Consider the following 56,924-nt stretch of genomic DNA (forward strand, 5'->3'; position numbering starts at 1 on the left):
AAATCAGGCTTCAGGTGGGGAATGAACCTGTAGAGGAATTCAATGTACAGGATGAACCTAACTGGTTCTACTATGAGTGGGAGGCTTTTAGAGACATGTATACAAACGGCGACTATGAACGGTGTTATGAACTGCTGGATCATAGCCGTTCTGTCATGAATACTATGACCGAGGCGCGCAAGGATGCCGGAATTGTGTTTGCGGCAGATCAGGGTTAATAGCTGTCATGGATGGTACTCATATACAGAATATCGAAGATATACAGTACGGAGACCATGGAGGACATTTTGGACAGTCGTAACTGCTCATTGTATCCATAAGTAAGTAACGTCGCATCGCACTGTTTGGAGAGAGTGGAAAGATTGTTAACCGTGACTGCGATGACGTTCATCCGTTTGTTGCTCAGTATGCGGGCAGCATCAATCATGGATTGATTTTCACCTGTATGCGATATGACAAAAGAAAGCGTGGAAGCACTAGGGTTCATTGTGTTTAAATAGTGCATGTTTGGGCTGTTGTGTGCGATCGCCGATATGCCAAGTTCGTTCCACTTGGTACAGGCTTGTTGTGCCAAATAATAGTTCATGTCACTGCCATATATATCAATGCGCCCGGCTTGTTTGACCCAGTTCACAATGCGCAGCAAAACAGAAGCATTCAGCATGCGACGAGTCTCGTCCAATGCCTGCTGATACAGATAAGGGACAGAATCGATGGAGGCTAATACGTTACCTTGTTCTATGTATGGAGGATCATGTGGTTGGAACGCAGAGGGGGCCTGCTGATATTCCAGCGCAAGCTTTAATTGAAAGTCTGGGTACCCTTTGGTACCCAGTTTTTTGCATAAACGAACAATAGTCGATGAGCTTGTAAAGGTTTTTTGAGCCAGTTCATGGGCAGTACAATCAAAAACGACTTCGGGATTGTTTCGGATATACTCAACAATATGCTTTTCCTGTGCTGTCAGTTTTTCTGTATATTTTAATTTTTGAAGCAGGATATATTCCATTCTCTTTCTCATTCCCCTCTGTCCGTCATCCTCATACTAGGTCTTCATATCATAACCTGCGTCCTTTTTTTTCTCAATCTGCCCACCGATGATGATGATGATGATGCAATGACCAAGGTCCGCCTAAATCTGACTTTCAGCCAGCTGTTGACGACTGTTCCACGAAGTGACCAGATGAAGCAAAATGAAACTGATGAGCAGAAGCACCGCTCCGACCAGGAGTAACATAAGAGGACTGATGAGCAGCATGCCACTTGCCTGACCGGCAATCAGCGCAAGCAATGGAATCACGACCAATCCCCCCAGTTGATAGGCCTCCTGAAATCCACGTACCTTCGCCGAGATCAGTACATTCAACAGAATGACCACAAGACTGCACGCCGGAACAACCCACAGAACGAGAATGATCCAGTTCAGATTCGGAAACATCCATTTCCCGAACATGGGATACATCAGGATATTGGCAATGATTCCGTAGATAATGAAGGTAATCCAGGATAATAACAGAGAAGGAATAAGGGCAGCTAACACCTTGCCTTTAAACAACGTATCCATACTCATCGGAGTGAACAGAAGACCTTCCAGGGTCTTGCGTTCCTTCTCGCCTGCAAAACTGTTGGCCGTCAGAATGCTGGATGCCATCACTGGAATGATGAGAAACAGGGGCGCAAACATGTATAAGGCCAGGTAATAGACAATACGGTGGTTATCCGTAGGCATCGAAGCAAGCTGCGGAATCCGCCCGGCATGGGTTAGGTTATCCAGCGTATCAAGCAGGAAGCTCATATTGCCGAGGGAAGCAAGTTCCAACCTTGAGGCTGCCCAAATGAGTATCCCAGGCATGATGATCCCGATAACGAGCGGAACGATCAACATGGGTAGCCAGAGCTGCACGCTGGCTGTGATGGCTCGAATATCTTTACGAGCAAGTGCACGTATGGCTTGTCTGTTATTCATGATGGTGTGCCTCCCTAATGGCAAAATAAATACTCTCCAGATCGCTGCCCGTAATCCGGGCTTGATAGACTTGTCCACGCTCGGTCAATTGTCGAAGTAGCAACGGAATATCTTCACGAGTTTGAAGCTGGAAAACGGCTTTGTTCACGGAAACCATCTCCGGTGTATACCCTGTTACCGTTTGCCAGCCATTCGGCATGGTGGCTTCAACTTCGATCCGGGGTGAGGTCAGGTATCGGTTGACGATCTCCTGCTCCGTACCTTCCTCAACCTTGCGCCCTTTTTCCATAAAAATATACCGGTCACACACAGCCGATAGCTGGGATAACACATGAGACGATACGACAATTGTCATATGTTCCTCCTGATTAAGCCGACGGATGATTCGGAGGACCATCTGAATCCCATCTGGGTCAAGCCCGTTGGTTGGCTCATCCAGAAAGAGAATGGAGGGGCGGTGCAGCAGCACCCGTGCTAGACCTACGCGTTTTTTCATTCCTGTGCTGTAGGTGCCTACTTTTCGATGTTGATATTCCTGCAATTCGAACAGATCCACGAGCTCGTCAATCCGTGCTTTGGCATGTTGTACACCGAAAGCTTCAGCGAAAAAGATCAGGTTGTCACGCCCACTCATATTTTCATACAATCCGCTCTGCTCGGTTAGTGTGCCGCATATGGCTAGTACGTTCTCCGTCTCACGGAAAGGATCAAGTCCGTTAATGCTCACTTGCCCACCCGAAGCGCCAAGAACGCCGTTCATGATGCGGATCAGGGTGGTTTTGCCCGAACCGTTGGGCCCGATTAGCCCGGTAACGCTGCCTTGTTCAACCGTGAAGCTGACATCGTTCAGTGCCTGATGGTGCACTTTAAATTGTTTGGAAATGTTGCGAACTTCAATCATGTACATTCACCGTCCGATCTGAGTTTGGAGATTATACGTCTATATCAGCAATATCGTTCAAATGGAGGGCCGAAAAATAAAAACTCTACGTCTTTAGTCCCAAACGCGGGCAGTAACTTCACCCTAAAGTCCGGCGAAATCGGGTCTCAGGTTTGTTTTCACAGTGGTCTATACCATGTATTCTGGTTAAAAGGATGCAATATCCCGTTTCATTGCCATTCATAACGTGGTAATTAGACTTAAGGCCTCTTACATATCATGAATGCCTGAATATTCATCTAACGCCGGTCTTGGTTAGCCAAGGCCGGTTTGACGTCGTTACTTGGCGCATCCATCCAATGGAACGCCTCATTTCTTGTAATTACATAACTAATTCGTCTAACACATCATATGAACACTTCCATTAGAAAGCATCCGATGTGTTTGACCCAGAGGAAGGTGAGCGAAATGACAGCATCCAATGAGTATCGCTTTCAGGTGAACTTGAGCGGTATGATCCAGATTTTATCGAACCATCTATACAGCAGCCCCAAAGTGTTTTTACGTGAATTAATGCAAAATGCGACGGATGCCATTACAGCTCGAACAGAGACGGAACCGGGATTTCAGGGTGAAGTACGCGTAGAACTGACTGGAACTGGCGAGCAGTTGACCATGATGGTGGAGGACAACGGCATTGGCTTGACGGAAGCCGATATCCATGAGTTTCTGGCGATGATAGGTCAATCGTCGAAGCGTGGTCAGCAGGCGTTGCTGGATGGAGAGACTTCGTTTATCGGGCGATTCGGGATCGGATTATTGTCCTGTTTCATGGTGAGTCATGAAATCGTCATGCTGACGCAATCCGCGAAGGGTGGACCTTCGATGGAATGGCGGGGTAAGCCTGATGGCACCTATACGATTCGGCAATTGGAGACACAGTTGTCTCCGGGAACAAAAGTATATCTTCGCTGTACGCCGGATGCAGCCCATTATTTTGAAACGGAATATGTGAAAGAAGCCTTGTTCTATTATGGAGCGCTGCTGCCTTATCCAGTCATCCTGCATAGTGACGGTGTTCAACATATCGTCAATAGCCAGTCACCAATCTGGTTAATGGAGCCCGAACTCGCACGTGGACGCAGAGCGGAAGTGTTGGCTTTTGGTGAACGATTACTTGGAGAGAAGTTTCAGGATTACATTCCACTGACAACGGCTTCTGGCCGTACAGGAGGCATTGCTTTTGTGCTGCCACATGCCGTTAATCTGAATGCCAAGCGTCCCCATAGGGTGTATCTGAAGCGAATGCTGATCTCGGAGAAAGCGGAGAATATTTTGCCGGATTGGGCGTTCTTCGTGAAATGCCTGATCTGGACAGACGAGCTTCAACCGACGGCTTCCCGGGAACATTTTTATGAAAATGAAAAGCTGGAAGAAGTTCGCTCCGAACTTGGCGATGCCCTTCGTCAAGGACTTGCTGACATGGCTGAGAACCAAACGGAGCGACTGCAAAAGCTGATTCGCCTGCATGCGCTGTCGATGAAGGCACTGGCTGTGCAGGATCAGGAGTTCTACGCGATGATTCACCGCTGGCTTCCGTTTGAAAGCACCCGTGGTCATCGGGAACTGGGCGAGTTGATAAGTGAAGGAGAGACGTTGTACTTCACTACCACGGTGGATGAGTATCGTCAGATTCATCATGTCGCGTCAGCCCAATCGATGCTGGTCATTAACGGTGGATACATCTACGACAGCGATTTGATGGCCATGCTGCCATTGGCGGTGCAACATGTTCAGACGCAGCGGTTGCAGCCGGACGAGGTATCCATGAGTTTCACCGACGTGCCACCAGCTGAACGGAACCAGTATTACGATGCCTTGCGCCTTGCGGACTCTGCTTTGCAACGTTTCCGCTGCCGTGCAGAGGTCAAGGGCTTCAAGCCAGTCGATTTGCCGGTGCTGTTCACGCTCTCGCAGGAGTCTTCCACGCTGCGTGCATTGGAAAAAGCAAGTGAGGAGAGTACAGAATTATTCTCCTCCGTCCTCGGATCATTGTCATCCGGCATTAGTTCCGCAGGTTATTCGACTCTGTATCTGAACATCAGCAATCCAATTATTCAGCGGGTCCTGACTTCACCGGATGCCCAAATGACTCCGATTGCCATTGAGATGTTATATGTCAACGCGTTGATGATGGGGCATTATGCGATGAATCGGCAGGAGCTTGAGGTGCTGAATCAGGGCATCGTTCGTTTTATTGATTGGGGTTTGCGTGCGAATACAGATCGTAAGGGGGATGCCTGATGAAGACCGAAATGGATTTTGAGGATTTGATGGATGAGGCCTATGGCCTGCCTAATGGAACAGCGAAGCTGGGCATGCTGGAGGAAGCAGCAAGAGTCGCCGATGTGAACGGCATGGAGGAGGAAGCGTACGAAGCTCGGTCAGAGATCGTGGAGACTGCGACATTCTGCGGTTATCCGATGAAAGCACTGATTGCGTTTTCCTGGCAGCTGGGCAAGTTTGATCAACAGCCAGAACGTTATGACGAAGAAACATTAATGTGGTCGTATAAATGGATTTTGGGCGAGTTATCCAGCTTCCCGGAAGTGTCTCGCGATAAAATGATGGAGCTGCTGGAAGACTTTGGACGTCGCTTCAAATCATTTGGGTACAGCGAGCGTTCGTATTGGTATTATCGGTTCCGCATATCCATGGATCTTGGCGAGCTGGAGGAGGCCGGTACCAGCTATACGAAGTTCAGAAGTATGGACCGTGACTTTATGAGTGATTGTGAAGCCTGTGAGCAGGACGAGATTATGCGCTACTGGATACTGGTAGGTGAGGATGAGAAGGTACTGGAAGCAGCGAAGCCCATTTTGAAAGGGCGGATGAGTTGTGCTGAGATTCCGCACCTGACCTTATCGGAGATTTTGATGCCACTATACCGGCTTGGCAAAATTGATGAAGCTGACAAACATCAGGCCAAAGGCTATCGCATGATCAAAGGACATAATGATTTTGTGCAGAGCTTTGCCGAGCAGATGGATTACCTTGCACGCACGAACCCGGCGAAGGGCATTGATGTACTGGAAGAAAGTCTGGTGCTCGCGATGGATCATGAAGATCCGTTTGCCAAAATGATGTTCTATGCCAGAGCAGCACAACTGTTACGCCACTGGGCTGATGAATCTCCAGAATACCGATTACGGCTTCCGGCTTCATTCCCCTATGAAGGAGATCCGGGAGATTTGCATAAACTGGCCGATTATTTTGCGGCGTATGCCAAATCAGCCGCAGACAAATATGACCAGCGGAATGGCAATCAACATGTCTCTTCCATGTTGAGCTAGGTACTTAATCCATAACTTGCGAAGACCTCTTGAGTATCATCCTACGCTACTCCTAAAGATCACCACGCTAACCAAAACAGGCTTGTTCAGAAGGAGAGTTATCTTCCTTCGAACAAGCCTGTTTATCGTTTTTATACCGTGAATATAAGGTTGGTATTCCGGTTATTCAGGAGTCACGGTTGCAGGCGCGGTTGTATCTTCGGCAGGTTCCTCGTCTGAGGAAGTTTCCGATTGTGGCTGCTTTGTCATCAGATCAGCTACGATCTTGTCGGTTGGCTGTGTAAACAGCTGATACATAATTGCTGCTTCTTCCTGGCGAATCAGTGGTTTACGGGAGAGGAAATCAACGGATCCATCCTCCAGCACCTTCACTTCAGGACCGTGGATGCCTAGCTTAACCATCATCTGGATTGCAGGCACAGCCCAGGCATCTGTCTGCCCGGCCAGCTTCACATCCTCGAACAGTTCGTTCGGATATTGCAGCTGGAGAGTTCTCCAGATCATCACCATGGCTTCCTGACGGGTAATGACCTGATCCGGCTTGAATTGTTTCTCATCTGCACCCGTGATCATGCCGGATTCATAACCTAGCTGAATGTAACCGGCTGCAGGGTGTGTTGCCCAGTCGGTATCCGCAGGTGGCGTCGTTTTGCTGGCTTTCAGCCCGCTCATTTTAAGCACATCCTCAATGAATTCAGCCCGTGTAACGGCATTTTTGGGTTGAAAAGCTTCACTTGCATCATTGGTATAGTATCCAAGCGATTGTAATCCATAGATCGCTTCAGCATAAGGACTATTCGCCCGGACATCACGGAAGCCTTGGGGTTTCTGTCCTTTTTTCTCATATCCGAACGGATTGAGATAAGGTTCTTTCATATAGATGGCTCCATCAGCATTTTCCTTGAACGCCGTGAACTGGCCTGTTAACTCATCCTTGAAGAGGTTCTCTTCAACCTGAATTAGGGTACGTGGGCCAAGGAAGACGTCGGAAATGCTTAATTGTCCGGGTTCTTTGCCGCCATCTTTCAGTGAGCTGACAATTGTGCTCAGTCGCAGGTCCGCGTAAAGCCCAGCGAAGCGTTGCAGCTCATCCGCAGATTGAGGCGTATATTCATTGAACTTGACCGGCTCCGCATATTGCGGGAAGAACGTCTGGATAAAGGCCGGGTAGAAGAAATTGCGAAGTGCTCCCGTCTGGTTGTAGGTAAGGAAGACACCTGTATTTTGCTCAGGAATAAGGAATAGATAAGAGCTGAATCCGATCAGGTCGCCAGCTTTGGTAATAATTTTGGAACTGCTGCCTGCACCCGGAAGCTGAAAAGCAGCTTCAAATCCATACGTGGTATTTGGTAGCAGCGGATGAATGGAAGAACGGTATTGTTCCATGCTTTTTACCGTAGATTCTTTCCAAATCCGTTCGTTATCCTTCACACCATCATTCAGGAAAGCGATCATGAAATTTCCGATATCCTCTGCCGTTGAGAGCATGCCGCCTTGAGGCATAGGTGTTGGGGAAAGGGTGTACAGGTCTAGTGGATTATGGCCCGCATCATAGGCTGTTGCAAGTTGGTTTTTGAACTTGCCGTTCAGCATGAAACTGCTGTTATCCATACCCAGAGGTTTGAAGATATGCTGCTGCATATACGTTTCAAACGGCTCTCCGCTCACATTCTCCACAATCATGCCAAGCAGCAGGAAGGAGAAGTTGTCGTACATGTAGGCGCTACCAGGTTCCCGAACGACAGGTGGCATATGTAACTTGGCATAATCCTCCATCGATACGCTTTTGTCAAAGTCATCGTGGATGTCTTCCTGCTGCGGGTCGCGAATCTCGAATCCGGTGGTGTGTGTGAGCAGATTCTCTACCGTTACAGGTTTGTCAAAAGGATTATCGAACTCCAGTCCTTTCACATAGGTCTGGAAATCAGCCTTCAAATCCACCTTGCCTTGCTCCACAAGCTGCATGACAGCGGCTGATGTGAATGTTTTGGAGACCGAGGCGATGCGAAAGGTGGTATTTTTCGGATCAACGGGCTCTTTGCTCTCCAGATCGGAATATCCATACCCTTTCTCTGCCAAGACTTTACCATCTTTGACAACGACTACGGAAGCACCTACATATTGGGCCTTCGCTTCGGCGGAATCAAAAAATGTATCCAGAAAGGCTGTTGCGGACTCCGTTGTCAGCGCTGTTACTTTCCCTTTTTCATTGACCGCAGCAGGTGCAGTCTCCGCCTGCACGGCGGGTGCCCATAGACTGAGGGATAGGACAAAAGCCATGAACGCCCCCGTTAGGGAGGTGAGCCTGAAGCGGGTGCTTCGATTGGATAAATGCATGTAAACACTCCTTCAAAAGAAAATTTTGTAAAAGGAACTCTCCTGTTTATTACTGATTACTGGCCCGATAGGTTTCAAGATAGTAGATTGTGATATACATTCCCAATAGAACTCACAACTACCAGGAGAGAAATACAGCATAGAGAATCACAAAATTTAGGAGGCGTCTGCACAGGGTTGTGGTTCACTTTGACCCGTTGATGGCTGAAGCGACTGCCGGAAAAATACGAGAGCACCGATCCCCATTAATACATACAGGCCTGCCATTGCATACGAAGGCAGAACGGCCCCAATCGTTAGGCCAAGACTACCCAGTAGAGCGGCCGCGTTATAACTCATGCCGTCTGCAGCCATATATGCAGCACGGTCGGAGTCAGGAATCATGCCAGCAAGCATAACCTGACGGACAGGCGCATACATGAGCTCACCGATGGTTAGCAGTACAGCGGATGTAATAAGCAGCCAGGCCCAATTGCTGAAAGCGAGCACGGCAAAACCAGTAGTGTACAGACACATGCCGACGGTCATGATAAATCTGGATTGGAAACGCCCCATCCATTTGGTGAATGGAATGGCCATGATTACGACGAGTACAGTGTTAATCGCCATGATCAGACTGAACATCTGCAGACCTGAGATTTCCCAACTGAACAGTTGGGCATTGAATTCACTTTTCAGACGAACGGCGATGTATTTATCCATTTGGAATTCCAGAGAGACAGCCAGCACCGTTGCGGTGAAAAACACCATAAAACGTTTGTCTCTAAATACACCGCTATAAGTTTTCAATATATTCCTATTTATAGGGGTACCAAGGTGAAAGAAGTATTTCTTATCCATTGTTTCATGAATATAGAACAAGAGAATAAATAGTGTAACCAGGCTCTCCATGCATACCAGACTGAACAAAATGAAGCGAAAGGATTCGAATAATAACCCTCCCATCAATGCACCGATCGTAACGGCAGCGTTGGTGGTCCAATATTGCAGCCCATAGACATACTGACGTTCATGTTCACTGCTCACGTCTACAATCATGGCATTGGCAATGGGTCCGGTGATACCCGAACTAATGCTGCTAAGCAGAAACATGGCACAAGTTAAAGGAACGGAGTCCATCCATGGGGAGTTGGCGGCAGCCAGCCAGAACAGGGCGAACACCTGCATGCTTTGGGCGATGACCATCAGTTTCTTACGCCCGACTCGGTCAGACCAGTACCCTGCGCCCAGGCCAACGATCATGGAGGCTACAATATTAACGGTTAACAGCATACCTGCCCAGCCTGCACCAATCTGGACACTCAGATAAATCGCCATAAAAGGAATGATGGATTTCTGAGTTAGATCCGTAAAAAAATCAGTAATGATACGAATCTTGATGTTGCGATGCAAATCAGTATATTTCATGTACAGTTTTCTTCCTTCCCGCTGGTGTTGTCGATGTACCTGAGTATAATGGAGGAAAACCTGAAGAAAAACTGTAGAAACGTACAGGTCAATTTCGTATTTTAATCAGGAGAAGGAAAGGCAGGGATGGTTGTGGAGGTCATGGATCATTATATTCAGCTGCGTATGGCCTTTCCGAACGTGGACGAAGAGGAAGAAATCCATACAACGATTGGTGAGCTGGCAAATCATTTATGTTGTACGATGCGCAATATGAATCTGATTATGAACAAATTTATAGATCATGGCTGGATCAGATGGAATCCACAACGCGGCAGAGGGAAGACATCGGTGCTCGTTTTTTGCCATCCTCTGTTACAGGCTGTTCAGGAACGATTTGACCGACTGTTGCAAGGCAACAAGCTGGAAGAGGCCTATATGCTGGCTTCAACGATGCCGTTCTCGATGCGAGAAATATTGATGCAAGGATTGCAAGGACAGTTCGGTCTGCGTTCCGATCAAGGCGCTCGAGGAAGAGTCGATACGCTGCGTATTCCGCAGGAGACTGCCTTCGAGACATTGGACCCGACCCGGGCTTACATGTGGGGAGAAGTTGGAATTGTTGCGGAGGTATTTGATCGCTTGGTGCAGTACAACGCTGAACGCCAAGTCTGTGAATCGAGTCTTGCCGTTGCATGGGAGAGCAACCCAGAGGGAACAGAGTGGACCTTTTATTTGCACAAAGGCATACTCTTTCACCATGGCAGGATACTTGATGCAGAGGACGTAAGATATACGTTTGAACGGATTATTTCCGATCAGGAGAACCCTTGCAGGTCACTGTTTGGCTCCATTCATCGCATAGATACGTTCGACGAGCTAACGGTGCGCTTTGTGTTGCGGTTTCCCAACTTTATGTTCCCGGATCTGATGAGCAGCATGAATGCATCCATTTTGCCCCGTGATGTGGAACTTGACCCGATGCATCCGATTGGTACGGGGCCTTACCGATTGACACGTAATCATCCCAAGCTGCTTGTGCTGGAGGTGTTCCCTTCCTATTTCAGGGGGCGGGCTTTTATTGATCGGGTTGAAATATGGCAGCTTCCCCAGACGGGTTTAGTAGAGTCGGTGATCAAACAGGACTTGTTTCCAGACGGACAGGCTCGCTCGATTCAGTATGAGGTTCAGGGCGGCGTGTATATGACTTTTAATATGCGAAAAGAAGGCCCACAGCAGGATTTATACTTTCGCCAGGCTGTTCAGCAACTGATGGATCCACAGGAGATGATGGAAGCATTGGCACACACAGGTGTACAGGCTGCATACAGTCTGGTTCGGGACAAGTCCAAGGAAAAGCAGATGCTTGAACGAATAGAATCGAAGCCAACAGCCCTCTCTGCTGACTCTTCTCTCATAAGAGCTTCAGAGCTGTTACAACGAAGTAGCTACGCAGGCCAGATCATCAATGTGTGGGTAGAGGAAGGCGAGAAAATGGAGACAGACATGGCCTGGTTCGCACAGCGTTGTGAGCTTATTGGACTGAAAGTGAGTGTTACGCCAGGTAATCCGGTAAATGCCATATACCATGATGAATTCGCCTCTTATGATGTGATTTACACGGGTGAAGTGTTCGATGAGCATGTGACGCTGAGTCTACTAACGATGTATACGTTCCAGAATACGTTGTTCCTTATGGCAATGGATAACCAACGAAAAAGCGAGCTGGAACGCGAATGCAGACGCGTTGTTATGATTCAGGATAGTGCTGAGCGGTTGCACACGCTAATGAGGTTGGAAGAACTGCTCATTCAAGAGGCTTTGCTTCTACCTACATACAGCTTCAGAGAAGAACATGCACACCACGCATCACTTCAGGATTATCATGTCGTAGCATTCGGTATGCCTGATCTGCGTCGATTGTGGGTGAAGAGAAGTCCGAATGTAGAAGAAGATACTGCGAGTTACCCAGCATATATCCCATTGTGGTAAAGGGTGTAGTCACTACAATGGGATAGGCCGGTGGGGGATGCTTTTATACTGAAGGTGTCTTTATAAATTCGATTGGATTCGTGCCCGGTTCGAGCAACAACGGGATCGATAGAGAGCTTATGGTATCTTGTTTATCTGTCTTAAACGTAAAAGTGATTTTCAAGCCAAACAGGATAAGTTCCACGGAAAAAGTATCTTTTCCAGTGTATTCCATAGGCATTTCAATGGCATTCAATGTGGCCTGTAACCCATCATTCGACTGTTGAATAACGATTTCGCCGTAACCTGGATGGATATAGCTTCCCGCATACGCATGTATAGGACGATCATGGGGATGAACCTGGGTTTTCACTGGTTTTTCCTCAACAGAGGTTTCTGAAGTAGTTGGTGTTTCTATAGTGTCTGTTGCTACTTCGGAATCAGTTGAGTCTCCAGTCATTAATTTGGCTAATCTCCCGCTCCAATCTACAGGTTCCAATTCAAGCAAACGATCAATAACGTTAAAAGAAATCGTGTAGGGAAGTATGCTCCCATTGGTATTGCAAAGGACTACAACACCGATCTGTTCCTCCGGTAAAAAGGCGACCTGTGAAGCGAATCCATCGATTGCCCCGCCGTGATGAATCATGGCGTGTCCGCGATAAGAATCAATCATCCAACCCAGACCATACGTGCTAACAGGCAGCTCTTTGCTGTGGAATGGTGAATCACTAGCCATTTGCGGGCTGTGTGTAACAGCCAACTGTTCTTTGGAAATCAGCTGTTTCCCACCCTGTTGCCCTTGATTCAACTGAAATTGCACCCAGGCGATCATATCGACCAGATTGCTGTTAATGGAGCCAGCAGGCCCTACGGCATCTATTTTTCGAAAAGGTATTCGGGTTCTCTCTCCGTTTTGATTCATATAAGGGAAAGCGAAGTCAGGTTGATTCTGCATCTCATCGACAGAAAAGACACTTGAATTCATCCCGAGTGGGTTAAACAGGGACTCCTGGACAACATTCTCCCATGAAGTTCCTTTGAGTTGACCCACCAGATAACCAGCGGCCATATACATCAGGTTCTGATATTGCCACTTGTTCCGAAAGTCCTCATTAGGCTCCAGATACTGAAGCGCTTTTACGAGTTCTTCTCTGCTCCGTGATGAGTTGTACCATACCATCTCGTGCCTTGGAAGTCCGGAGCGATGACAGAGCATATCGCGGATGGTCAGGCGTTCTGTGGCTACCGGATCGAACATTTTGAAGTCTTTCAAATACGTTCTAACAGGCGTGTCCCACTTCAGAATGTCCTGATCGACGAGCAGGGCAGCGGTCGATGCTGTGAAGGCTTTGGTACTTGAACCGATCGCGAATAGTGTATGGGGTGTGACTTCAAGCTTGGACTCCAGATCGCGATAACCGTATCCTTTTTGCAAAATGACTTCATTCTTGTGGATAACTGCTACCGACACACCTACTCCTTTCCATCGTTGAAGCTGCTCTTCCACAAAATCATCCAATCCATTTAGCAATGAGTGATGATAGGTTGTGTTCATTATTTTCCTCCAATTTAAAATAGAGTTGTACATCAATTAAGCTACATCATATGGGTATGTAATTACTTTGATTGAGTTGTTATCTGTATTTACTATGAAGAATCTGGTTGGATTTTACATCCTACCCGAGACTGATTTTTTTACCAAATAGGGTGTTGCGGTACTGGACGATGGAATGCTTGTCAAACTAGTCCGCATATATCGAACAAGTCCCTCATAACATGTACTAATCAAGTAGGGGTTCTGCTGTACGCACAATCCTGAAGTGAAAACATGTGCTAAAGGGGATGATGTCATGCGCCGAATATCATGGATGCTTGCCATGGTATTGGTCTTATCGACCTTACTTGCCGCCTGCGGGAAGAAGGATGCGGCAGCCGTGGTCAAAGATCTGAACGAAGTCGTAGGAGAAATGGAAAGTTATCAGGGGGCAGGCGTTATGACGCTGCATACCGGAGATACGCCGCAGCAGTACAAGGTCGAGGTATGGCATCAAAAGCCTTCGTATTATCGTATCGCGTTAACGAATGCCAAAAAGGATGTAACGCAAATTGTACTGCGCAATGATGAAGGCGTATTTGTCCTGACGCCGAGCCAGAACAAAAGCTTCCGTTTCCAGAGTAACTGGCCGGATAACCAAGGCCAGGTTTACCTCTACGAGACGCTGATCCGCAGCATAACAGGTGATTCGACCCGCCAGTTTGCCGATGAGAAGGAAAGCTATGTATTCGATGTAGCTGCCAACTACAATACACATGCGTTGGTCAGACAGAAAATATGGTTGAACAAAAGCGATTACGCACCGAAACAGGTAGAAGTATCCGATTCGAATGCCAATGTGGTGGTCGATGTGAAGTTCGATAGTTTCAAATTTGGTACCGAATTTGAGAAAGATGCGTTCGACATGCAGCGTAATATGACTGCTGCTACTGAAAATGGTGGCAAGGCCGGTACTGACTCAGGCGCGGCTCCTGCTGGGGATGGCAAAGAGACTACCAATCCTCAAGCTGCAACAGAGGAAGGTTCTGCATCGAATCCAAGCGGAACCGTTACTGATGGACAGACTGGTGTGAGCGATAACGCCGAGCAGCAAGGTTCAGAAGATCCAGCGAGCGGGCAAGGCACGGAGGAACCGACATCAGCCGAGCCGGAAGGTTCGGATAGCTTCGGGGTTATTCAGCCAACCTATGCACCGGAAGGAGTCAAACTGAAAGACGATCAGATCGTGGAAGGATCAGGAGACTATTCGGTTATGCTTCGCTACGAAGGAACATATAACTACACGATTTTCGAAGCAAGGCCGCAGGACAGAGCCGTATCGCTTGCCCCATCCCGTGTTCTGGATCTTGGATTCACCCTCGGAATGATAAGCGGAGATGCGTTGCAGACACTCACATGGATGTCAGACGGAGTGGAGTACAGGATTACAAGCGCAGATTTGCCAGATAACGAGATGGTACAGATTGCAACCTCAATGCAGGAAGAGTCAGGGAAATGATTTGGAAAGTATAGTCGTCCTAACATAAGGAATGCTAAGAAGCATCGGAGATATTCTCCGGTGCTTTGCTGCATATACAGGTCATCGTTCCTGTTTTATATCAGTGTTTCGCAGAATGTGATTTTAGTTGAAGGTATTCGGTATCAACAGCCAATGACCCTGCGTAAGATAGCAAGGATTAGGTCCAGTGTACTCAATAATGCAAAACACGCTTCTATGCGGGAGGAACCGGGTAAATAATACGATATAAGCGGATGAGTTAAGTTATGGAGAGATAAATATCTCATTCATGGTCTGGCTTATAGGTCTTATTCCGCGTTTGCTCCCGACTCCGGGATAGCGCTCCTGTATGTGTTTTGGACTGCAGATCTTCCGTTCATTTGACAGTCACATGCTTGAGCATTACGATGGAGTCTGACGTGAGCCGGATTAAGATGATTAGAGAAGGTGACTTAACGTGCAAGAACAATATCGGCCGACCCAAGCGGAAATCAATTTGGATCATTTGTGCAACAACGTAGACGCTTTCCGCGAAGCATTGCCGCAAGGCATGAAACTGCTCGCTTGTGTGAAGGCAAATGCCTATGGGCATGGAGCAGTGGAGACGGCCAGAGAACTGGAACGAGTTGGCGTGGATTACTTAAGTGTGGCTTTTCTTGACGAAGCGCTTGAATTGCGACAACACGGAATTACCCTTCCGATTCTGGTATTGGGCTACACGCCGCCAGAAGGCATCGCTGAAGCATGGAAACATGATGTAACCATTACGCTGTTCAGTAAGGAAGTACTCGAAGCCATTCAACATCTGGAGACGGGCACATCCTCTCGTAAGCTCAAGGTTCACATCAAAATCGACAGCGGCATGGGCAGACTTGGCCTGTTGCCTGGCGATGAGGCAGTTGCTTTTATTCAGGAAGCAGCCAAGCTGAAGCAGGTGATGCTTGAAGGCATGTTTACCCATTTTGCCAAGGCGGATGAAAAAGACAAGACCTATACACTGGAGCAGTATCGACGGTTCCGAGGCGTGGTTGATGCGCTGCGGGATCAGGGATGTGTCATCCCGATTATACATACGGCGAACAGTGCCGCTACCATTGATACGCCGGAGTTATCCTACGATATGGTACGTGTGGGAATCAGTCTGTACGGATTGTATCCTTCGGGAGAGGTGAATCATCAGGTAGTGAAGCTGTCCCCAGTATTGACACTGAAGACGAAGGCGGTTCTGGTCAAAACGCTGCCACCTCACTGGGGTGTCAGCTACGGAACCCGTTATGTAACACAAGGGAACGAACGAATAGCGACCCTGCCTATCGGCTATGCAGACGGATTTTCAAGAATGCTGTCAGGTAAAGCACAAGTACTTGTGCGTGGCCGCCGCGTTCCCGTCGTCGGTACGATCTGCATGGATCAGTGTATGGTGTCGCTACAATCTTTTGCAGCAGAAGCAGAAGAAATTCAAGCCGGCGAAGAGGTTGTTCTCATCGGTCACCAATCAGGTGCAGTCATAACTGCAGATGAGGTGGCATCTCAGCTCGGTACAATTCACTACGAAGTGATCTGCATGATGGCGCACCGAATCCCGCGGGTCTATACCCGTAATGGAGCAGTAGTCGCCAGAATCAACCCTCTTTTGACATCCTGATGGCTTGACTGGACGCTATTACCAATAAACTTTTTTTCAGAACAGAAGGAAAACTGTCGGAGCATCTCGAATTATGAATGATGACTGGGATGAAAAATCCTGAAAAGAGATGTTTGGTCTGTACGAATATTGTTCCCCGTGTTTATAATGGAGTACAGCATACTTGATATACTCGGGGCATATATATTCCTTTGTATAAAAGTTCTGGAAAAACGTAATACTGGTTCACAATGGCGAAAGGTTTGTGGGGGTGGAAGAAAGGTGGCCAACTTGCAGAACACCAAGCGGATCATGATCAGTTTGCCTGATTATCTTTTGCAAGAAGTGGATGGCATCGTAGCGCTGGAGAATTCCAACCGCAGCGAATTGATTAGGCAGGCCATGAAGCTGTATTTGACGGAGCGTAAGAAACGTTACATCCGTGAATCGATGCAGCGAGGGTACATGGAGATGGCGAAGATTAACCTCACCATGGCATCCGAGGCCTTTCACGCGGAGGAAGATGCGGACAGCACTCTGGACCGCTTAGTTAGCGGGGTGTAGACATTGATCGTAAAACGCGGTGACGTTTTTTTTGCGGATCTTTCTCCCGTTGTCGGTTCCGAGCAAGGTGGAGTCAGGCCGGTTCTGGTCATCCAGAATGACATCGGCAACCGGTTTAGTCCTACTTGTATTGTGGCGGCGATCACCGCCCAGATCCAAAAGGCAAAGCTGCCGACGCATGTGGAGATTGATGCGGCGGCACACGGCTTTGACCGGGACTCGGTTATTTTGCTCGAACAAATACGGACGATTGATAAGCAGAGGCTGACCGACAAGATTACCCATCTGGACGAGGAGACCATGAAACTGGTTAACGAAGCCTTACAGATCAGCCTGGGTTTAATCGATTTTTAAGGCACCAGGTAGTTGTTTCTTTGTTCTACCGTGCCATCCGTAGACAATGGATGTTCCTTGCAGGAACACACAATTTCAGACAGCAATCAAAAGAGCGTACAACAGCCTAACGGCCGGGGTACGCTCTTTTGATTAAAGCTTAATGAAAGCGTAGAACATTGTGAATCTTTTCGTTATAATGATACCTGAGAAACCGTTTGCGTTAATCGACATATATAGAGGTGGAGGAGACATATGAGCATTTATATTGATCAGGAGAAGCTTCAATTTCATCTACAGACTCAAAAGGCAAGCTATGTATTTCAGGTCTTGCCTTCGGGATATTTGGTACATTTATATTACGGAAAAAAACTGCGTGATACCGATCTGAGCTGGCTTCATGTGCGTACAGAGCGTGCTTCGTTCAGTCCGAATCCGGTGCCGGAAGACCGGACGATCTCCTTCGACACATTGGCAGTAGAACTGCCGGTGTATGGTACAAGTGATTTCCGTAATCCGGCAATCCAGTTGGAGCTTGAGAATGGTTCAACCGTTTCGGAGTTTACGTATACAGGCCATCAACTGATCAAAGGAAAGGCAGCGCTTACTGGACTGCCTGCAACTTATGTTGAGTCTGACGATGAAGCCGAGACACTCATCGTTGAACTGGAGGACCGTGTTGCAGGGATCAAGATTGAACTTAGCTACACGGCCTTTACGGCATTTAATGCGATTACGCGTTCCATGCGTATCATTAATGAGAGCGCTACCTCGGTGAATATTGCACGTGCGCTCAGCTCTTCCGTTGATTTCCCGCATGCCGATTACGAATTGCTGCAACTGTCAGGAGCATGGACGCGTGAACGGGACATCGTTCGCAGACCACTTGCTTCCGGCCTGCAAGGCATCGAGAGCCGTCGCGGCTCAAGCAGTCACCAGCAGAACCCGTTCATTGCACTGATGACACCGGGTACAGACGAAGATACGGGTGAGGTCTACGGGTTTAGCCTTGTATATAGCGGCAGCTTCACTGCACAGGCGGAAGTGGATCAGTTCCACACCACTCGTGTATCGCTGGGAATCAATCCGTTTGAGTTCAGCTGGAAGCTGGAATCACAGGAATCATTCCAGACGCCTGAGACGGTCATGGTTTATTCGGATGCAGGTCTGGATGGCATGTCTCAGTCGTATCATAAACTGTATCGCGAGCGCCTTGCACGTGGCAAGTTCCGCAATGCAGAGCGTCCGGTTCTGGTCAACAACTGGGAAGCGACCTACTTCGGCTTCAACGCAGATAAGATTGAGCAGATCGCCCAGGCAGGGAAGAAGCTCGGCATTGAACTGTTCGTACTGGATGACGGATGGTTTGGACATCGGGACAGCGATAACTCGTCACTCGGTGACTGGATTGTGGACAAGAACAAACTGCCACAAGGTCTGGATGATTTGGCCAACCGGGTAACCAGTTTGGACATGCAGTTCGGATTATGGTTCGAGCCTGAGATGATTTCGCCAGACAGCGAATTGTACCGTGCTCATCCGGACTGGTGTCTGCATGTGCCGGATCGTCGCCGGACGGAAGGGCGTCAACAATTGGTACTCGATTTCTCCCGTCAGGATGTGCGTAATGAAATTGTACGCATGCTAAGCGATGTGCTTGGATCTGCGCCGATTACTTATGTGAAATGGGACATGAACCGGAATATGACGGAGGTAGGTTCTGCATTGCTGCCAGCAGACAGACAGCGTGAGACTACGCATCGTTATATGCTTGGATTGTACGAAGTCATGGAACGTATTACTTCAGCGTTCCCGGATATCCTGTTCGAGAGCTGTTCAGGTGGTGGAGGCCGTTTTGATCCAGGTATGCTGTATTACATGCCGCAAACGTGGACCAGCGATAATACGGACGCGATATCCCGTCTGCGTATTCAGTATGGTACAAGCCTGGTATATCCGGTAAGTTCAATGGGGTCACATATCTCAGCGGTTCCCAATCACCAGGTTAATCGAATTACTTCACTGGAGATTCGTGGACATGTCGCCATGTCCGGTAACTTTGGATACGAGTTGGATTTGACTCGTTTCACAGAGGAAGAGAATGCCATCGTGAAGGCTCAGGTTGAGCTGTACAAGGAAATTCGGGGAACCATTCAATATGGAACGTTCCGACGCTTGCTAAGTCCGTTTGAGGGAAATGAAACGGCATGGATGTTTATTGCTCCAGATGGCAGCGAAGCCGTTGTATTCTACTTCCGTGTGCTGTCTGAACCGAATGCACCGCTCCAACGTCTGAAGCTGAAGGGCCTGGACCCTAATGCGGATTACCGCCTGAAAGGTGGTTCGGAGACGTTTACCGGGGATGCGCTGATGTATGGTGGAATCTCCGTAGGCCGTGCATCGGGGGACTATCTGAGTGAAATGTTCCGATTCGAACGGGTATAATAAACTGGCGTAAATGCAGGGTTTGTCAGGGGAGACCGGAAGACGTCGGGGAGACGTTTTTCGGTCTTTTCTCATGACTGAGACGAAGGTTTGATACGTAATCTCAATTGTAAGAACTTGTAACCTGGACGAATGCTGGAAATCTGAACGGGATTTTGTGATAATATAGGGGAGAGGAATCTGCATGAATGCAGGTTCGATACTGTGATTACAGCAGCAAAGCTGCCCTGAACAAGCTTCAACTGAACGATTCAGGAAGGAAAGAGGGATTTATTTGTCTGAACAGGAAACGGTTCTGGAACCCAATGAAGAAACAATAAAGGCAGAACGCCATGAACGAATCATCAAACAGGTAGCCAAGGAACTGTCACTGTCCTTGAAGCAGGTCCGCACCACGTCGGAGCTTCTGGACGAAGGCAATACGATTCCATTTATCGCCCGCTACCGTAAAGAAATGACTGGAGAGCTGGATGAGAACCAGCTGCGGCTCATTGAAGAGCGCATCGTTTACTTGCGCAATCTGGAAGACCGCAAAGTGGAAGTCATCCGTATTATAGAGGAACAAGGCAAGCTGACCGGAGAACTGAAACAGTCCATTACTCAGGCAGTCAAGCTGCAGGAAGTGGAGGACTTGTACCGTCCGTTTCGTCAGAAGCGGAAAACCCGTGCCAGTGTAGCGAAGGAAAAAGGTCTCGAACCACTCGCTGTCTGGATCTGGGGTCAACCGAAGCAAGGGAATGCTCTGGAGGAAGCTGCGCGTTATATTAATGCTGAACTTGGGGTAGAAGATGCAGAGGTCGCACTTCAGGGAGCCAAAGACATTTTGGCTGAGAATATTGCAGATGATGCTGCTATTCGTGCATGGATTCGTCGTTATACGCTCGATCATGGCATGCTGACTTCGGAAGCGAAGGATGCAGAGCAGGAGTCTGTATACGAGAACTACTATGATTATCGTGAATTAGCCAAAAAAATGCCTCCTCACCGTATTCTCGCAATTAACCGCGGTGAACGTGAAAACATTTTGAAAGTGGGTCTGGACGTGCAGCCTGAACCGGCCCACCGTCATATGGAAGGACAAATCATCAAGGGTGCATCTGCGGTCCAGGACGTTTTGCGTGCTGTGATTGAAGATGCTTACAAACGATTGATTGCTCCCTCGATTGAGCGTGAGGTTCGTGCAGAATTGACGGAAAAAGGTGAAAACCAAGCAATATCCGTATTCTCGGCTAATCTTCGTAATCTGCTGCTTCAGCCACCGATTCATGGTAAACGTGTGCTTGGTGTCGATCCTGCCTATCGTACCGGTTGTAAACTGGCTGTGGTCGACGATACGGGCAAGCTGCTGGAAGTGGCTGTTACGTACCCAACGCCACCACACAACAAGAAGCGTGAAGCTGCCGAGGTTTTCCATCGGATGATCAAGCAATACGATATCGGGTTGATTGTTATTGGTAATGGTACCGGATCCCGGGAAACAGAACAGTTTGTTGCCGAGATTATTCAGGAGAACGGGGACGAAAGTCTTGTGTATCTGATTGTCAATGAAGCCGGAGCGAGTGTGTATTCTGCATCCAAGCTGGCCCAGGAAGAATTCCCGGATCTTGACGTTGCTGAGCGAAGTGCTGCTTCGATCGCCCGCCGGGTGCAAGACCCGCTGGCTGAGCTGGTTAAAATCGATCCAAAAGCCATTGGTGTAGGTCAATACCAACATGACGTATCTCAAAAAATATTGGAAGAAAGTTTGAAGGCTGTTGTGGAATCCGCAGTTAACCATGTGGGCGTGGATGTGAACACGGCTTCGCCTTCACTGCTGTCCTATGTTGCGGGTGTAAATGCCACCATTGCCAAAAATATTGTGAAATACCGCGAAGAGAACGGTCGGTTCACGAATCGTCGTCAGTTGCAGAAAGTGCCGCGTCTGGGTGCCAAAACCTATGAGCAATGCGTAGGCTTTATGCGGATTGGTGAAGGTGAAAACCCGTTGGATCGCACACCGATTCACCCTGAATCGTATAAGGTCGTTGACCAGCTCTTTAAGGAGCTTCAGGTTGCGCTGGACAAGCTGGGCAGCAAGGAACTGTCTGTTCTCCTGTCTGAGCAACAACCGGAACAGCTGGCTGTGAAGCTGGATGTGGGTGTGCCTACACTGCGTGACATTCTGGACAGCTTGCAGCGTCCGGGTCGTGACCCGCGTGAGGAAATGCCGCTACCGATCTTCCGCACGGATGTGCTCAAAATTGAGGATTTGGTGGAAGGCATGGAGCTGCAAGGTACGGTTCGTAACGTGATCGACTTTGGTGCTTTTGTTGATATCGGCATCAAGAGTGACGGACTTGTCCACATCTCACAGCTGAGCAACGGTTACGTCAAACATCCGATGGATGTTGTATCTGTCGGGGATAATGTAACGGTCTGGGTGATGAACGTGGATACCAAAAAAGGCCGTGTCGGCCTCACGATGAAAAAGCCTGCTTCTTCTAAGCAGTCTTCCTAGTACAACACAATGATTGGAGAACAGCCTTCCCTGTAATGGGAAGGCTGTTTGTGGTCAGTTATAATAGTACTGTTGCCCGTACTGTATTCTTCGAAGGGATTTTATGATAGAAGTGAGAGCTTGAAGTGGACGGGGAGAGTGGCGTCAGATGCTTAGAGTTCGCTGTCCGCGCTGCGCGGGGTGCCACTTGTCGGTTTGTTTCGGTAAAAGAACCAGCATTCGTTCAGCAGCTTGATCTGTCTGCTGTCCTTTTTGTGAAATGCACGCATCAGTTGATTGCAAAGCCATTGAGGCAAGGGTATCTCCTCCTCTTGCATAATTCATCTGTACGTTAGCATATGTGGCAATAGCCTGGACTGTGCGGATTAACCCGGGAGGAACTCGGAAAATTCAATATGTATAAGGATATGGATAAAAGGGTGGGACCTTTGAATGTAGGGTTAAAAAAGTAAAAAAAGCGCAATCCCCGCTTTTAGGAGATGCGCTTTTGGTTCCATCCTGCATTAAAAATGAGTCCATAAGTGGATCAGAGTGATTCCATCTCTTCTTCATACCATTGCTCTAATTGAGCCTGAAGCGCCCGGATTTCAGTGAGCAGGGAAATCAAAGGATATTCGCTCTCTCTTAGTGCTGCAAAGCTTTGTTCAAGCGCATTGATATAATCAAGGCCTCCGATGATGGAGAGTTGCTCGTCCAGGAGATCAAGATTGTCACATTCAGCGATTGCCCAAGGCAGAACAGGTACATCTGCTGCGGTAAGTTTGTCAATCTCTTTGTGCAGGCGCAGGTTGAGCGCACTGAGTTGATAAGCGTAATCGGCAGGCATTTCCACAAACTGCAATTGCTGTTCCTGCTGCAGGATGACGTAGCGCATTGTAGGCATAACGAGTAATAATCTCCCCTCATACATTCTACTTGACAGTGTAGCCTACGAAACGGTTAAAATTCAAGTATTATGGCGGAAAAACAAATGGCCCAAGGGATGTGAAAGGAGGGAAAACCGATGGAGAATAAGGAATTGCAGCAATGGATTGAGCAGGTATCACTGGATCATTTCGGGGTTCCGTTCACTCATGAGGCGCTGTTTAACCGTCGTCTGACCACTACAGGTGGGCGTTATATGCTCAAGAGTCACCGAATAGAGATTAATCCTCATCAGCTCGAAGCCTATGGGCGGGAAGAGGTTGAGAAAATTATTAAGCATGAGCTGTGTCACTACCATTTGCACATTCGTGGACGCGGCTACCAACACCGGGACCCTGAATTCAAGGCCTTGCTGCAGAAGGTGGGCGGTTCAAGGTTCTGCCAGTCCCTTCCGGATGGAAAGGGCAGAAAGCCATTACCATATCGCTATAAGCTGGTATGCAAGAGCTGTGGCACGGAATATTTGCGTAAGCGCAAAGTTGATCCGAAGAGGTATCGCTGTGGTCGTTGTGCGGGCAAGTTAGGGATTCAGACAATCTGAGGTAAACGTTTTTTGGTGACAACACTCGTTACCACAAGACCATATGCATTATGCTCCCGGGTGACCATCTATGGGAGTATCTAAAGCTTATTAAGAAAGTCACCGGAGGCATGTTGACTTGGAATATTAATCATGATAAATTTAGGTTATTCAAGATCAATATTCCCTGATAGCTCAGTTGGTAGAGCACTCGACTGTTAATCGAGTTGTCACAGGTTCGAGCCCTGTTCGGGGAGCCATTCTTGGAGAGATACCCAAGTGGCTATAAGGGGACCCTCTGCTAAGGGGTTAGACTGCGTAAGCGGTGCGAGGGTTCGAATCCCTCTCTCTCCGTTCTGATTTACTTCCCTGTATAAGGGATGAGAACCCTAAAGGTTCGTCGAAGCATAGGCTTCGTAAGCAATACATCGCAGTCTCGAATGAAGTGAGAGTATCCCTCTCTCCGTTCTGAATAAACAAAACATAATCCCCCTCCTCAGTAACCGTTAAAGGATACTGAGGAGGGGGATTTTTGATGTATTATCATTTTGCCAATGTACAAGAAAGAATGCCTGTTTGCCGCCCTATAATGAAATGCCCAATACCTCGTACAAACCCTTCTTGCCAGCTTCAGTGACTTCAACCGAACGGCTGCCTGTCTTCTGCCGGGTCCAGTCCAGTTCGGACAAGCGGCGTCCCAGTTCGTCCCCCAGTAAACCGGAAATATGATGACGACGCTCACTCCAGTCCAGACACTTGCGAGCCACAGCACGGCGTGAGCTGGCTTTCCCCTCAAGTATAATGCCAAAAGAAGTGAACCATTGAACCCCTTTCTCTGTAATGTGGTAATCCTTGGCCTGCTCATCCTCAGGTTCTTCGAGATAACCTTCCCGCAATAAAGCTTCACACAACGATATCCCCAATTTTCCGGCCAGATGCCCATAACAGGTTCGAGCAAAGCTCAGATGTTGAAGTTGGTTGGACTGTTTGAGGGATCTCACTTGTACTGGTGCGGCGATACTCCCCATCGTTTCAATCAGAAAAGCAACCTCTTTTCCTGCGAGACGATAGTATCGATGCCGACCTTGCTGTTCGACCATAAGCAGCCCGCCTTCGACCAGCTTCGCGAGATGACTGCTTGCCGTTTGGGGAGTAACACCCGCCATGTAAGCAAGTTCGCCGGCAGGAAGTGCACGACCATCCAACAAAGCTTCCAAAAAAATAGCACGACTGGGGTCAGCAATTAACGACGCAATAACAGAAATATTCGGATATGTATTCATACTTCGATGTTACCTTAACTATTGGTGTATTACAATTCAATCGGGCATGAATTACAACCCAAGAGCTTGAAGGAATGGATTGAAGAATGGAGGAAGTAGCAATGTACACAAATGATAGAACGCATGAAGATTTTGAACCAGAGGATCATGGAGGCTTGAATAGAGCATTGATGCAGCATGAGGTGATAACTCCAAGTATTTTGTACTATGGCACACCTGTATTGTTGCTGAGCACGTTAAACGAAGAAGGAACAACAAACTTGTCGCCGCTTTCTTCATCATGGGCACTGGGGGACTGCTTGGTACTCGGAATCGGTACTCAGGGCAAAGCCTTTGAAAACCTGAGCCGCCATCCCGAATGTGTAATTAATCTGCCGGATGCATCCATGTGGGAGCAGGTTGAGCGATTGGGGCGTTATACAGGGATATATCCCATTCCTGAAGAGAAAAGGAGGATGGGGTTTGAGTTTTGCGATGATAAATTTGCCGTCTCTGGACTGACACCCCAAGATTCAGTTCAAGTTGAGCCGGATAAAATAGCGGAATGCCCGCTCCAGATTGAAGCCGCGGTACAACACATTCGTATTCCTGAACATACGCCATTCATGGCGATTGTAGAAGTAAAAGCGTTGAAGGTACACGCACATACCCGACTGTTATCAGGTCTGAACAAGATCAACCCAGAGAAGTGGAATCCTTTAATTTATAATTTCCGACACTATTATGGACTTGGAGAAAGGCATGGGGAGAGTTTTCGGGCAGAGAAGTGATGTTTGGTTTCTTAAAATAGCATAGACAGCCAATAAGTAATCCAGAATATACGAAGTGGGGCCAGCTGGGGCGCCGCTTCTTTCCATCTATATGCAGATTTCATTGAAATTTCATCCGGGTAATCAATGAGATTAGCATTTTTATTAGTCAAGGATTGGGTAAATAGTAAAGAAAGATACATGTAAGCATATACATAAGAGAGGTGATGAACATGGAAATGGAATACTTAATGCGTGTACTCATAGCTGGCATATGCGGCGTGTTGATCGGATATGAGCGCAAGAACCGAATGAAGGAAGCGGGGATACGTACTCACTTTGTTGTGGCTGTAGGTGCAGCATTGATGATGATTGTATCCAAGTATGGCTTTCAGGATCAGGCAGGCTGGGCGAATCTCTCGCTTGACCCATCCAGGATTGCCGCACAGGTGGTCAGTGGGGTCGGCTTCATCGGAGCCGGAATGATCTTCACACAACGCCACACGGTCCGGGGATTGACGACAGCGGCGGGAATCTGGGCGACTGCAGGAATGGGACTAGCTGTGGGTTCGGGATTGTATTGGACAGGAGCGGGGGTGACACTGCTTATTGTTCTGGCCCAGATGCTGCTGCATCGACCGACACGCTGGTTGGTGTCCGCGCGAACAGAGACGTTGACTATTCGACTGCTAAAGGAAGGGGACACCCTCAAAACCGTTTTGGCTTTGCTGGGACAGGAGAAAATCTCGGTGGTCGGATTCAAAACAGAACAGCAAATAAGCACAGACTCCGGGGAGGAGACTGTACTTGAATTCACTCTGCAACTGCCTGGATCATATCGGGCCGAGCAATTAATAGTTTTATTGCAGGATGTGCCTCACGTTCGATCCGTTGATATGAGGTGAGCCAGGCTACCGCTAGGTCGTAATGCCGAACTTTCATGACAAACGATTACTGACCGCCTTCAATGACGGTCTCCGGCCGGGAAACGGGTTTGCCTTCAAGAACACACTGAATGGCATATGCGACACCATGCTCCACATTGGTCAACGACACAGCCTTGGCAAGCGCCTTAATCTCCGGTTCAGCATTGCCCATGGCAATACCAAGTCCTGCCATTTTCAGCATGGATACATCGTTGAAGTTATCACCAATGGCTGCCGTATCTTCCATGGAGATGTTCAGATGAGCTGCCAGTTTGGTTAAGGCGTTACCTTTGGATACATCAGGATGCTGCATTTCGAAGTTGTGTTCAGAGGACACCACCATAGCTACATCGGAGCGAGAAGCAAAGTATTTGCGTCCCTGCTGCAATTGAGCCGGATCCAATGAAAAGGCCATAATATTGTAAATGTAAGCTTCGGAAGGGATTTCCTGATGGGAGTGTACGCGGTGATAATCTTTCTTGTCATAGTGCTTCTTAACAGCTCGAATGAGGCGTTCAATATCCTCCCCAGGACTCGAACCCAGAATGCGATCCATCTCAGCGAGCATCGCCTCATGACTGCTTATAGGAGCGTAAATACCCTGTTGTGTGGAGGCCTCGTAGTAGCAATGATGATCTTCCAGCCACTGCATGACGGATGCGGCCGTTTCACGCTCAAGGGGAAGATGGAATAGGCGTTCACCGTTGGCATCATGGATGGTAGCTCCGTTGGAGCCAATAACTGGCGTGTTAATTCCGCCTTCGCTGCTTATAGTTAATACGTCGGAATAGACCCGTCCTGTAGCAATCGTAATCTTCAATCCTTCTTGTTGCGCCTTATGGATTGCAGCTGCATTTTCCGGGCTGATCTGACTGTCTCTGTTCAATAGGGTTCCATCTAAATCGGTAGCAAATAATTTCATAGGTTATAACTCCTTTTCAATTGTAGGTTCGGGAATGAGAATATCAACTTGTTGTTCGGCTAGAAAGGTTCGCCAATCTTGGGAAGGCCATTGATCTGTAATTAACATATCAACGAGTGACCAGTCCGCAAAACGATAACCATAACGCTTATCAAACTTGGAATGGTCAGCGAGTACAATAACCTGCTTTGCAGCTTGCATCATTTTGTGCTTGATCTTTCCTTCTTCTTCAGAGGCACTGAAGCCGTCCATTGTAATTCCGCCAATACCGATAAAGGCTTTGTCTACATAATAATGGGAAAGAGTTTCAATCACTGAAGTACCATAGACATAACGTTGCTCCTTATCGACTTTGCCGCCAAGCAAACGAATCTCGACAGCGGTATGATTGGAGAGAAGATCAGCTGAATAAATGGAATTGGTGATGACGGTACAGGACTTGCCGTTTAGATTTTCGGCACAAGTCTGCACGGTAGTGGAAGAATCCAGAATAATGTGTTCGCCTTGGCGAACGATCGCAGCGGCTAGCTTGCCAATAGCTCTTTTTTCGTCGGAAATGTGCAGCAGACGATCTTTATAGGATCGGCGCTCAGCTGGTGGAACGGGGAGAATTGCACCGCCGCGCGTTCGGATAATGGCATCCTGTTCTTCGAGCTTGATTAGATCCCTTCGTGCTGTGTCCCGGGAAACGTCAAAGAGGGATACAATATCATCAGCCGAGATGCGATTGTGTTTACGCAAATGTTCAATAATCAGCTGCATTCGTTCTTCCTGAAACAAACGTGCCGCCTCCTTATACGTAGCTGACCGTGTATATAACTGATAGGTTAATTATAAGTACTAATAATGATATTTGCAATATTATAAGTAAACGTAAGTGTATTTAAGTTTTTTGATATTAATTTAACAAATTGCGATGATTACGGTGATAAATATGTGAAAGACATTTCAGGCGTGAGCACGCTCTTGACCTCATGGAGAAGGGGGAAAAAGGAGGGCAAAAAAAAGTTTGAAAAAAAGTGTTGCACATTTAAATTGTCCTATGATATACTCATTCTTGTCGCCAAGAAAGACAACTTGTTTACAAGGCCCGTTGGTCAAGGGGTTAAGACACCTCCCTTTCACGGAGGTAACAGGGGTTCGAATCCCCTACGGGTCATTATCTTCACCACCTCAGGGATGTACAATTCTGATGAGGAATCCTCAAAAAAGTCATAGCTCCTATACAAAAGAGTTACGCATGGCACATCCGGTGAAGTTACAGCAAGAGCCATTAGCTCAGTTGGTAGAGCACCTGACTTTTAATCAGGGTGTCGAAGGTTCGAGCCCTTCATGGCTCACCATTTATACAATTGAATATGCGGTCGTGGTGGAATGGCAGACACGCTATCTTGAGGGGGTAGTGGGTGTATACCCGTGGAGGTTCGAGTCCTCTCGACCGCATCACAGCAACAAACGTTACAAGATAGACTCTCATGATTATTCATGGGAGTCTATCTTTGTGTTATGAGAAATACCAGAACGTATTCCTGGGATTAAAAGGCTGAGGATTCAGGAAGGTTGTGGTATAATTTAGGTACATGTATTGATTATTACGGTTGGAAGGCGGTTCTGTATGCAGTCGATCTATGAGCGAATTGAACACCTGATTGCCGAACGAGGAATGACCAAGAAGGCTTTCTGCCAACAGCTGAAGATCAGCACGGGCAATCTGGGTGACTGGAAACGCGGTAAATCTATTCCGAGTACGAATAAACTAATTGAGATTGCTTCGTTTTTTGATGTGAGCCTTGACTGGCTCATGATTGGGCGTCCATCCAAGGAGGCGATGGTACGGGAAAAACGGGAGGATTATTTTTTTGACGTGTTGCGGCAATTGAATTGCCAAGAAAGCGAATTATCGACTGTAGAACAGTCTTTTATCAGTGAATATATTGAATTTACCCGTTATCGCAAATCCAAGGAAAGCAGAGATTCAGGCGACTTTCGTTACAAGGGAGAAGATAAGCCCAAAGGAGACGAGCTGTTGTAGTGCAAGTTAGTGAAAGCTACAATTTGACTGGATCATCTGGGTATATAAAAAACCTCTGAACACATCCGAAACCCGTCGGAGAGATGTTCAGAGTTTTTTTTCTTTGGAACTCGTTGCAACATGCGATTCCGAAAGCTGGTCCGATAGACGTATAGCTTTTACTTACGGAATGTGAGGTTGGGTTTGCTCAAAAGCTCGCGGCGAAGGGTGTTCCAAATCTGAAGGCATTGCTCCTGAAGTTCCCAGGCTGCCATTCCAAGCAAACGAACACCAATCCCGCCTGTAGCGAGTAAGCTGGCCCCGGCAAGCATGCGACCATCTGGGGGCAGAATGGACCGTACAGACTCCAACTGTGCTGCTCCTAACCCAGGGGCGATCATCCATAAAGCCGCAGTGTGAGTGTAGTCTAACAATGCGGCGGATGATCTCGGATCGTCGGATTCTGGTTCGAGTCCGAATCGATCCCATACGGCCAACTGCTTCCCTTGCCGGATTTCTGTCAGACTGCGATATCGCTTGAACTGAAAGGCTTCCCCCCGATGAATTCGTCCAGCGGACCAGATATCCGCATACGCAAGTACTGCTTGTTCACCCAGCTCGAAGGTCGTGGTGAGTGAGGAAGAGCTGCCTTTAAACGGAATAACGCATTCAGGGAAGTACTCCAGCACCGCTCCTTGCTCCAGTCTAAAGTGATGGTTCACAGATGACGGAACAGTAGGTGTGGGATGAAGCCTCGTGGCTGATGTGCTGCTTAGCATTAAGTGAGTGTTCTGGCCCAACTGCCATTCAGATCGATAATGATCACCGTTCAGTACGCCTGGAGAGACGTCTGAAGTGTATACACATAATTCATCTCCGCCACCCGGAGGTCGAAAGGATCGACTGAACCGGAGAGGGGCGCTGTAATACCGATCGGTCATGACGGTGCGCCCGTCTTGGAGGGTGAAAGTGGCCCGAAGCTCGCTGCGGCGTATCACGGCCTCTCCGGTACTGCGGTTCAGTCCATGTTCAACTCCATGTAAAGAGGAAGATGAATTAGTGGCTGTGAGTCGTTCCGTGCTCATGGGTGTGTGTATGCAGATGCGCAGCGGAAGCATCGTCATCCATATATTGATGTTCAAGCCAATGGACGATTTCGGATACCCCTTCACCGCTCATCAGGTTCGACATCACATAAGGCCGTCCTTCGCGCACCCGTTCGGTATCATCTTTCATGACTTGGAGACTTGCGCCTACATAAGGGGCAAGATCGGTCTTGTTAATCAGGAGCAGGTCTGAACGTGTAATACCCGGACCACCTTTGCGAGGTAGTTTTTCACCCTGAGCCACATCAATAATATAAATGAATACGTCTGCCAGTTCCGGGCTGAATGCCGCAGAGAGATTGTCGCCGCCACTTTCGATGAAGATCAGCTGCAGGTCCGGGAAGCGCTCGATCAACTCATCAACGGCTTCGAAATTCATTGAGGCGTCCTCTCGAATAGCGGTATGTGGGCATCCCCCTGTTTCTACACCGATAATCCGTTCTGGAGCGAGCGCATTTTGACGGAGTAAAATCTCGGCATCTTCCTTCGTGTAAATATCATTGGTAATAACGGCCAGGCTGTAGCGTGTACGCAGTGCCTTGGACAGCTTCTCCACGAGGGCTGTTTTTCCTGAACCGACAGGCCCACCGATTCCGATTCGCATTGGGCGACTCCGATCAAATACCTTACGTTCCCATTCCGCATGATGCGTATGATTAGCTCCTCCACACATAACTAATTCCTCCTTGGTTTTGAATTAATGTAGTTAGGACATGAACAGACGGGCTGGCAGGCTCTCGTGCCGCATAGCGTAGATTTCCTGGGCAATACCGAAGCTGTGCATATCTTCCGGGTCGTCATCCCGAATTTGAGACCATTCAGAATCAATATCATCCAAAAGTTTTTGGATAAGCAACTGTGCTTCGGTTTGACCGATGGGCAGAAGACGCAGAGCACTATTTACATAAGCGTTAACAGAGGTATACAAATGTCCGGTGACGGCTTCGTCCAGTCCGATTTCTAGCTGATAATTGATGTAGCCGTGAATCGTTGTGATGCCGCAAAAGGCACTGTGTTCCTTTACGGCTTCATCGATTAGAGAAAAGTCCATCCACGGATATAGTGATCTCGCGAGTTTGAGTAATCGCTTCCCCATCTTGTGCCCGCTTTCCCGTAGTTCCCTTGGGGTCCGCTGGGCGTGTACACGTTTGTCGTAAAGGGCCAGAAGGGAGGCATCCTGTTGCTGGATAGCCTGGTATACGCCTTTGATGCCGAGACCATCGAGCCGTACGAGACTGGAATGAAGCTGGCCGCGAATGAACTGTTCGAGTTGGGCAGTCGTCCGTATCCTACCGTCATGAGTGTATGCCTCCAGACCGAACGAGTGGGAGAACCCGCCAATGGGCAGGGCCGAATCCAGCAGTTGAACATAACGGAGTAATTTCGTGCCGCTGTGCATCATCATGCGTGGCCCCCTTTGTCAGAACATGAAATAGCGTTGTGCCATCGGTAATTCGTCCGCGGGCTCACAGGTGAGAAGTTCGCCATCAGCCCGTACCTCATAGGTTTCGGGATCGACTTCAATGACGGGTGTGACGTCGTTGTGGATCATATCCTTTTTGCTCACTGAGCGGCAGCCTTTGACAGGTTCCACACGCTTGTTCAAGCCTAGCGTCTCCTTGATTCCCGCATTTGCTGCGGCTTGGGAGACAAAGGTGATCGACCCTTTGGCAAGTGCACCACCGTAAGCACCGAACATCGGTCTTCCGAAGACGGGCTGCGGCGTAGGGATCGATGCGTTGGGGTCACCCATCTGGGCGAAGGTAATCATACCGCCCTTAATGACCATCTCGGGCTTTACCCCGAAATAGGCCGGGTTCCAGACGATCAGGTCTGCCAACTTGCCAACCTCCACGGAACCGACGAGATGGCCTATGCCGTGAGCGATAGCCGGATTGATCGTATATTTGGCGACATACCTTTTAATCCGATCGTTATCGGATGGGGAGCCTGAGGTTAGTTCGAGCTTGCCTCGCTGCTTTTTCATCTTGTCGGCGGTTTGCCAGGTGCGAATAATGACTTCGCCAACCCGACCCATCGCCTGTGAATCGGAACTGATGATGCTGAATACGCCGAGATCATGCAAAATGTCTTCGGCCGCGATCGTTTCGGGACGAATCCGCGAATCAGCAAAGGCAACATCTTCAGGGATGGATGGGTCCAGGTGGTGACACACCATCAGCATATCGAGATGTTCTTCTACGGTATTGCGTGTGTAAGGACGTGTTGGGTTGGTTGAAGAGGGGATGACGTAAGACTCTCCGGCAGCGCGGATAATATCCGGCGCGTGTCCTCCGCCAGCACCTTCCGTATGATAGGTATGGATCGTGCGTCCGTTAATGGCCGCCAGTGTATTTTCGAGAAATCCGGTCTCGTTCAGCGTATCGGTATGAATGGCTACCTGAACATCATGCTCTTCGGCTGCGGTCAGACAGGCATCAATAGCGCTTGGCGTTGTGCCCCAATCTTCATGCAGCTTCAGTCCAATGACACCGGCTTCAATCTGTTCAATTAGTGGAGCGGTGCTGGAACTATTGCCTTTGCCGAGATAACCGATATTCATGGGAAATGCCTCTGCGGACTCCAGCATGCGGTGGATATGCCAGGCGCCGGGTGTACAAGTGGTGGCTTTGGTGCCGGTTGCAGGTCCTGTGCCGCCGCCAATCATGGTTGTTACTCCTGAAGATAATGCCGTTTGAATCTGTTGTGGACAGATAAAATGAATATGGCTATCAATGCCTCCTGCGGTTACAATCATGCCTTCCCCGGCAATGATTTCAGTCGAAGCGCCAATGACCAGCGCGGGATCGACTCCGTCCATCGTGTCTGGGTTGCCGGATTTGCCGATGGCGCAGATGAGACCATCGCGAATGCCGATGTCCGCTTTTACAATCCCCCAATGATCGATGATGACGGCGTTGGTAATGACTGTATCAGGCGTGCCATCACTGCGAAGGGCGGATGTGGACTGACCCATCCCGTCACGAATAACCTTACCGCCGCCGAATTTGCTTTCATCCCCATAGACAGCATAATCATGCTCAATCTCCGCCCATAGTTCCGTATCTGCCAATCTGACGGCATCCCCGGTTGTCGGTCCAAACATGGACGCGTATTGTTCGCGGCTCATTCGTTTCATGAAGGTTCCCCTCCGTCCTGCACAGGGGGTGCAAAAGCCTTCAGGAATATTTCCAGTTTCTGTGGATCAGGTGGCTGATCTGCCGATCCTTCGGTTAATCCGTTAAATCCATAAATCTGACGTTTGCCACCAAATGTGGTGAGTTCGACTGGTTTTTCTTCACCAGGTTCAAAACGAACAGCGGTGCCTGCCGGAATATGCAGGCGGTGCCCAAAAGCGGAAGGGCGATCAAAGTCCAGCGCAGCATTGACTTCATAGAAGTGAACGTGAGAACCGACCTGAACCGGACGGTCGCCGCGGTTCAGTACAATCAGACGTACGGTTGAGCGATCGGGATGACAGACGATCTCATCATCCTGTTTTAAACGATATTCACCAGGGATCATGGAGTTCTCCTGCCTTTCTCAGCGTATAGGTTCATGGACAGTGACCAGTTTTGTTCCGTCAGGAAAAGTGGCTTCCGCCTGTACCTCAGGGATCATATCGGGTACACCTTCCATGCAGTCTTCACGTGTCAGGATCGTGCCGCCGTATCTCATCAACTCTGCAACACTCATGCCATCGCGTGCGCGTTCCATGAGCTCGGAGGTCAACAATGCGATAGCTTCGGGGACATTCAGTTTAAGTCCGCGTCCTCTGCGTTCGCGGGCGAGGTTAGCAGCCACGGTAATCAGGAGTTTTTCTTTTTCCTGCTCAGTCCAGTGCAAGGTAATCCGACCTTTCCCTTAGATAGTCTATGTCGTCATGGATCATGTTATATGTTAAATATACTCACACAGGGTGGACCCTTTGTCAATATGGTTCCAATTATATTAGCAGCATGCATGAAACGAGTATGCATAAAATAAAATTGTGTAAGCATTATTGACACGTCGAGTGTGACCCTCCATAATTTGGATCAACGAACATTTCGGACATATATGACCTTAATGTTCGTCAATAGACTAAAAAAAGGGAGTGTTGGCTATTGAAGAAGAGGTCGGTCAAGTTATGGAGTGTTTTGCTCGGTGCAGTCATTGCGTTGACAGGATGTGTGGAAGGTGGCACGCCGCCTGAGGCATCGAGTTCCGGTGGGACGGGAGAACCTGCTTCGTCCGGAGATACGATTAAAGTAGGTGTTCTTCACTCCCTGAGTGGAACGATGGCGATCAGTGAAGTGTCTGTTAAGGATGCGGAGATGCTTGCCATTGAAGAGATCAATGCAGCGGGCGGAGTTCTGGGTAAACAGATCGAGCCTGTGGTCGAGGACGGCGCTTCCGATTGGCCTACATTTGCGGAGAAAGCAGGGAAGTTGTTGCAGCAGGATAAAGTAGCCGCTGTATTTGGCGGATGGACCTCTGCGAGTAGGAAAGCGATGCTGCCAGTGTTTGAGCAGAACAAGGGTCTGCTGTTTTACCCGGTGCAATATGAAGGATTGGAATCATCACCCAACATTTTTTATACAGGAGCCACAACGAATCAGCAGATCGTACCGTCCGTAACCTGGTTGCTGGAGAACAGGGGCAAGAAGTTTTACCTGCTGGGGTCGGATTATGTTTTCCCGAAAACGGCCAATCAGGTCATCAAAGCCCAGCTGGCAGCTGAAGGTGGCGAAGTGGTAGGCGAAGAATATACACCGCTGGGGCATACGGATTACAGTACGATTATCAGCAAAATCAAGGCTGCCAAGCCGGATATTGTATACAACACGCTGAACGGAGACAGCAATGTCGCCTTTTTCAAACAATTAAAGGATGCCGGGATCTCTTCGGAACAGTTGACCACTCTATCAGTGAGTGTGGCGGAGGAAGAAATTCGGGGGATTGGTGCGGATGTGCTGAAAGGGCATTTGGCTTCGTGGAACTATTATCAGACAACAGATACTCCTGAAAATAAAACATTTGTAGAGAAATATAAAGAAAAATACGGAGCTGACCGGGTGACGGCCGATCCGATTGAAGCGGGATATGTGGCAGTTTATCTGTGGAAAGCAGCTGTGGAGAAAGCCGGATCAACTGATGTTGAAAAGGTGAAGGAAGCAGCCAAAGGGCTGGAATTCGATGCGCCGGAAGGTAAAGTGACGGTGGACGGAGACAACCAGCATATCTACAAAACGGTGCGGATTGGCGAAGTACAGGAGGATGGACAATTCAAGGAATTGTGGAACTCCGGCGCACCAGTCAAACCTGATCCGTATCTGAAAACGTACGAATGGGGTGCGTCACTTAGTACCAAATAGCACAGCATTTCACGTCAAAAACTTCTGAATAACAGATGAGGGTGAGACAACACACCCTCATACAACATCACGGTAAAGCGTTGATGCGAAACGTAAATGATGTCTTGTATAAAATTTCAGATGTTCACAGCATGAGGAGGGAAAGGCGATGGATATGTTTGTCCTGCAACTGTTCAATGGGTTAAGCATCAGTTCCATCCTGCTGCTGATTGCGTTGGGACTTGCGGTTACATTTGGATTAATGAATGTCATTAACATGGCTCATGGTGAATTGATCATGATCGGCGCTTACGCTACGTATGTGACGCAAAACCTGTTCATCTCGTATGCTCCGCAAGCGTGGTTCAATGTCTATTTTATTGTGGCTCTGCCTATCGCCTTTGGTGTGGCGGCTCTTATAGGCTGGTTGCTGGAAGTGTTGCTGATCAGGCATCTGTATGGGAGGCCGCTGGACAGTCTGCTTGCTACATGGGGCGTAGGTATGATGCTGCAACAATTGGCCCGAACGATATTTGGGGCACCAAATGTAGGGGTATCCAGTCCAGCTTGGCTTAACGGAGGTCTGACCATCGCGGATGGTATTGTGTTTCCATATAAGCGTCTTTTCATTATCGCGCTGGTTGCGGTTGTACTGCTGTGTATGTATTTGTACATCTATCGGACTTCTTCCGGGAGACGGATGAGGGCTGTGATGCAGAATCGGAGTATGGCGGGCTGTCTCGGGATCTCCACCAGACGAGTGGATGGTATGACCTTTGCGATTGGTTCGGGCATTGCCGGCATCGCCGGATGTGCGTTGACACTGATTGGCCCGATTGGCCCCTCGCTGGGTACGTATTATATCGTGGATGCGTTCATGGTGGTTGTACTGGGCGGTGTGGGGAAGCTGGTGGGGACCGTGTGTGGTGCACTCGGAATTGGCATGTTCAACACGTTATTCGAAACGTATACTTCCGCCTCCATAGGCAAGGTGCTGGTATTTGTCTGTATTGTAGCTTTTCTGCAATGGAAGCCGCGCGGGCTCGTTGCCATACGAACCCGGAGTCTGGATTAATGCGAAGAAGGGGGTTATATGATGTCGGCACTTCTCAAGACGGGTAGTCTGAAAATGAAGATCATCTGGGCGGTTGTCCTGATCATGATGTGTCTGGCTCCACTCATTTCCACGGAATTCCGGCTTAGTTTGTTGGCGAAATTCCTGGCCTTGGCCATTCTGGCAATCGGTCTGGACTTGATCTGGGGATATGGAGGGGTGCTTAGTCTCGGTCATGGTGTATTTTTCGGACTGGGCGGGTACGCCATGGCGATGTATCTGAAGCTGCAGGCCAGTGGTACAACACTTCCTGACTTTATGGGATGGAGTGGTCTTAGTGGTCTGCCGTGGTTCTGGGAGCCGTTCAAGTCATTCCCGGTGGCACTATTGCTGGGTATTGCCCTTCCGGCATTGCTGGCCTTTGCCCTGGGGTGGTTCACGTTCCGTAACCGGATCACCGGTGTATATTTTACAATCCTGACCCAAGCGCTAGTCCTCATTACAGTAACGTTGTTTGTGGGCAAACAGGAATGGACGGGAGGGACCAACGGTATAACGGGATATAACGCTATCTTTGGTTTTACCCTTCATTCGGCAGGGACAACGATTGCTCTCTACTATATAACGCTTGCCGTCCTGGTGCTCGCCTATCTGCTCTGTCGCCGGGTTGTGAACAGCAGGTTCGGTCAGGTGCTTGAAGCTGCGCGGGATGGGGAGAATCGGGTTCGCTTTCTTGGATATGATCCGGCAGGCTTCAAAACGCTGGCGTTCGCCCTATCCGGAGCGCTTGCGGGAATCGCTGGTATGTTATTCGTGCTCCAGGTAGGGATCATCTCGCCTTCCATGATGGGGATCGTGCCTTCAATTGAAATGGTGTTATGGGTTGCCTTGGGCGGTCGTGGAACGCTGATTGGTGCGGTAATCGGAGCTGTGGTGCTGAACGCAGCCAAAACGGGCATCAGTGAAGCTTATCCAGAAGGGTGGTTGTTTGTCATTGGTGGGCTCTTTGTAACAGTGGTCTTGTTCATGCCGAATGGGTTTGTTGGTGTATACCGTCATGTGGTGCGCTTGCTGAAACGGAGAGGAGAGGTTGTGCATGTTCCAGTCAGTCAGGAAAAACCAAAAGTCTACTGATGTTCCGGTAGTCCTGGTCGCTCAGGAAATTACGGTGGTGTTTGGCGGTTTTGTTGCGGTCAAAGGCATGAATCTGAAGCTGCATGAACATGATCTGCATTTTCTGATCGGGCCTAATGGTGCGGGGAAAACAACGATGCTGGATGTGATTTGCGGCAAAACTAAGCCCTTGTCCGGTACAGTGAAGATGGCGGATGGTACGGATCTGACACGTCTGAAGGAGCACCAGATTGTTCGAAAAGGGGTAGGGCGCAAGTTCCAGGCTCCGTCCATCTTTGCTGGTCTGACCGTGCAGGAGAACCTGATGCTGGCTGCGGAGAATCGTCGTTCTCCTTTACAGGCTCTGGGTACTCAGCGGTATTCAAAAATAAGTCCGGCCATGGAGCGGATTACGCTCCAGATTGGTCTGCAGGACCGTGTGGATGCACGTGCAGGTGCGCTATCACATGGGGAAAAGCAGTGGCTTGAGATCGGTATGCTGCTGCTGCAGGAGCCCCGTGTGTTGCTGCTGGATGAACCGGCAGCGGGGATGACGGACGAAGAAACACACAAGACGGGCCGACTGCTGCAAGAGATTGCGCGAGAAAGGTCTGTTGTGGTAGTGGAGCATGATATGGAGTTTGTTCGTGAGTATGCAGCCAAAGTGACGGTGATGCATGAAGGCAAGCTTCTAAAGGAAGGTACGATGGCGGAAGTGCAGGAAGATCCGAGAGTGGCTGAAGTGTACCTGGGCAAAAGGAGGGATGACCATGCTGTCGCTGCAACGAATTGAGTCCGGTTATGGAGAAAGCAATGTGCTGCGCGGTGTGAATCTGGATGTCGAGCCAGGTCAGGTGGTATGCCTGATGGGGCGTAATGGTGTAGGGAAAACCACCTTGATGAAGACGTTGATGGGGCTTCTTAAAACGCGCAAAGGAAGTATTCAGTGGAAAGGTCAGGAATTATCCACCCACGATCCGGCCAAACGGGCCAGGTCGGGGATTGGATATGTGCCGCAGGGGCGAGAAATCTTCCCTCAGCTTACGGTAAAGGAAAATCTGCTGCTGGGTCTGGAGACCAGTGCAGCGGGTGTAAAGACGTTCCCAGAAGATGTTCTGGCGATGTTTCCGGTGCTTGCCACGATGTATGGTCGACAGGGTGGTGATCTAAGTGGCGGGCAGCAACAGCAGTTGGCATTTGCCCGCGCGCTGGCTTCCCGGCCCGGATTGTTGCTTCTAGATGAGCCGACAGAAGGCATCCAGCCTTCTATCGTAGAGGATATCCGGCAGGTCATTTTGCAAATTAAGGCAAAGGGTGAAATCTCCATCTTGCTGGTGGAGCAAAGTATTGATTTTGTACGCGGTGCTGCAGATTATATCTATGTAATGGACAAAGGGGCAATTGCACTGCAAGGAACACCGCGAGAGCTGGATATGTCGCAGTTTGAGCACCATCTGTCTGTGTAGCTTAGGGTTCTTGGTGTAGGGTGAGTTCAGGAACGCTTGTCCAGAATGTTGGAGTACTTCGGATATAGTCTTCGGATGCAATCCGGGCAGATATCATGGGTAAATTCGGCATGAGTGTGCTTCTCCAAATAACTCTCAACAGAGTTCCAGCTGTCCTGTTCATCCTTAATCTGTTTGCAGACAGCGCAGATGGGAAGCAGTCCACGCAAAGTACGCACTTCAGACAGAGCCTTCTTCAATTGGCGTTCTGTCTGTTTCTGTTCGGTAACATCCGTGTGTGCAATCAATGCGAGATCAGACTGCAGGGATGGGTCGGCCTGAATTAATGGGGTGAGTTCCAGACGGAACCACCGCTGTTCGTTGTGGACAGTTTGGACGGAGATGTCGTATGTATAACTGTCTTTAAAAGGTGCAGTGATACTTTTTAACTCCTGAACAATCTTCGCATTCTTTGTTTTCTCCTCGCGTAATGTCCACCCCTCTATAAGGTGAAGGTAATGAGGCGGTTCAGGTGCTGTTCTGGAGGGGCCTGTTACGCTTGGCTTGGGAAGCAGCTGCCCGAGTCCATGTTGCCAAGCGGTGTTGCAGCTTCGGATGATCCAGTTGTGGTCGACGATGATAAGCTGGTGCTGCATGGACTGGAACGATAATCTCTCCAGATCGGATATTAAGTATCTCATGAAATGAGCTCCTCCTTGGCAGAAATCTTATCTTAAATCATCTGGAATTTCCAAAATGTCAGCGACCTGGTTCCTGAACCGGGTTGCTTTGCGTGTGCCGTGAATGAGATTGGACAGACGATATGGCGGAATGCCATACTGTTCACAAAATGTCTTTTGATCGACCTGGAGTTCGGTTAGTCGTCGTTTAATGGCCCATCCGAAAGGAGTCACAGGTTTCTTTTTGTTCAAAAGGGTTCACCCCTCGTTGGAATGTAGTGTTCAGCTGATTATTCTTGGTGTAAAATATATAGATATGCGAGCTGTATGTTTTATTATATACGTATTTGCGTCATCTAACAATTAAAAAAGACGGAAATAAGTGTATTTTAATATGTTAAATGGCGTAAATACGTTAAAAAGACAAAATAAATGACATAAAAAAACACGCCAGCAATGAGGTTGCGGCGTGTTTTTTATATTTTGCGGTATGAGGAGGTGGGTTGTGAAGGGAAGGCGGATAGAGATTAGGCTCTGTAAGCGTGAAGTCCTGCGCCAAGCATGTGAAAGCTTGGAAACAACGTCTTCATGGACATTGAGGTTGGTTGTACCAGTCCATCCGCAGCAGAGGCGCTGACGGTATGCCATTCATGCTCCAGGTCTGCGGCCAGGCGAACCAGCAGGTCCTGGGTTGTATCGGTGTTAAGGGGAATCACTTTGGAGGCTTCGGTTATGCAAGCACTCATGGCTGAATGCAGATAACCAAGGACCGCCTCCTCGACAGGGATTTCGAGGTGGTGGTTAATCCAGGCGTGAACAGTGGAGAGGCAGCCGACGGATTCATACTTAGCCAGGGTTTGTTCGAGAAGGCTAAAATCAATCCAGGGGTGGAGTGCACGAGCTAGCTTAATCAGTCGTTTGCCCATTGTGGAGGCATGTTCTCTGAGATTGACTGGGGTGCGCTGGACATGAACGAGTTTGTCGATGAGGGCTGTACGCCACTCGTCATTGTGATCTGCGGCGGTGTATATGCCTTTAATCGCCATCCCTTCCAGACGCACGATGCTGGGGTGCAATTGACAGCGCATGAAGGATTCGAGATCTTCAGCACTACGAATAGTACCTTCAGCGATATGGGCATCCATGCCGAAGGAATGGGTGAACCCTCCGACCTGGATAGAGGAATCAAGCAGTTTGACATAATCGAGCAGCTTATTCCCACGGTTCACAATCTTTCGCCTCCTACGTTCGTTAAATGTTATGTTAAATAACATTTATACTCCTTTTTGATTCGTTTTATGTTTGTAAATCCGAATTATATGATATATATATTCACATAAATATCCGCTTTTTGTCAATGGTTTCTTGGATTTTAAATGGTAAAACTATTTAATGTTATTTTATATAACTTTATAAGTTATATTATTCTAAAGAGATGTGAAGGATGGTAATACAAATAAAGTAGAGTGATCAGCCTAATCGGGTATAAAAAATGAGATCAAAATTAATCATATGCACTTCGTAGGAGAAAATGACGAGATTATACGATTTATGGTGGGAAAAGCGCAGTTAAAATGATATGAAGAAAAATGCTTTACTTTTAAACATGAACCGGGTATAATCAATTCTGTTGCCGATTATTTACGACATGCGGTCGTGGTGGAATGGCAGACACGCTATCTTGAGGGGGTAGTGGGTGTATACCCGTGGAGGTTCGAGTCCTCTCGACCGCATCATAAGAACGATTAAGAAGAAGCTTCCCATACGGGGAGCTTCTTCTTTGCTTTTTTTTACAGTTTAAATGAGTCGGACAAAAAAAGGTCATCCGTTTACCCCGGTTGCATGTTCATTTTGTCTGCCGGGGTCGGATGGCCTTTGCTTGTTATTTAAGCAATTCTTTGATGTCCGCTTCAATTTTATCAGGTGTTGTTTTGGGAGCATACCGTTTCAGAACACGTCCGTTCTGATCCACAAGGAATTTGGTGAAGTTCCATTTGATGGCTTTGGAGCCGAGTACGCCTGGTGCTTCTTTGGTAAGGTGCTGGAATAGAGGGTGAGCGCTTGAACCATTCACATCGATCTTCTCAAACATCGGGAAGCTGACACCATAGTTCATCTGACAGAACTCGGCAATATCGTCAGAAGAGCCCTTTTCCTGTGCAAACTGGTTGCTTGGAAAACCAAGAACTTCAAATGGAGAGTCTTTAAACTTGTCCTGAAGTTCTTGCAGACCTTTGAATTGAGGTGTGAGGCCGCATTGGCTTGCTGTATTCACGATAAGCAGTACTTTGTCACGATAGTTGGACATTTCAACTTCCTGACCGCGAAGGGTGTTTACTTTGTAGTCGTAGACTGACATGAAAATCTCCTCCATTTCATATTCTTCTATCTTTTATTATATTGATTACAATTAAATATTGCAAAATTAATATTGCTTTTTTAACTCAATTTGAAGCTGTCATGTATGATCTGTGACTGATTTGCTACCTGAATTTCGCTAAAGAGAGAATTAGAGAGCTTTGATGAGATGGGTAGAGAATGGATGCGTTGTAAGCGCTATTATTGATGTGAAATGGCAAAAATCCGTCGATTCGGTGATCTGCGCAGACTTTACACCAATATGGCACGGGTGTATGATTCATATCGTAATTCCAATTCAAATTAAATTTTACATGAAAAACGAAACAAACGATAATATCGCTCTGATTAATGAACATAAAGGAACGATGTTTTAATCGCTGAGTTTCCATTCATTCATGGGTGGGAAACGGGGGAACCAACAGGATGAACTGTCCAGGACAGTAGGCATCCATGGGGTGAATTTTCCGGTGACAGCCGGAAATAGGGCGACTCTCGCGCCCGAATCCGTCAGCTAACCTCGTAAGCGTTAAAGGGAGAGGCAACAAGCCGTACGCTGGTTCATAGTGTCTTTTTGCTATGGATTATTGAAGAAGCGTCCGGGAGGCCTTGGTCCCCCACGCTTCTTTTTTGTTGTCTTTTCACGCCAAGGGAGGAACGAATGATGGATAAAGAGATGATCTTAGTGACTGCTCCAAATGAAGCAGGACGTAAATTTATCAAATTGCTGATGTACAAAAAAATGCCGTTTGCCGTTCTGACCAACAGTGCAGGGGAAGAGCGCAGGCTCCGGAGAATCGGTGTGGAGCATGTCATTCGCATGAACACGGCTGCAGCTCAGAAATGGTTTTTGCCACAAGGCAGTGTAGGCAATGTTTTTATTTTTGAAAATAGCCTAAACCTGACCTGTCGATATTTGCAGATCTGCCGCTCCTGGACATCCAAGTCCCTGTGTGTCATTACAGAACAAAGCCATCCCAAAGGGATTTATCGGGGAATGGGAGCAGACCGTATTGTATATTCCTTGAATGGGGAAGTTGGGTTTCTGCTTAATGGCTAGTGGCAGTACTATTCCTGTGATTGATCCAGTGTCAGCTGCCTGTTATAATTGAAATCATAAATAAACGGAATCTTGAGGAGACTCATGCATGATGGTGGGTCTTCTTTTTTATGGTTTGGGAAATGGGGATATGAATTTCCTGTGGCTAACGAGGAGGAATAGGCGTGCCGGATGTACGTGGAATACAATGGTTGTTCTTTGATGTGGGGGATACGCTTGTGGACGAATGGGAGCCGGTGGATGATATTATCGGTCAGTTCGTTCGTGAAGCTTGTGCGCTTGGTTATCAGGTGGAGATGCAGACGGTGCGAGATATATTTGCTGCCTCCTACCGAAATTACGAGCAATGGCCGATGAAGTTGGCTATTCGTACCCTTATCAGCGATGAGGAGCACCGAGAACAGATACAGAAGAAGTTGAAGTTCCGCAAAGAGCTTGAGCGCCCCTTCGCCTCAGCCGACGCCGTTCTCCAGACGTTGTCGCAGCACTATAAGATTGGTATCATTGCCAATCAGAGCCCGGGGACGGAAAATCGGCTGAATAGCTACGGCTTGCGCAAGTATGTGGATGTACTGGCCTGTTCGGCTGAAGAAGGAGTGTCCAAGCCTGATCCTGAATTGTATGCTGTAGCGTTGAAACAAGCGGGATGTAAACCCGAGGAAGCGGTCATGATCGGCGACCGGATTGATAATGATATTATTCCGGCTAAGAAGCTGGGTATGCACACGATCCGGATTTTGCAGGGTTATGGCAGGTTCCAGCCGGAGCTTGCGGATGCAGAGCGTCCGGACTGGACGATTGAATCACTGGAGGAACTCCTTCCCTTGTTAATGGTAACTCAAAATTCGGACAACTAAATGAAATGCAGTATTTAACTGCTCAAACATATAAAAGGCTGATCGTCTCAAGGGATACATGACTTGAGTTGATCAGCCTTTTTGAGTTAGACAAAATACCGCGTATTTCCTTTTAACCTAGAACAACAGAATGGTCTGGATAATCAGATACACATTCAGGACAACGATAACTCCGGCAATGATCCAGGAAATGATTTTGAGCCACAGCTTGTTGGCAAAAGCCCCCATGCTTTTTTTGTCACTCGTAAACATGACCAGCGGAATGACGGCAAAGGGGAGCTGCAGCGACAGCACAACCTGGCTCAGAATCAGCAGTTCCTCTGTTCCGTGCTCTCCAGCAATGGCTGTTACGATGACGGCCGGGATGATTGCAATCAGACGTGTTACCAGTCGACGAAGCCAAGCCGGAATACGAATGTTGAGGAAGCCTTCCATTACAATCTGTCCGGACAGCGTGCCGGTGAGTGTTGAGTTCTGGCCTGAAGCCAGCAGGGCTACACCGAACAGGATGCTGGCGATGGTGGTTCCTAGCAAAGGTGTCAGCAGATGGTAAGCATCTGTAATTTCCGCGACCTGGGTCATACCCGCACTATGGAACACGGCAGCAGACACAATCAGAATGGCAGCATTGATGAAAAGGGCCAGTGTTAATGCGATAGTTGAATCCATGGTGGAATACAGAATCGCTTCTTTTTTCCCTTTGGGCGTCTGTTCAATCTGACGGGTCTGCACGATGGAAGAATGCAGATACAGATTATGGGGCATCACGGTTGCGCCAATAATTCCGATGGCGATGTAGAGCATGGCTGGATTTTGCAAAATCTCGGCACTGGGTACAAAACCATGCATGATGCCGCCCATATCCGGTTTAGCGAGAAACAGGTCAATCCCGAAGCAGAGCGCGATGGTAGCCATCAGCACAATGACGAGGGATTCCAATGCTCGGAAGCCTTTATTTTGAAGCAAAAGAATGACCAGTACATCGACAGCGGTAATAATGACGCCGTATAACATGGGAATGTTAAACAGCAGCTTGAGCGCGATGGCTGAACCAATAACCTCGGCAAGGTCGGTGGCTGCAATCGCAAGCTCACACAAGATCCATAACACCATTACAACAGGCATGCTGAATCGTTCGCGGCAGGCTTGCGCCAAATCCCGTCCTGTGACAATCCCGAGCTTGCCAGCGAGAGACTGCAACACAACAGCCATCAGGTTTGAAATCAGAATAACGGACAATAACGTATAACCGAATTGTGAACCACCCGCAATATCCGTTGCCCAGTTCCCGGGATCCATATATCCAACGGCAACGAGGTAACCTGGTCCAACAAAAGCCAGGAATTTTTTCCACCAAGCAGCGTTCTGAGGCACCTTCATGGAGCTATGGGCTTCCCCTAGAGAAGGGGCGATACCCGCAGCTAATGGCTCATTTGAAGGAGCGATGAACGGATTCTTTTTACTCATAATATAATCACCCGACTTTGAAGTATTGATATTCTATATGAAGAGGAACAGTGACATTCCTTTGATTAAATTTGAACATTGAAACCAAAATCAAAAGCGTAATTAAACTACTTTCGATATGTCTAAACGTTTATGTTGATACTTACATTGTACTCCTTCAATTATTTTTGTCTAGTGCAACTTTTGTGTAAGAGGACAAAATTTGGTGGGGAGTGAATTGTGCCTTAGTATATTACCCAACCCTGAATAAATTACCTGTGTTCATCCCCAATGCATGAAAAAGATAAAGATGTACAAGCTGAATAAGGGCCAACAACGTTTCAAAATGAGCCAGAAGTTTAAATTGAATTGTAGGCATTAAAAACTTAAAGGTGAAGGAGAGATTCTTAATGGAAGCTTTATATACAGCAACAGCGACAGTCAAAGGTGGACGTACAGGTTCGGTGGCTTCATCGGATGGAGTGCTCAAGCATGATCTGAAAATGCCAAAAGAACTTGGAGGCGCCGGTGGTGAAGGAACCAATCCTGAGCAGCTCTTCGCAGCGGGATACGGTGCATGTTATGAAAGTGCTCTTGCCAATGTGGCACGCAAAGCGGGCGTGAAGTTGGAGAATGTGGTGGTCACAAGTAATGTATCCATCGGCAAAGATCCGGCGGATGATGGTTTCCAACTGTCTGTACGTTTGGATGTGAGCATGCCTGGCGTGGATCACAGTCAAGCAGAGGATCTTGCTCGCAAGGCACATGATTTCTGTCCATACTCCAAAGCAACACGCGGCAATATTGATGTGGTACTTAATGTAGTTTAAGACCTGACTCGTTAGAGTAAAGGGAACATATAGAGCAGGGTATCTTTGGATACCTGATGTTCGAGTACAAGACCCTGCTGGCCTTCGGCAGGGTTATTGTACTTTATAATACAGTTGCGAGGCAGGAGATTGCATGTTGAACAGCGTACTATTTTACATAATCTACTCTTGCTTGAAGTCATACATTCGAATAAGGGGGAACGACAATGAGTATTGAAGAGATGATAGAACGACGATTTGTATGTACCAAGTGCAGGGGGACGGATTGTAATATTAAGGAAGTATCCATGTCAGGAGCGGGACTTAGCAAAATGTTTGATATTCAGCATAATCATTATCTCTTCGTCGCCTGTTCTTCCTGTGGATATGTAGAAGTATTCGATCCGGATGTGTTGAAAGGGAAAAAACAAGGTCAGGTGGGTACCATTCTCGATATTCTATTTGGCGGTTAAATGTGCATGAGTTGACATCGAACTAAAATTTCTTTAATATGACTTAGTACTGAGAAGTGTCATTGCATGAACCAAATTTGAATTGACAGGTGATATCCATGTCTTATAGACCGCGTATTGCAAAATTGCAAGTTGCTAGTAAAAACGAAAAAGACGGATTGTATGAATTTACAATGAAATTGGTAGACGGTACACAGTGCCGTGTATTCTACTCCCATTCCCCGGAATGGAAGCTGACCAATATTAGCCGTCTGCAGAAAACGCCTTGTCCGGTATGCCGCAAAGATTTCATTTGCAAATGCATGGACCAGTGGGCTGGTGACCTGCACCAACAAATGATCGATGACCAATGGATGGAAAAGGCAATTGCCGAGTAATTGCCAAAACAGATACGAGCGTGGGCGTAGAGCCTGCGCTCTTTTTCTATTTTCCGTTACACCTAAATAAAATGTGAAAAAAGCGACCAGGATGACTCAAAACGGGTAAGTTACTCTAATAGCACACATGAGGAGGCCACGATTATGACAGCAAATCAAACGGATCAGCATCAGGGACACCCGATTGTGCTTGTGGACGGAGTTTGTCATTTCTGCCAAGGATTAACGCAGTGGATTATCAAGCGCGACCCTGAGGGGAAATTTCATTTTGCATCACTTCAATCGGATGTAGCGAAAAAATTGCTGGAGAAGGGCAATCAGTCCACAGACAGCATGGATACGTTTGTACTCATTGAGGATGGAAAATATTATACACGTTCAACAGCTGCGCTGCGTCTTGCCAAAGGATTGAAATTCCCTTATCCATTATTGTATGTGTTAATTATTGTACCGAAATTTATTCGAAATGCCATATATAACACGGTAGCTCGTAACCGATATCGCTGGTTCGGTAAAGATGAAGCGTGTATGCTGCCTACACCTGAAATTAAGGATCGATTCCTTTAAAAGGATGAAGTGTGACATATTGTATCGGTGGATTGATTAATAACGGAAATAATTGGGTAATGAGTACGGATCAATTCTATTTTTAGGGAGGCAAATAACTTGAAGAAGTGGACTACATTAATTATTGGGGCATTATTAGCAGTAAGTATGACAGCTTGCGGAAGCGATGCAGATAACAGTACAGCAACGCCGCCAGCTGGCAACGAAACATCTAACGAGGGTAATACAACTGCGGAGCAGGAGACAAAGATCCCTACATTGGACGAATTAATTGAGAAAACGAATGCAGCGACTAAAGACATGAAAAGCTTCACTACGGAAGCCAATATTGATCAAAATTTGAAGCTGGAGGCTGGCGAGCAGTCCCAGGATCAACAGGTGAAAACATCGCTGAAGATGGATATCATCAAAGATCCGATGATGATCTATCAGGAGATGAAAATGGAAATGTCCGGACAGGAAGCGCAGAACGTGAAGCAGTACATCACTTCGGATAACATTTATTCGCAGGTGGGGGACCAATGGGTCAAAATCCCTGACGAGCAAACGAAACCACTGATTGAGCAGATGAAGGCAAGCATGAATCCGGAAGGTGAACTGGAGCAATTCAAAAAGATTGCCGAAGACACCAAAATTACGGAAGAAGGCGACAACTACGTTATTAACGCTGACGTATCGGGTGATAACGTGAAGGAGCTGGCCAAAGCGGTCATGGAGCAAAACGGATCGGATGCACAAACTCAAGCGATGCTTGATCAAATGAATATTACCAGCATGAAAATGAAATATATGATCAACAAAGAAAACTATCTGCCTGCAAGTACGGATGTCAACATGGTCATGGATATGGAGCAGGAAGGACAGAAAATCTCGATGGACATGAAAATGACCAGCACGTTCTCTAACCATAATGGCGTGAAAGAGATCAAGATCCCACAAGAAGCATTGGATAGTGCTAAATAAAAAGCGTACGAATAAGCGGGTGTGATTCTCTCTGATGTGAAGTTGGCCTGGTTAGAGCTGCTATGATGTGAATCTTCTGGAGAAGACACTTCTGATATGAATTTGTGTGAACCGACAGGCTCGCCTGATCCATTCAGAGGTGTTTTTCTTTTTTTTTTTTTGTACGCGTTGTGGTCAGAGTCCAAGGTGTTATAGTATAGTCGTGTAAGCGACTGAATTAAGAGTTGATGGGAAGTTGAAGGAAGGCTATTTCAGGAAGGAGGTCAAAGAAATGATTGAATATGCACACATCCACCACGTGAGTCTGGCTGTACGTGATCTGGAGGTTGCGAAGAAATTCTATTCCGGTTTGCTCCGCATGCAGGAGATTGAACGTCCGCCTTTCAACTCCACAGGCACATGGTATGCCATTGGTGGTCAACAGCTTCATCTATTACAGCACCCGCAGGGACACACTCTTCGTGAGGCTGGCATCGATACAACGGATGGACACTTTGCGATCTGGGTGAAAAGTTACAAGGAGACTTTGGCCTGGCTGGAACAGCAGGGAATTGAATATGAGGCAAGACCAGATAGTGTTGCCGGGTTTGCACAGATTTTTGTACTTGATCCTGACCGCAATATTATTGAGTTTGATGCACCTTATCATTCTTGAGTGGATTTGCGTTTGAATAAATCCCTTGCTCCCCCAGAAATTGTATGCTATATTATCCATACATTCATAGCACGTGACGGAAGCACCGTCCATACACTGCATATTCTTGCGGTTATTGGACGGTGCTTTTTTGTGCTTTTTTAGCAGGGAGGGAAGAAGAATTGATTGTTCTTAAGGCAGTGCTGGCTTCCAAAGACAGAGAGTATATCAGCGCCTGGCTTGATTTTGTACAAGGCAGCCCGTCCGGCTCCGGTATACGATTTACCGCCTTTTCACAATGGGAACCGTTCAGGGATCACATGAATGAACAGGAAGGCAGGGAACAGCCCGATCTAGTGATTGCGGAGCCCGAGTTTCTGAACCATTGGCTGGGTAACGGCGGCGAAACCTCGGGTATTCCATGGCTGATGCTTAGTGAAGGATTAGATGAAGTCGATGAGGATAAACGGCTGATGAAGTATCAACCTTTGCCTACACTGATGGACGCTGTTCTCAATGCTTGTCGGCAGCCACGTCGGAAGAAGGCTCATCGTCCAGGACAGGGGACGCTTTCCATTGGAGTTGTATCAGCTTCCGGCGGGAGTGGCAAGACTGCGGTTGCGATGCATATGGCGAAGCAACTGGGGGGTGCGGGATATGCTGTTCTGTATCTCAATCTGGAGACGCTGGATAGTTCGATGCCGTTTCTGGAGAAAGGTCTGTCTAGAAGTGGACAGCGTATACCTGACATAGAAACAGGGCTGTCACGTCTGCTTTACGATTTGAAGGTGGGCAGGAAAGAATCGGGTAAACAGGGACAAGTACAATCTTCCTCCAAAGGGGTTGACGGATATGTGCTTCGTCAAGAAGCGCTGAAGTCAGATGTATTCTGGCCGTTATCGAATCGGAAGGAACTTCTGCAAATGTCCCGTGAGGATACGAAGAGCCTGATCCGTTATTTGGCTGACTGCGGCCAATATGATGTGCTCATTCTGGATGGGGATTCAGGTTGGGATGGACGCAGTGAGGGGATTTTCGATGCTGCAGATGCATTCGTGTGGCTGGTTGAGGATGACATCACTTCCATGCACCGCTGGGGTCAATGGATGCAGCATATGGAAAGGACAAGGCCGGATCTGCATGAAAGCGTACTGGATCGTGCCCGCTTCATTGTCAACAAGTATCGGGACAGTGTCATCAATGCCTTGCCGAGGCCCGATCTGCATCTGGATGCTGTACTGCCGTATATTCCTTCCTGGAAGCAGCTGAGTCAGGAGGAAGTGATGCTCAGCTCACCGATCTTTCAACGCGAAGTGAAGAAGCTATGCGCCATGATCGTACAGGATGGCGAAGAAGAACTGAAGCAGACAGGACGAATCCAGAAGGGTGAGGGGTGGTCACTATGATGGACTCATCCAAGATGATACTGGACCGTGAAGAGCAGTTTCAGATTATGCGTCGCGAGGTCAGGGCTGGCCTGGATTTAACGTCCTCTGCGGGGGACGAAGAACTGTGGCAGGGAATTGAGCGTAAAGTGCTCTCTGATCCGAACCTGGATGATCTGACCTCCGGGGAGCGTCATACGCTGGTGCAGCGGTTATTTGACTCCTTTCGAGGACTGGATATTCTGCAACCATTAGTGGATCATCCCGAGATTACGGAGATTATGATCAATAGCCACCGGGAGATTTTCGTTGAGCAGGAAGGTGAAGTCAGACAGATCACGCTGGAGTTCGAGTCCAGGGAACGACTGGAAGATATTATTCAGATGATTGTATCCGGGGTAAACCGGATTGTGAATGAGTCTTCTCCAATCGTGGATGCGAGGTTGAAAGACGGCTCGCGGGTCAATATCGTGCTGCCTCCGATTGCATTGAAGGGTCCGACCATGACGATTCGGAAATTCCCAAGTGAACCGATGAAGATGTCCGATCTGATTGGTAAAGGTGCCCTGCATGAGGAAGCGGCAGAATTGCTGCAGCAGTTGGTGCGCAGTAAATACAATATTTTTATCGGCGGCGGAACCGGGTCGGGGAAAACCACTTTTCTAAATGCATTATCTCAGTTTTTCCCTGCGGATGAACGGATCATCACGATTGAGGACTCTGCTGAATTGCAGATTGTCACAGTACCCAATCTGGTATCGCTGGAGACGCGTAATGCCAATACCGAGGGCAAGGGGCAAATATCCATTCGGGACCTGATCAAGTCATCCTTGCGGATGCGTCCAAATCGAATTGTCATTGGTGAGGTGAGGGGAGCAGAAGCGCTGGATATGTTACAGGCCATGAACACTGGACACGATGGAAGCTTGTCCACAGGGCACGCCAATACGATCTCCGATATGATCAGCAGATTGGAAACCATGGTGCTCAGTGGAGCGGATCTTCCCATTGCGGTTGTCCGGCAGCAGATTAGCTCGGCCATTGATATTTTTGTACATTTATCCCGGCTGCGTGACCGTTCACGTCGGGTGACCGAGATTAGCGAAGTGATTGGCATGCAGGACGGAGAAGTACTGCTCAATCCACTGTTTCGTTTCCAGGAAATCGAAGAAAAAGAAGGCAAGATTATTGGTGGACTCGTGCAAGTTGGAACGCTGAGACAAGTGGATAAAATTCAGATGGCTGGGCTAGGGGAATGGTTGAATGAGTACATAGAACGCAATAGTGATGAGTTGAATGAATCAGATAACAACGTAAATTAGTTGATTTTATTGGTAGGTGATGAAGTTGGGTGAGGCCAGACAGGCGTTAACGGACTACACCGTATATACGCTATCCCGGAGACAGCGGATTGTCTGCATGCTGATTAGTGGTTTGTTATTCTTTGGTGTCGGTATTCTGTTCTATCATCACTGGTTGGCCGGACTGATATTGGCTGCGGGGTGTATATGGGTACCAAAACACTGGACAAAAGTACTGCTGGAACGTAAAAGAATGACTCTAAGTTTACATTTTAAGCAGGCATTATATGCGTTGTCCTCCGCGCTCGCTGCGGGAAAATCGGTAGAGAATGGATTTAAGGAATCAGTGGAGGATCTGCGCATGCTGAATCCTGAGGCGGATACAGATCTTATTCGTGAATTCACCATTCTGAGGACGCGTATGGAATATGGTCAGCCCATTGAAGAGGCACTGCAAGACTTCTCGGATCGGGCCAAAATTGAGGATATCACAAACTTTGCCGATGTGTTCATCACTTGTAAGCGAACGGGTGGAGATCTGGTCGAAGTGGTGAGGCGAACCTCTGCGGTCATTGGTGAGAAGCTGGACATTCAGCAGGACATCATGGTAGCGGTGGCACAGAAGAAGTTTGAATCCAAAGTGATGTTTGCCGCTCCATTTATTTTTCTGATTTTTCTGAACTTTACGGCCAAGGATTTTATGGAGCCGTTATATAGCGGGATGGGATATATGATCTCTAGCGGGGCATTGGCGTTACTTGCCTGCTGTTATTTGTGGATTACACGCATTATGGATATCAAAGTATAAGGAGCTGACACGATGTTGCTTCCCGTTATTTTCGGAGGGGTGCTCGGAGCAGGGTGGCTGGTGCTTGATCGAACGCGAGGGCAGACCTACCGACATTTGCGTAAACTGGATATGGATGGATTGCGTCTGAAGAAGCTGCATGGCCCCTTTTTGTTTTTACTGGACAAGTTCGAGGTGGGCCGCAGATTGCCCGTGATCATGTTCCGCATGCAGCATGCCATTCAGAAAATGTATGGCATACAGCATAGTGGAGAGAAAACGATGCTCTACTGTGCTGAAATGCTGACTTACTCATGGTTGATGTTGCTCGTAGGCTGTCTTTTGTCGCTCGTTGGGGACATGGGGCTTGGCGGTATGGTAGGTGGATTGGCACTGGGTGTTGCACTTCCCTTTGCGCTTTACAAAGATCTTAACACCAAAGTGCAGCGAAGAGATCAGGACATACTGATGGAGCTGCCGGAGTTGTTGAACCGAATTGTCTTACTGGTTGGAGCGGGTGAAACGGTACAGCGTGCCATTGTTCACTGTGTAGCCAGTCAGGGAGAACGGAATCATCCCCTCTATAACGAGCTACGAAAGATGGTTGGGGATTGGAACAACGGTTATTCGTTTCAACAATCCTTTGAACAGTTCAGTCGCCGCTGTGGTGTACAGGAAGTGACGATATTTACAACAACAGTGCTGCTGAATTTCCGGCGAGGGGGAGGTGACTTTGTACTGGCGCTGCGAGATCTGTCCCATGTGTTGTGGGAGAAACGCAAGGCCGTTAGTCGGGCTAAGGGAGAACAGGCTTCTTCCAAACTGGTGTTTCCGATGGTACTGATCTTTTTTTCGATTGTAGTGATGATCGGGGCACCTGCTTTTATGATGATGAATATGTAGGAGGAATTGGAATGCTGGAATTGATGAAAAGCAAAGTAACTGGATTTTGGAAGGAAGAGGATGGGCTCGGTACGCTGGAGCTTATTCTGATCATCGGCGTTATTATCATTATTGCAGTGATATTTAGAAAGCAGATAGAGCTATTGGTGACAGACCTTCTTAAAAAAGTGGACACAAAAAGTAATGAATTTTTCCCGAATTCAAATTAGGCTGAAAAAGGAAGAAGGGAGCTTCACCATTGAAGCCTCCCTGGTCTTCCCTATTGTGTTGTTTATTCTCGTCCTGATTCTCTTTTTCTCCATGTACATGTATCAGAAGACATTTCTGAACCAACATGCGTATGCAGCTTCTGAACGTGCCGCCTACAGCTGGGACAATAGCCACAAGCAGCCAATGACAGGAGAAGTTGTGGCTGGGGAACATGACAACTTGTACTGGAGATTGACCGATGATCGATTGCTCGGAGCACTGTTTGGTTGGGCGGGAGCAGACAATGAGGTCATTGTTTCTGTACCCGCAGGGGAAGGCGGAAGTCTATCGGAAAAGAAACTTTCCCAAGCCGCACAAGGTATGCCTTCTGGCATGAACGGAACGATTGAATACCAGAACTCGCTGATCCAGCGAAAAGTTACAACCAAGCTGGATCAGGTGATTTCTTTACCACTGCCTTCTTTTTTATTTGACTCAGGTAACAGCGTACTTACACAAGGGACATCTGCAGTTGTAGAGCCTACTGAATTCATCCGAACGGTGGATCTGGTCCGTTATTATGCAGCCAAGTTTAAAGGCAAGGGCGGAGCCGCAGCCAGTACTGCCGCTGAAGCAGGACAGGTTGTACAGCATTTTGGCAAAACCAAAAAATGAGGAGAGGAGGAGGAAACACTGTTCAGAAAAAAAGACGGTGAATCTGGAGCCGTAACCGTGTTCTTGATCTTGATTTTGGCTGGAATCTTTATGTTTGTTTCCATTTTTATTGATTATGCTCGTATTGCTGCTTTCAAAGTACAGGCAGAACGAATGACGCATGCGGCGATGAGATCTGTGATGTCAGCCTATGATACTTCCTTGCGGGAGTATGGTCTATTTGGATACGGTGACAGCAGTGGTGAGGCCATCATGGCCAAGGTGCTGAATGATAGTGTGAAGCCCTCGGCTGTGAAAGATGGTTTTCCAATTTTGGATATCCAATGGGATACGACTTCACTAAGCATGGAGCGTGAACTGGGCAGATACGATATCTTTAATCGCCAAATTCAGGAGGATATGAAATATCGTGCGCCGGTTGATTTTACCCTGGAAGTGGTCAATCGTTTTAAGCCGATGTCAGAAGAGATGAAAGAAGCTGCTCATACTGTGGATTTGCTCAAAAAATTGCAAAAACTTTATGACAAACGTGAGGAATTGCTGGACGAAGCAATAGCCAATCAGACGGAATCGGCCGATAAGCTGAAGAGTCTGCCCGCACTGATCATGAATCCACCTTCCTCTGCCATTTACGACGAGATGTTAAGAGAGACGCCAGAGACAGCTGCTGAAGTAGCAGCGCGTTATGCGGATTATCTAAATAAAAAACAAATGGATGAGGGACTGCCATTCAACCAGCAGCAGTACATGCTAGAGCTGGCTCGTTATCGAACAGGCGTAGGGAATGTGGCGACAGGCATAAGCATGATCATACAACCAGCATTGCAGGCTCACCAGACAAAATTGGAGGAAGCCCAAGCCAAGATTGAAGAAGCTCGCAAGATCAATGAGGAAATGAAGCGGGTAATCGCTGAGGGGGAGAACCGTTCACAGAATGCCAGTTATGAAAAAGTAGGCAACTCAACGCTGCCTGGGACGAGCCCTCCGTCTACCGGATCGGGAAGTGAAGCCAAGAGTACACGCTCCCTTGCTTCTGAACTTGTAAGAGCTGACACAATATTCGATCAGTTAAATGCACGTGTACGCTCACAAAATTCGGATTTCGCCAATGTCAGAAATGACAGCATGGAGCTTAATACGCAGCTTCGTTCGGTTACGGTAATGAGTGGTGTTTCCATTAAACCAGCGGTTAGACAGGCTAGCCAGGTCACAGAACGATACATGGACACTTACGTGAGAAGTGGACCCTCCAATGTCATTCTTCAAAGCAAACAGCTGTTGGAGAGTGGCCGCGGATCTGATGCCCAGCGCAAAGCGAATGACAAGGAATCCAAAGGGAAGTTGAAGGATGTTAAACGCATATTATCACAAATCGAAAAGGGAAGCTCAGGTTCCATGGAAGCCTTCAAACAATTGGAGGAGTACTACAACGCCAACATCGCTTTTAACCAAGCGAGCCGTGAGGAAGCCAAGAAGGCAGAGATTGCTGGTGATCCGTATGATTCTGGTGGTGACGCGATGAACGGGATGGACAGTTTGTTCAGCGGGATGTCCAATTTGCTGGATAGTCTTGGCGATGAGTTGTTTCAGAATGAGTATGCACTGGCGTATTTCAACTCGATGGATTTTGGACAGCTACTGGGCTGGACTGAAGGTAGT

The 56,924-nt window shown here is 47.9% G+C and carries 56 protein-coding genes, 6 tRNA genes, 1 pseudogene and 1 riboswitch (2 of these 64 cut by a window edge); of the genes and pseudogenes, 41 read left to right on the forward strand and 22 right to left on the reverse strand.

Features of this window, described 5'->3' with window-relative positions; translation table 11 throughout:
- Positions 1–218: the end of a Gfo/Idh/MocA family protein gene (locus ACFVQB_RS12915; RefSeq protein ID WP_379439174.1), read on the forward strand. Its footprint begins 769 nt before the window's first position; only the last 218 of its 987 coding nucleotides appear in the window; the start codon falls outside the window, past its left edge; the stop codon is at positions 216–218.
- On the opposite strand, the gene ACFVQB_RS12920 is transcribed toward ACFVQB_RS12915, so the two are convergent.
- The 3 genes from ACFVQB_RS12920 to ACFVQB_RS12930 all read right to left on the reverse strand — a co-directional run bounded on the left by ACFVQB_RS12920 (position 215) and on the right by ACFVQB_RS12930 (position 2,867).
- Positions 215–1,021 (reverse strand): MurR/RpiR family transcriptional regulator, encoded by an 807-nt coding sequence (locus ACFVQB_RS12920; RefSeq protein ID WP_379439177.1) that lies wholly within the window; start codon positions 1,019–1,021, stop codon positions 215–217. The genes ACFVQB_RS12915 and ACFVQB_RS12920 overlap by 4 nt on opposite strands.
- Positions 1,022–1,132: 111 nt before the next feature.
- On the reverse strand, positions 1,133–1,966 hold the full coding sequence (locus ACFVQB_RS12925) for an ABC transporter permease subunit (protein WP_379439180.1): 834 nt from the start codon (positions 1,964–1,966) through the stop codon (positions 1,133–1,135).
- Positions 1,959–2,867, reverse strand: a complete 909-nt coding sequence (locus ACFVQB_RS12930; protein ID WP_379439183.1) for an ABC transporter ATP-binding protein — start codon at positions 2,865–2,867, stop codon at positions 1,959–1,961. The genes ACFVQB_RS12925 and ACFVQB_RS12930 overlap by 8 nt, the downstream gene beginning before the upstream one ends.
- 447 nt (positions 2,868–3,314) lie before the next feature.
- Here ACFVQB_RS12930 and ACFVQB_RS12935 point away from each other — a divergent pair, with 447 nt between their 5' ends.
- Entirely contained in the window at positions 3,315–5,150 is a 1,836-nt protein-coding gene (locus ACFVQB_RS12935; RefSeq protein WP_379439186.1) for an HSP90 family protein, read from the forward strand.
- A complete protein-coding gene (locus ACFVQB_RS12940; RefSeq protein ID WP_379439189.1) occupies positions 5,150–6,199 on the forward strand; it encodes a hypothetical protein in 1,050 nt (349 codons plus the stop codon). The genes ACFVQB_RS12935 and ACFVQB_RS12940 overlap by 1 nt, the downstream gene beginning before the upstream one ends.
- 162 nt (positions 6,200–6,361) lie before the next feature.
- Here ACFVQB_RS12940 and ACFVQB_RS12945 read toward each other — a convergent pair whose 3' ends face one another.
- On the reverse strand, positions 6,362–8,536 hold the full coding sequence (locus tag ACFVQB_RS12945; protein WP_379439192.1) for a serine hydrolase domain-containing protein: 2,175 nt from the start codon (positions 8,534–8,536) through the stop codon (positions 6,362–6,364).
- Positions 8,537–8,692: 156 nt separating this feature from the next.
- Entirely contained in the window at positions 8,693–9,943 is a 1,251-nt protein-coding gene (locus tag ACFVQB_RS12950; protein ID WP_379439194.1) for an MDR family MFS transporter, read from the reverse strand.
- 141 nt (positions 9,944–10,084) lie between these two features.
- Between ACFVQB_RS12950 and ACFVQB_RS12955 the strand changes: the two genes are divergently transcribed.
- Positions 10,085–11,914, forward strand: coding sequence for an ABC transporter substrate-binding protein (locus ACFVQB_RS12955; RefSeq protein WP_379439197.1), 1,830 nt, complete (start codon positions 10,085–10,087; stop codon positions 11,912–11,914).
- 43 nt (positions 11,915–11,957) lie between these two features.
- Here the strand turns inward: ACFVQB_RS12955 and ACFVQB_RS12960 are convergent, their stop codons facing one another.
- Positions 11,958–13,451: a serine hydrolase gene (locus ACFVQB_RS12960; RefSeq protein ID WP_379439200.1), complete on the reverse strand. Its 1,494-nt coding sequence runs from the start codon at positions 13,449–13,451 to the stop codon at positions 11,958–11,960.
- A 295-nt stretch (positions 13,452–13,746) separates the two neighbouring features.
- On the opposite strand from ACFVQB_RS12960, the gene ACFVQB_RS12965 reads away from it, so the two are divergent.
- From ACFVQB_RS12965 to ACFVQB_RS12990, 6 genes are all read left to right on the forward strand, one after another.
- The gene (locus tag ACFVQB_RS12965) at positions 13,747–14,949 is read left to right on the forward strand and encodes an outer membrane lipoprotein-sorting protein (RefSeq protein ID WP_379439203.1); all 1,203 of its coding nucleotides are present in this window, start codon (positions 13,747–13,749) and stop codon (positions 14,947–14,949) included.
- Positions 14,950–15,406: 457 nt separating this feature from the next.
- Positions 15,407–16,594, forward strand: a complete 1,188-nt coding sequence (gene alr, locus ACFVQB_RS12970; protein WP_379439205.1) for an alanine racemase — start codon at positions 15,407–15,409, stop codon at positions 16,592–16,594.
- A gap of 261 nt (positions 16,595–16,855) precedes the next feature.
- Positions 16,856–17,137 (forward strand): CopG family ribbon-helix-helix protein, encoded by a 282-nt coding sequence (locus ACFVQB_RS12975; protein ID WP_024630715.1) that lies wholly within the window; start codon positions 16,856–16,858, stop codon positions 17,135–17,137.
- A gap of 3 nt (positions 17,138–17,140) precedes the next feature.
- Positions 17,141–17,491, forward strand: coding sequence for a type II toxin-antitoxin system PemK/MazF family toxin (locus ACFVQB_RS12980; protein ID WP_024630714.1), 351 nt, complete (start codon positions 17,141–17,143; stop codon positions 17,489–17,491).
- Positions 17,492–17,725: 234 nt separating this feature from the next.
- Positions 17,726–19,915 carry an alpha-galactosidase gene (locus ACFVQB_RS12985; RefSeq protein ID WP_379439208.1) on the forward strand — a complete coding sequence of 730 codons (2,190 nt, stop codon included), beginning with the start codon at positions 17,726–17,728 and terminating at the stop codon, positions 19,913–19,915.
- A 274-nt stretch (positions 19,916–20,189) separates the two neighbouring features.
- A complete protein-coding gene (locus tag ACFVQB_RS12990; RefSeq protein ID WP_379439211.1) occupies positions 20,190–22,412 on the forward strand; it encodes a Tex family protein in 2,223 nt (740 codons plus the stop codon).
- Positions 22,413–22,564: 152 nt separating this feature from the next.
- On the opposite strand, the gene cmpA is transcribed toward ACFVQB_RS12990, so the two are convergent.
- Positions 22,565–22,708: a cortex morphogenetic protein CmpA gene (cmpA, locus tag ACFVQB_RS12995; RefSeq protein WP_090808144.1), complete on the reverse strand. Its 144-nt coding sequence runs from the start codon at positions 22,706–22,708 to the stop codon at positions 22,565–22,567.
- A gap of 230 nt (positions 22,709–22,938) precedes the next feature.
- Positions 22,939–23,295, reverse strand: coding sequence for a hypothetical protein (locus ACFVQB_RS13000; RefSeq protein ID WP_024630711.1), 357 nt, complete (start codon positions 23,293–23,295; stop codon positions 22,939–22,941).
- A 120-nt stretch (positions 23,296–23,415) separates the two neighbouring features.
- Here ACFVQB_RS13000 and ACFVQB_RS13005 point away from each other — a divergent pair, with 120 nt between their 5' ends.
- From ACFVQB_RS13005 to ACFVQB_RS13015, 3 genes are all read left to right on the forward strand, one after another.
- Positions 23,416–23,877, forward strand: a complete 462-nt coding sequence (locus ACFVQB_RS13005; protein WP_247901309.1) for a SprT family protein — start codon at positions 23,416–23,418, stop codon at positions 23,875–23,877.
- A 163-nt stretch (positions 23,878–24,040) separates the two neighbouring features.
- A tRNA-Asn gene (locus ACFVQB_RS13010) sits at positions 24,041–24,116 on the forward strand.
- 5 nt (positions 24,117–24,121) lie between these two features.
- Positions 24,122–24,210 (forward strand) — tRNA-Ser (locus ACFVQB_RS13015).
- Between the two features lie 230 nt (positions 24,211–24,440).
- Here ACFVQB_RS13015 and ACFVQB_RS13020 read toward each other — a convergent pair.
- The gene (locus tag ACFVQB_RS13020; RefSeq protein WP_379439216.1) at positions 24,441–25,139 is read right to left on the reverse strand and encodes an ArsR/SmtB family transcription factor; all 699 of its coding nucleotides are present in this window, start codon (positions 25,137–25,139) and stop codon (positions 24,441–24,443) included.
- Positions 25,140–25,309: 170 nt separating this feature from the next.
- Between ACFVQB_RS13020 and ACFVQB_RS13025 the strand changes: the two genes are divergently transcribed.
- Positions 25,310–25,909 (forward strand): flavin reductase family protein, encoded by a 600-nt coding sequence (locus tag ACFVQB_RS13025; RefSeq protein WP_379439750.1) that lies wholly within the window; start codon positions 25,310–25,312, stop codon positions 25,907–25,909.
- A 212-nt stretch (positions 25,910–26,121) separates the two neighbouring features.
- On the forward strand, positions 26,122–26,793 hold the full coding sequence (locus ACFVQB_RS13030) for an MgtC/SapB family protein (protein ID WP_090998794.1): 672 nt from the start codon (positions 26,122–26,124) through the stop codon (positions 26,791–26,793).
- Between the two features lie 46 nt (positions 26,794–26,839).
- Here the strand turns inward: ACFVQB_RS13030 and ACFVQB_RS13035 are convergent, their stop codons facing one another.
- Both ACFVQB_RS13035 and ACFVQB_RS13040 read right to left on the reverse strand, forming a co-directional pair.
- Entirely contained in the window at positions 26,840–27,736 is an 897-nt protein-coding gene (locus ACFVQB_RS13035; RefSeq protein ID WP_379439220.1) for a Cof-type HAD-IIB family hydrolase, read from the reverse strand.
- Between the two features lie 3 nt (positions 27,737–27,739).
- Entirely contained in the window at positions 27,740–28,516 is a 777-nt protein-coding gene (locus tag ACFVQB_RS13040) for a DeoR/GlpR family DNA-binding transcription regulator (RefSeq protein WP_379439223.1), read from the reverse strand.
- Between the two features lie 307 nt (positions 28,517–28,823).
- Here ACFVQB_RS13040 and ACFVQB_RS13045 point away from each other — a divergent pair.
- From ACFVQB_RS13045 to ACFVQB_RS13060, 4 genes are all read left to right on the forward strand, one after another.
- Positions 28,824–28,895: transfer RNA gene (locus tag ACFVQB_RS13045), tRNA-Glu, on the forward strand.
- Between the two features lie 108 nt (positions 28,896–29,003).
- Positions 29,004–29,079 (forward strand) — tRNA-Lys (locus tag ACFVQB_RS13050).
- A 17-nt stretch (positions 29,080–29,096) separates the two neighbouring features.
- Positions 29,097–29,179, forward strand: a tRNA-Leu gene (locus ACFVQB_RS13055).
- 172 nt (positions 29,180–29,351) lie between these two features.
- Positions 29,352–29,768, forward strand: a complete 417-nt coding sequence (locus ACFVQB_RS13060; protein ID WP_163756474.1) for a helix-turn-helix domain-containing protein — start codon at positions 29,352–29,354, stop codon at positions 29,766–29,768.
- A gap of 158 nt (positions 29,769–29,926) precedes the next feature.
- On the opposite strand, the gene ACFVQB_RS13065 is transcribed toward ACFVQB_RS13060, so the two are convergent.
- The 6 genes from ACFVQB_RS13065 to ACFVQB_RS13090 are packed head-to-tail and all read right to left on the reverse strand — an operon-like array spanning position 29,927 to position 34,699.
- Positions 29,927–30,832: an urease accessory protein UreD gene (locus ACFVQB_RS13065; RefSeq protein WP_379439227.1), complete on the reverse strand. Its 906-nt coding sequence runs from the start codon at positions 30,830–30,832 to the stop codon at positions 29,927–29,929.
- Positions 30,804–31,526, reverse strand: a complete 723-nt coding sequence (gene ureG / locus ACFVQB_RS13070; RefSeq protein ID WP_053781689.1) for an urease accessory protein UreG — start codon at positions 31,524–31,526, stop codon at positions 30,804–30,806. The genes ACFVQB_RS13065 and ureG overlap by 29 nt, the downstream gene beginning before the upstream one ends.
- A 33-nt stretch (positions 31,527–31,559) precedes the next feature.
- Positions 31,560–32,258 (reverse strand): urease accessory protein UreF, encoded by a 699-nt coding sequence (locus ACFVQB_RS13075; RefSeq protein ID WP_379439229.1) that lies wholly within the window; start codon positions 32,256–32,258, stop codon positions 31,560–31,562.
- Positions 32,259–32,273: 15 nt separating this feature from the next.
- Complete coding sequence (ureC, locus tag ACFVQB_RS13080; RefSeq protein WP_379439231.1) at positions 32,274–33,992, reverse strand: urease subunit alpha; 1,719 nt, start codon at positions 33,990–33,992, stop codon at positions 32,274–32,276.
- Positions 33,989–34,378, reverse strand: coding sequence for an urease subunit beta (locus tag ACFVQB_RS13085; RefSeq protein WP_379439233.1), 390 nt, complete (start codon positions 34,376–34,378; stop codon positions 33,989–33,991). The genes ureC and ACFVQB_RS13085 overlap by 4 nt, the downstream gene beginning before the upstream one ends.
- Before the next feature lie 18 nt (positions 34,379–34,396).
- Complete coding sequence (locus ACFVQB_RS13090; protein WP_379439236.1) at positions 34,397–34,699, reverse strand: urease subunit gamma; 303 nt, start codon at positions 34,697–34,699, stop codon at positions 34,397–34,399.
- Positions 34,700–34,959: 260 nt separating this feature from the next.
- On the opposite strand from ACFVQB_RS13090, the gene urtA reads away from it, so the two are divergent.
- The 5 genes from urtA to urtE all read left to right on the forward strand — a co-directional run bounded on the left by urtA (position 34,960) and on the right by urtE (position 39,822).
- Complete coding sequence (gene urtA, locus ACFVQB_RS13095) at positions 34,960–36,210, forward strand: urea ABC transporter substrate-binding protein (RefSeq protein ID WP_379439239.1); 1,251 nt, start codon at positions 34,960–34,962, stop codon at positions 36,208–36,210.
- A gap of 148 nt (positions 36,211–36,358) precedes the next feature.
- On the forward strand, positions 36,359–37,264 hold the full coding sequence (gene urtB, locus ACFVQB_RS13100; RefSeq protein ID WP_379439242.1) for an urea ABC transporter permease subunit UrtB: 906 nt from the start codon (positions 36,359–36,361) through the stop codon (positions 37,262–37,264).
- 18 nt (positions 37,265–37,282) lie between these two features.
- Positions 37,283–38,377 carry an urea ABC transporter permease subunit UrtC gene (urtC, locus tag ACFVQB_RS13105; RefSeq protein ID WP_379439245.1) on the forward strand — a complete coding sequence of 365 codons (1,095 nt, stop codon included), beginning with the start codon at positions 37,283–37,285 and terminating at the stop codon, positions 38,375–38,377.
- Positions 38,340–39,149 carry an urea ABC transporter ATP-binding protein UrtD gene (urtD, locus tag ACFVQB_RS13110; protein WP_379439248.1) on the forward strand — a complete coding sequence of 270 codons (810 nt, stop codon included), beginning with the start codon at positions 38,340–38,342 and terminating at the stop codon, positions 39,147–39,149. Before urtC ends, urtD begins: the two co-directional genes overlap by 38 nt.
- Positions 39,127–39,822, forward strand: coding sequence for an urea ABC transporter ATP-binding subunit UrtE (urtE, locus tag ACFVQB_RS13115; RefSeq protein ID WP_379439251.1), 696 nt, complete (start codon positions 39,127–39,129; stop codon positions 39,820–39,822). The genes urtD and urtE overlap by 23 nt, the downstream gene beginning before the upstream one ends.
- Positions 39,823–39,848: 26 nt before the next feature.
- On the opposite strand, the gene ACFVQB_RS13120 is transcribed toward urtE, so the two are convergent.
- From ACFVQB_RS13120 to ACFVQB_RS13130, 3 genes are all read right to left on the reverse strand, one after another.
- Positions 39,849–40,502: a nitrogen regulation protein NR(II) gene (locus tag ACFVQB_RS13120; RefSeq protein ID WP_379439253.1), complete on the reverse strand. Its 654-nt coding sequence runs from the start codon at positions 40,500–40,502 to the stop codon at positions 39,849–39,851.
- Between the two features lie 27 nt (positions 40,503–40,529).
- Positions 40,530–40,733: a hypothetical protein gene (locus tag ACFVQB_RS13125; protein WP_063564423.1), complete on the reverse strand. Its 204-nt coding sequence runs from the start codon at positions 40,731–40,733 to the stop codon at positions 40,530–40,532.
- Positions 40,734–41,008: 275 nt separating this feature from the next.
- The gene (locus ACFVQB_RS13130; protein ID WP_379439256.1) at positions 41,009–41,710 is read right to left on the reverse strand and encodes an urease accessory protein UreF; all 702 of its coding nucleotides are present in this window, start codon (positions 41,708–41,710) and stop codon (positions 41,009–41,011) included.
- Positions 41,711–42,131: 421 nt separating this feature from the next.
- Between ACFVQB_RS13130 and ACFVQB_RS13135 the strand changes: the two genes are divergently transcribed.
- A tRNA-Leu gene (locus tag ACFVQB_RS13135) sits at positions 42,132–42,214 on the forward strand.
- Positions 42,215–42,349: 135 nt separating this feature from the next.
- Positions 42,350–42,448 (forward strand): hypothetical protein, encoded by a 99-nt coding sequence (locus ACFVQB_RS34545; RefSeq protein WP_483874950.1) that lies wholly within the window; start codon positions 42,350–42,352, stop codon positions 42,446–42,448.
- A gap of 80 nt (positions 42,449–42,528) precedes the next feature.
- Here ACFVQB_RS34545 and ACFVQB_RS13140 read toward each other — a convergent pair.
- Positions 42,529–42,855: pseudogene (locus ACFVQB_RS13140) on the reverse strand (glutathione peroxidase); the annotation flags it as partial.
- A gap of 352 nt (positions 42,856–43,207) precedes the next feature.
- Positions 43,208–43,383: riboswitch (cyclic di-AMP (ydaO/yuaA leader) on the forward strand.
- Positions 43,384–43,500: 117 nt separating this feature from the next.
- On the opposite strand from ACFVQB_RS13140, the gene ACFVQB_RS13145 reads away from it, so the two are divergent.
- Positions 43,501–43,899, forward strand: coding sequence for an HAD family hydrolase (locus ACFVQB_RS13145; RefSeq protein WP_228469185.1), 399 nt, complete (start codon positions 43,501–43,503; stop codon positions 43,897–43,899).
- Between the two features lie 164 nt (positions 43,900–44,063).
- Positions 44,064–44,756: an HAD family hydrolase gene (locus ACFVQB_RS13150; RefSeq protein WP_379439259.1), complete on the forward strand. Its 693-nt coding sequence runs from the start codon at positions 44,064–44,066 to the stop codon at positions 44,754–44,756.
- Positions 44,757–44,873: 117 nt separating this feature from the next.
- Here ACFVQB_RS13150 and ACFVQB_RS13155 read toward each other — a convergent pair whose 3' ends face one another.
- The gene (locus ACFVQB_RS13155; RefSeq protein ID WP_379439262.1) at positions 44,874–46,223 is read right to left on the reverse strand and encodes an Nramp family divalent metal transporter; all 1,350 of its coding nucleotides are present in this window, start codon (positions 46,221–46,223) and stop codon (positions 44,874–44,876) included.
- Positions 46,224–46,612: 389 nt separating this feature from the next.
- Here ACFVQB_RS13155 and ACFVQB_RS13160 point away from each other — a divergent pair, with 389 nt between their 5' ends.
- The 13 genes from ACFVQB_RS13160 to ACFVQB_RS13220 form a co-directional block, all read left to right on the forward strand.
- Positions 46,613–47,032 carry an organic hydroperoxide resistance protein gene (locus ACFVQB_RS13160; protein WP_090894430.1) on the forward strand — a complete coding sequence of 140 codons (420 nt, stop codon included), beginning with the start codon at positions 46,613–46,615 and terminating at the stop codon, positions 47,030–47,032.
- Positions 47,033–47,238: 206 nt separating this feature from the next.
- Positions 47,239–47,484: a zinc ribbon domain-containing protein gene (locus ACFVQB_RS13165; protein WP_024629326.1), complete on the forward strand. Its 246-nt coding sequence runs from the start codon at positions 47,239–47,241 to the stop codon at positions 47,482–47,484.
- A gap of 98 nt (positions 47,485–47,582) precedes the next feature.
- Positions 47,583–47,861 carry a hypothetical protein gene (locus ACFVQB_RS13170; protein ID WP_379439266.1) on the forward strand — a complete coding sequence of 93 codons (279 nt, stop codon included), beginning with the start codon at positions 47,583–47,585 and terminating at the stop codon, positions 47,859–47,861.
- Between the two features lie 144 nt (positions 47,862–48,005).
- Entirely contained in the window at positions 48,006–48,428 is a 423-nt protein-coding gene (locus ACFVQB_RS13175) for a thiol-disulfide oxidoreductase DCC family protein (RefSeq protein ID WP_379439269.1), read from the forward strand.
- 99 nt (positions 48,429–48,527) lie between these two features.
- Positions 48,528–49,391 carry a DUF6612 family protein gene (locus ACFVQB_RS13180; protein WP_379439272.1) on the forward strand — a complete coding sequence of 288 codons (864 nt, stop codon included), beginning with the start codon at positions 48,528–48,530 and terminating at the stop codon, positions 49,389–49,391.
- A 271-nt stretch (positions 49,392–49,662) separates the two neighbouring features.
- Positions 49,663–50,046 carry a VOC family protein gene (locus tag ACFVQB_RS13185; RefSeq protein ID WP_379439275.1) on the forward strand — a complete coding sequence of 128 codons (384 nt, stop codon included), beginning with the start codon at positions 49,663–49,665 and terminating at the stop codon, positions 50,044–50,046.
- A 161-nt stretch (positions 50,047–50,207) separates the two neighbouring features.
- The gene (locus tag ACFVQB_RS13190) at positions 50,208–51,431 is read left to right on the forward strand and encodes a nucleotide-binding protein (protein ID WP_379439278.1); all 1,224 of its coding nucleotides are present in this window, start codon (positions 50,208–50,210) and stop codon (positions 51,429–51,431) included.
- Positions 51,431–52,732 (forward strand): TadA family conjugal transfer-associated ATPase, encoded by a 1,302-nt coding sequence (locus ACFVQB_RS13195; protein WP_379439752.1) that lies wholly within the window; start codon positions 51,431–51,433, stop codon positions 52,730–52,732. Before ACFVQB_RS13190 ends, ACFVQB_RS13195 begins: the two co-directional genes overlap by 1 nt.
- A gap of 19 nt (positions 52,733–52,751) precedes the next feature.
- Positions 52,752–53,519: a type II secretion system F family protein gene (locus tag ACFVQB_RS13200; protein WP_379439280.1), complete on the forward strand. Its 768-nt coding sequence runs from the start codon at positions 52,752–52,754 to the stop codon at positions 53,517–53,519.
- Between the two features lie 12 nt (positions 53,520–53,531).
- Entirely contained in the window at positions 53,532–54,401 is an 870-nt protein-coding gene (locus ACFVQB_RS13205; protein WP_379439283.1) for a type II secretion system F family protein, read from the forward strand.
- Between the two features lie 11 nt (positions 54,402–54,412).
- Positions 54,413–54,610 carry a Flp1 family type IVb pilin gene (locus ACFVQB_RS13210; RefSeq protein ID WP_379439286.1) on the forward strand — a complete coding sequence of 66 codons (198 nt, stop codon included), beginning with the start codon at positions 54,413–54,415 and terminating at the stop codon, positions 54,608–54,610.
- On the forward strand, positions 54,585–55,265 hold the full coding sequence (locus ACFVQB_RS13215) for a TadE/TadG family type IV pilus assembly protein (protein WP_379439288.1): 681 nt from the start codon (positions 54,585–54,587) through the stop codon (positions 55,263–55,265). The genes ACFVQB_RS13210 and ACFVQB_RS13215 overlap by 26 nt, the downstream gene beginning before the upstream one ends.
- A 57-nt stretch (positions 55,266–55,322) precedes the next feature.
- Positions 55,323–56,924, forward strand: partial view of a hypothetical protein gene (locus ACFVQB_RS13220; RefSeq protein WP_379439290.1) — the 5' portion only. Its footprint extends 549 nt past the window's final position; 1,602 of the gene's 2,151 nt are visible here — the first part of the coding sequence; the start codon lies at positions 55,323–55,325; its stop codon lies beyond the right edge, outside the window.

The sequence above is a fragment of the Paenibacillus sp. NPDC057886 genome, from assembly GCF_042796655.1.
Lineage (GTDB): Bacteria > Bacillota > Bacilli > Paenibacillales > Paenibacillaceae > Paenibacillus.

What these genes read in the sequence shown, in the direction of transcription:
- ACFVQB_RS12925 (WP_379439180.1), bottom strand. Translation starts at nt 1,966, where the DNA reads ATGAATAACAGACAAGCCATACGTGCACTTGCTCGTAAAGATATTCGA.
- ACFVQB_RS13060 (WP_163756474.1), top strand. Translation starts at nt 29,352, where the DNA reads ATGCAGTCGATCTATGAGCGAATTGAACACCTGATTGCCGAACGAGGA.
- ACFVQB_RS13035 (WP_379439220.1), bottom strand. Translation starts at nt 27,736, where the DNA reads ATGAAATTATTTGCTACCGATTTAGATGGAACCCTATTGAACAGAGAC.
- ACFVQB_RS13085 (WP_379439233.1), bottom strand. Translation starts at nt 34,378, where the DNA reads ATGATCCCTGGTGAATATCGTTTAAAACAGGATGATGAGATCGTCTGT.
- ACFVQB_RS13025 (WP_379439750.1), top strand. Translation starts at nt 25,310, where the DNA reads ATGCAGCATGAGGTGATAACTCCAAGTATTTTGTACTATGGCACACCT.
- ACFVQB_RS13170 (WP_379439266.1), top strand. Translation starts at nt 47,583, where the DNA reads ATGTCTTATAGACCGCGTATTGCAAAATTGCAAGTTGCTAGTAAAAAC.
- urtE (WP_379439251.1), top strand. Translation starts at nt 39,127, where the DNA reads ATGCTGTCGCTGCAACGAATTGAGTCCGGTTATGGAGAAAGCAATGTG.
- ACFVQB_RS12940 (WP_379439189.1), top strand. Translation starts at nt 5,150, where the DNA reads ATGAAGACCGAAATGGATTTTGAGGATTTGATGGATGAGGCCTATGGC.
- ACFVQB_RS34545 (WP_483874950.1), top strand. Translation starts at nt 42,350, where the DNA reads ATGGCCTTTGCTTGTTATTTAAGCAATTCTTTGATGTCCGCTTCAATT.
- ACFVQB_RS13145 (WP_228469185.1), top strand. Translation starts at nt 43,501, where the DNA reads ATGATGGATAAAGAGATGATCTTAGTGACTGCTCCAAATGAAGCAGGA.
- ACFVQB_RS12965 (WP_379439203.1), top strand. Translation starts at nt 13,747, where the DNA reads ATGCGCCGAATATCATGGATGCTTGCCATGGTATTGGTCTTATCGACC.
- ACFVQB_RS13020 (WP_379439216.1), bottom strand. Translation starts at nt 25,139, where the DNA reads ATGAATACATATCCGAATATTTCTGTTATTGCGTCGTTAATTGCTGAC.
- urtC (WP_379439245.1), top strand. Translation starts at nt 37,283, where the DNA reads ATGATGTCGGCACTTCTCAAGACGGGTAGTCTGAAAATGAAGATCATC.
- ureC (WP_379439231.1), bottom strand. Translation starts at nt 33,992, where the DNA reads ATGAAACGAATGAGCCGCGAACAATACGCGTCCATGTTTGGACCGACA.
- ACFVQB_RS12935 (WP_379439186.1), top strand. Translation starts at nt 3,315, where the DNA reads ATGACAGCATCCAATGAGTATCGCTTTCAGGTGAACTTGAGCGGTATG.
- ACFVQB_RS13185 (WP_379439275.1), top strand. Translation starts at nt 49,663, where the DNA reads ATGATTGAATATGCACACATCCACCACGTGAGTCTGGCTGTACGTGAT.
- ACFVQB_RS13005 (WP_247901309.1), top strand. Translation starts at nt 23,416, where the DNA reads ATGGAGAATAAGGAATTGCAGCAATGGATTGAGCAGGTATCACTGGAT.
- ACFVQB_RS13160 (WP_090894430.1), top strand. Translation starts at nt 46,613, where the DNA reads ATGGAAGCTTTATATACAGCAACAGCGACAGTCAAAGGTGGACGTACA.
- ACFVQB_RS13120 (WP_379439253.1), bottom strand. Translation starts at nt 40,502, where the DNA reads ATGAGATACTTAATATCCGATCTGGAGAGATTATCGTTCCAGTCCATG.
- urtB (WP_379439242.1), top strand. Translation starts at nt 36,359, where the DNA reads ATGGATATGTTTGTCCTGCAACTGTTCAATGGGTTAAGCATCAGTTCC.
- ACFVQB_RS13195 (WP_379439752.1), top strand. Translation starts at nt 51,431, where the DNA reads ATGGACTCATCCAAGATGATACTGGACCGTGAAGAGCAGTTTCAGATT.
- ACFVQB_RS13200 (WP_379439280.1), top strand. Translation starts at nt 52,752, where the DNA reads ATGAAGTTGGGTGAGGCCAGACAGGCGTTAACGGACTACACCGTATAT.
- ureG (WP_053781689.1), bottom strand. Translation starts at nt 31,526, where the DNA reads ATGTGTGGAGGAGCTAATCATACGCATCATGCGGAATGGGAACGTAAG.
- ACFVQB_RS12960 (WP_379439200.1), bottom strand. Translation starts at nt 13,451, where the DNA reads ATGAACACAACCTATCATCACTCATTGCTAAATGGATTGGATGATTTT.
- ACFVQB_RS12920 (WP_379439177.1), bottom strand. Translation starts at nt 1,021, where the DNA reads ATGAGAAAGAGAATGGAATATATCCTGCTTCAAAAATTAAAATATACA.
- urtD (WP_379439248.1), top strand. Translation starts at nt 38,340, where the DNA reads ATGTTCCAGTCAGTCAGGAAAAACCAAAAGTCTACTGATGTTCCGGTA.
- ACFVQB_RS13030 (WP_090998794.1), top strand. Translation starts at nt 26,122, where the DNA reads ATGGAAATGGAATACTTAATGCGTGTACTCATAGCTGGCATATGCGGC.
- ACFVQB_RS13000 (WP_024630711.1), bottom strand. Translation starts at nt 23,295, where the DNA reads ATGCCTACAATGCGCTACGTCATCCTGCAGCAGGAACAGCAATTGCAG.
- ACFVQB_RS13155 (WP_379439262.1), bottom strand. Translation starts at nt 46,223, where the DNA reads ATGAGTAAAAAGAATCCGTTCATCGCTCCTTCAAATGAGCCATTAGCT.
- ACFVQB_RS12945 (WP_379439192.1), bottom strand. Translation starts at nt 8,536, where the DNA reads ATGCATTTATCCAATCGAAGCACCCGCTTCAGGCTCACCTCCCTAACG.
- ACFVQB_RS13215 (WP_379439288.1), top strand. Translation starts at nt 54,585, where the DNA reads ATGAATTTTTCCCGAATTCAAATTAGGCTGAAAAAGGAAGAAGGGAGC.
- ACFVQB_RS13210 (WP_379439286.1), top strand. Translation starts at nt 54,413, where the DNA reads ATGCTGGAATTGATGAAAAGCAAAGTAACTGGATTTTGGAAGGAAGAG.
- ACFVQB_RS12930 (WP_379439183.1), bottom strand. Translation starts at nt 2,867, where the DNA reads ATGATTGAAGTTCGCAACATTTCCAAACAATTTAAAGTGCACCATCAG.
- ACFVQB_RS13065 (WP_379439227.1), bottom strand. Translation starts at nt 30,832, where the DNA reads ATGAGCACGGAACGACTCACAGCCACTAATTCATCTTCCTCTTTACAT.
- ACFVQB_RS12950 (WP_379439194.1), bottom strand. Translation starts at nt 9,943, where the DNA reads ATGAAATATACTGATTTGCATCGCAACATCAAGATTCGTATCATTACT.
- ACFVQB_RS13175 (WP_379439269.1), top strand. Translation starts at nt 48,006, where the DNA reads ATGACAGCAAATCAAACGGATCAGCATCAGGGACACCCGATTGTGCTT.
- ACFVQB_RS12985 (WP_379439208.1), top strand. Translation starts at nt 17,726, where the DNA reads ATGAGCATTTATATTGATCAGGAGAAGCTTCAATTTCATCTACAGACT.
- ACFVQB_RS12955 (WP_379439197.1), top strand. Translation starts at nt 10,085, where the DNA reads ATGGATCATTATATTCAGCTGCGTATGGCCTTTCCGAACGTGGACGAA.
- ACFVQB_RS13165 (WP_024629326.1), top strand. Translation starts at nt 47,239, where the DNA reads ATGAGTATTGAAGAGATGATAGAACGACGATTTGTATGTACCAAGTGC.
- ACFVQB_RS13205 (WP_379439283.1), top strand. Translation starts at nt 53,532, where the DNA reads ATGTTGCTTCCCGTTATTTTCGGAGGGGTGCTCGGAGCAGGGTGGCTG.
- ACFVQB_RS13075 (WP_379439229.1), bottom strand. Translation starts at nt 32,258, where the DNA reads ATGATGATGCACAGCGGCACGAAATTACTCCGTTATGTTCAACTGCTG.